This is a genomic window from Acinetobacter sp. 24-47-39, from assembly GCF_056783825.1.
The window spans coordinates 1-57,671 of record NZ_JBWYIP010000015.1 but is presented as its reverse complement, the minus strand read 5'-3'; the positions used below and the strand labels follow the sequence as shown (position 1 = coordinate 57,671).

Below are 57,671 nucleotides of genomic sequence, written 5' to 3'. Positions count from 1 at the left end.
ATGATCATTGGTGTCAAAGGTAATTCGGGTAAAATTCACCATTCTACCGGTAATCCGAATATCTGCCATATTCATTCCTTGCTTGCTTCGCGCTTTATAATCGAAGTAAAAATTGTTAATTGTGCAAATGCTAGTTCAATTCTCAAGAATTCTCTAGCGGATATATTAAATTAATAGAGAAATGATCATTCCTTGACTTGATTGTTTTTTGATAACTCTATTTGCCATTGTTTTACTGCCACCTGTTTTCTTAAAGACTCAAGACTTTCATAAACGACAGATTCAACGAGTTGTTCTAATGCATGATTATCAATATTGAGCTGGCTAATTTTTTCAGCAATGAGTTGATAATGCGCATTCGGTTTATCAATGGTTCCAGAAATAAAAGGTTCAACTAAACCGTCGGTAATATTTTCACCTAATCGTTGACCAATGTTGTGGATTTGCTGTTCTATACGACCACCCACCAATGGAATCAGCTTTAAGAGCTGTGTTAGCTCTGGTGTGTCTTCAATTGCTTTAATGACAATGTGACCAACGCCTTGCGAGATATTATCTTTTTGAAGTTTTAATTCGGTTGCTAAAGATTCTTGTAAGACTTGCGCTAATGTCGTGGCAAACATGTCTCGATGGTGATTCACCAGATCATGAATGATTTTTTTATGGGTTGAGCTAGTGTCTAACTCTTTTTTTACACTATCAATGACAGTAATCACCACACGATCAGAGAGCTCTTCCATGATCACGTTATAGTAAAAATTAAGACGTCTGAACCATTTATTAGGTATGACTTTATAGCCTAGCTCATGCAGTCTATAGGCAATCACTCCGACGCGAATTAAACGTAAAAAGCGAAGATAAGGGATAATAGCTAATATTTCATACCAATGAATGAAGGGAAAGAAAAACCAACGCTGATGATGTTTATTGACGATTGCAATCAGCCATCTTACAGCGAGTTCAACAATTAAAAATGTGATAAACCAACTTTCAGTAATGATGACCCATGGGTGAAGCTCGGATTTATAAAACTCCAGAATTTGAGGTAATTGAACCGTGTCAAATACCCATGAGCCAAAATTACTCATTAAAAATGCATTGGCACATAGACAAAACAAATTGACTAAAATAATGAGCATCATAAAGATGTCATAAATCAGGAACATCTTCCAAAATAACGTATCGTGACGCTGTGGACGGAAAGTTTTTCGAGAATTAGTCATGCGTTCTGTCATATGCAATACATTCTGAGGACAGCTTAATTTACAGATTCAGCTTGAAGCTGTTGTTTTAACTGTGTAATTAACTGATCTTTTTCTGTCCAAAGCTCATCAACCCATTTTTGGAAACGAGCGCGATAGTCGGCATCATCCTCATAATTGCCGCCATGAACCCAAGCAGGAATTTCAATTTTTCTTAAATTGACGGCAATTTGAGAAACTTCTCCTAACCAAAAATCTCCATAACCTGGCACACCATCTGGATAGACAATGGTCATATCGACTAGCGCATCAATTTCACTTCCTAGAATATTTAGGGCAAGTGCTAAACCACCTGCTTTGGGCCTAAGTAAATTTTTATACGGAGATTTTTGTTGGGCGTGTTTTTCAGGGGTATAGCGTGTACCTTCTAAATAATTTAATAAGGTAAAAGGTTGGCTGAGCAGTTGTTCACACGATTTACGCGCTTCTTCCATATCACGATATTTCAGCGCAGGATTTTTTTCGATTTGCGCTTTGGTATGACGTTTCATCATAGGAAAACCAAGGATCTTGAATGCTTGCCCAACAAAAGGAATAAAAATGAGTTCCCATTTCGTAAAAAAACGTGTGAGCGGCATACGTTTAAGACCAAAATATTGAGTAACAGTTGTATCCACCCAGCTTTGGTGATTACAGGTCATGATGTAACGACCTTGTAGATTGAGATCTAGATCTTCATCAATCGTGATGTGCCATTTAAGCTCAGGGAGAACTTTTTCAATGAGCCAGTTATTCGTACCAATCCAACCATTGGCGATATTGATATTGGTTTCATCGATTTTTGATGATTTTTTTACGAGTTTAGTCAAACCTAATGCAAGAATAGGTGGGCCACGAAAAAATGTACTTCCTGTGATTACAGAACCTACGGTTAAACCCTTAGAAATTTTTTTTAAAATAGGTTGTTTCTGCTTCTCTGCTGCCATTGCACAGTCCTAAAAAGTGATTGCATTTGATTGAAATTTTTAAAACACTATAAATCGAGTCGCTCAAATCACAAAGCCCGTTTTCTTAACTATGTATAAAATATGATGAAGCATTAACGAAAGATGCTACAAAAGATTACATATTGTTAATAAACTGTTTATTATTAACAAAATAGTAATGGTTAAATTGTTTCTAACAAATCATTATTCATCACATACAAAAACATATAAAAGGAGTCATCCCATGCGTGCATTAGCTATTTCAGCTGCAGTGGTTGGGGCAATGGTACTTTCTGGTTGTCAAACAACTGGTAACAATATTGGTGGCGTCGAGTATGACAAAACTGCATTGGGTGCTTTAATTGGTGCAGCAGCTGGTTACGGTGTTTCTAAAGGTAATGCGAACACTAGCCGTCAAAATAACCGTGCAGCAGCGATTGGTGCTGTATTAGGTGGTGCTGCAGGCGTATATCTCGACAATAAAGAGAAAAAATTACGCCAAGCAACTGCTGGTACAGGTATTGATGTAAACCGTAATCCAGATGGCTCTATTAACTTAGTAATGCCAGGTGCTATCACGTTTGATACAAATAAATCAAATATCAAGCCAAACTTCTATGACACTTTAAACCGTGTTGCACAAGTTTTAACTGAAGACAACAAGAGCGGTATCCTTGTAACTGGTTATACTGATAGTTCAGGTAATGATGCGATTAACATCCCATTGTCACAAGCACGTGCTCAATCTGTTGCTAGCTATTTAGCATCTAAGGGTGTTTCTACAGCACGTATTAATGCTCAAGGTTTAGGTTCTTCAAACCCAATTGCTGATAACACAACTGCAGCAGGTAAAGAACAAAACCGTCGTGTAGAGATTGCTGTTTACGCAGTTCAATAATACATGATCTTAAAAAAGCCACCTTCGGGTGGTTTTTTTATGTCTGAAATTTATTCAAATATACCTTCATTAAATTTAACGTTAGTCATATTCGAAGCAGATGACTATAATCGAGCGCTGAAGGAAAAGAGGAAAGAATATGTCATCAGCCAGTCATTTGAACGACAAGCAACTTGAAGCCATGAAATACACTCAAGGACCCTTGTTAGTACTTGCTGGGGCAGGCTCAGGTAAGACCTCTGTAATCACACAGAAAATTGCATATTTAGTCAAAAAATGCGGTATACCAGCACATCGTATTACGGCGATGACTTTTACCAACAAAGCTGCACGAGAGATGAAAGAGCGTGTCGGTAAATTGCTTGGTAAAGAGGATGGAAAGGGTTTATCTGTTTCTACCTTTCACACCTTTGGTTTGAATTTATTAAGACTAGAATTAAAACATACGCCACTTAAAGCAAACTTTTCCATTTTAGATGCTGATGACTGTAAGCGTATTTTAATGGATTTAATGCACCGAGATAATTTGTCTGGTGCAGAAAGTAAAGAGCTGATCGCAAAAGCGATGAAGATGATCTCAGATTGGAAAAACGATCTAATTTTGCCTGAGCAAGCACATACGACTTGTGAAACGGCTGAAGATGTTCAATTTGCGCATCTCTATCAACTTTATGAGCGTAATTTACGTGCCTATAATGCGGTCGATTTTGACGATTTAATCGTAATGCCGACACGCCTTCTTCAAGAAAATGCTGAAGTCCGTGATAAATGGCAAAACCGTGTACGTTATTTATTGGTTGATGAATATCAAGATACCAATACCGCCCAATATATCTTGGTCAAACTACTTGTTGGTGTCATGGGACAATTTACGGCTGTAGGGGATGATGACCAATCAATTTATGCTTGGCGGGGGGCAAAGCCAGAAAACATGGCCTTATTGAAGGAAGATTTCCCCAATTTAAAAGTCATTAAGCTTGAGCAAAACTATCGTTCAACCAGTCGTATTTTAAAAGCTGCAAACCATGTGATTGAGAATAACCCACATATTTTTGATAAAAAATTGTGGAGTGATAAAGGACATGGTGAGGTGATCCGTATTATTACTTGTCGTAATGATGATGATGAAGCGGAACGTGTTGTTAAAGATTTGCTGACTCATAAATTGATGAATGGCAAAAATTGGAAAGATTACGCCGTGTTATACCGTGGAAACTTCCAAGCACGTGTTTTAGAAACACAACTTCGTCAGATGCAGATTCCTTACAAACTTTCTGGTGGTCAGTCGTTCTTTGGTCGTGCTGAAATCAAGGATATTATGAGCTATCTACGTCTCATTATTAATCCTGAAGATGACAGTGCTTTCTTACGGATTATCAACACACCTAAACGCGCCATAGGACCTGTGACTTTAGAAAAACTAGGTTTATTTGCGCAAGAGAATAATCTTTCTCTACTAGGTGCCGCGAATGATCAGCGTCTAAGTATGGTATTACCGAAGAAGGCGACATCTCAATTGGCTGAGTTTGCCGATTTTATCGAAGGTTTTACGCGTGAATTGTTAGATGATGATGAACCTGTACCTAAAGTCCGCCAAATGATGGTTGAGGCAGGATATATCGACTACATCAAAGAAACGGCAGCGACGCCAGCACAAGAAAAAACTAAAATTGACAATATTGAAGTGCTTTATAGCAGTATTCAAAGTTTGATCAATCGTGCTGAAGATGTCGATGAAAAAAATATCGAAAGTGTCATTCGTAAGATGGTGTTGCTGGATATGTTGGAGCAACAGCAAGAAGATGAAGATATTGATAAAGTAAATTTACTGACTTTGCATGCTTCTAAAGGCTTGGAATTCCCATTTGTTTATATTATGGGGCTTGAGGAAGAGTTGCTTCCGCACAAGAATTCAATTGTGGCTGACACCATCGAAGAAGAACGTCGACTGATGTACGTTGGTATTACCCGTGCCAAACAAGGTCTGACTTTGACGCTTGCAGAACAGCGTAAAAATGGTGGTCAGATGAAACAAATGACACCAAGTCGCTTCTTGGACGAATTGCCACAAGATGAAGTCGATTGGCTAGGTCGAAAAAAGAAATTGGCTGAAAATATCGATCCAAAATTACAGGCACAGCATTATCTGCAAAATCTGAAAGCTTTACTCAAACGTTAATTACATTTTAAAACAGGATTGAATATGAAAGTTCAAGTTAAAGTACTTGACCAACGACTTGGTCAAGAATGGCCATTACCTACTTATGCAACAACAGGATCAGCAGGTTTAGATTTACGTGCATGTGTAGATGAAGCGATCACTATTGAGCCTGGTCAGACTGTTTTAGTTAAAACAGGTATGGCAATTTATATCGAAGACCCAAGTTATGCGGGTTTGATTTTGCCTCGTTCTGGCTTAGGTCATAAACACGGGATTGTATTAGGAAATCTCGTCGGTCTAATTGATTCAGATTATCAAGGTGAATTAATGGTTTCAGTTTGGAACCGCAGTCAAAATGCATTTACATTAGAGCCAGGTGAGCGATTGGCTCAATACGTATTGGTTCCTGTTTTACAAGCTGAATTTGATTTAGTTGACGAATTCAAGGCAAGTGAGCGAGGAGCTGGTGGATTCGGACACACTGGAAAACAATAGTATTTTGGATAAAAGCCTGTAAAATCAGGCTTTTATTTATATGTTGCAAAATATTAACAAAGATTATATAAATTGAAATTGGTACACGTTATATAAAGAATAACGATATTTTTTATTACTCAATATATTCAAAATTTATTTGGATCAACTCTCATCACGCTGTTCTGACTCAGCAGTCAACGGTGTTAATTAAGAATGAATACCCAACCACTTATTTTTCCAAGACAAATTTTCCGTGCTTATGATATTCGCGGAAAAGTCAGTCAATTGGATACAAGAACAATTTATGCGATTGCACATGGGCTCGTTGCTCAGTATCAATCACGTGGTCAGAAAAGTATCGTGCTAGGTTACGACGCTCGACTGACTGGACCTACTTTTGCTTGGATTATTGAATCAGTCTTCAAAAAACAAGGGATGAATGTCGAGAACATTGGATGTTGTTCAACCCCACAAATGTATTTTGCTGCTCGACATAAAAATGGCAATGGCATCATGGTGACCGCGAGTCATAACCCTAAACATGATAATGGGATTAAATGGATTATTGAATATGAACCACCTTGTCCAGACATGATTCAAAATGTTGGGGAGTATGCAGAAGGTTTCTATTTTCAACATGATCACTTTCCAACGCCACCTCAACTGACACATCAGATTAAATCAGAGTATTGCTTGGCTTATCAGCATGCTTTGCTCAAGGATATTCAATTAAAGCGTCCACTCAAGGTTGTATTAGATGGTATGCATGGTGCCGCTGGGCGTTGTGCTGATTTAGTACTACAAAAAATGGGATGCGAAGTCATTTCAATACGTTGTTGTGAAAATGGAGAGTTTCCAGATCATCCTCCAGACCCTTCACAAGCGAAGCATTTGACGCAGTTAAAAGAAAAAATTTTGTTGCATCAGGCGGATTTAGGGATTGCTCTCGATGGTGATGGTGATCGTGCCGTCATTCTGGATGAGAATGCTCACATTGTGTCTGCTGATCGCTTGTTGGCATTATTCGCATCATTGTGTTTAACTCAGCATCCACATCATGAAATTGTTTATGACGTAAAATGTTCAACGATGGTGTCAAAAACCATTGAACAATTACAAGGCATCGCAAAAATGATTCGTACTGGCAGCAGTTTCATGCGCCGTTATATTTCCCAATCCAAAGGTCGAGCTGTTTTTGGGGGAGAATATGCGGGTCATTATGTCTTCAATGATGGTCGTGGTTTTGGTTACGATGATGGTATCTATGCAGCATTACGGGTCATGGAGGCATTGAGTCAACTTAATATCACGCTATCTGAATATCTCGCTCAATTCCCAGATCGCTTTGGTACTGAAGATACCTATATTGAAACTCAAGATGCAAATCCGCAAGACGTCCTAGCCTTGATAGAGCAGAATTGTAAAAGTACTGGGGCTAAAATGAGTAAAATCGATGGTATTCGCCTTGATTTTGACTACGGATTTGGCATTATGCGAGCATCAAATACTGGTGAATACTTCACGGTACGGTTTGATGCAGATAGTCCATCAAAACTTTATGAAATTCGCCAGCATTTTGTAAAAATTTTAAATGAAAAATATCCTGTGCTTGCTCAAAGTATTTTGAATGCACACTAATGTAGGAATGAAGGAGAGGCGAATGCCACACCAACAAACTGGCATCGACAAAGCTCAAATTTTGACAGAAGCTTTGCCATACATCCAAAGATTTACAGGTAAAACACTTGTAGTGAAATATGGCGGCAATGCAATGACTGATCCTGCATTAGAAAGTTCGTTTGCCCGTGATATCGTGCTTCTGAAAACAGTTGGTCTTAATCCGGTTGTGGTTCATGGTGGTGGTCCTCAAGTCGATTCATTTTTGAAACAACTTGGGCGTGAATCAGACCGTATTGATGGAATGCGTGTAACTGATCCTGCAACTATGGAAGTTGTAGAAATGGTGTTGGGCGGAAGTGTAAATAAGTCTATTGTGAATTTGATCAATCAACATGGTGGTCGTGCAATTGGATTAACGGGTAAAGACGGTAACTTAATTCGTGCTCAAAAGTTGTTGATGGAAAAAACCCAAGAGGATGGATCTGTTCAACAAATTGATCTTGGGTTAGTGGGTGAAGTGGTCGGTGTAAAAACTGACGTTCTGGAAATGTTCACTCAAAGTGATTTTATTCCAGTGATTGCGCCACTCGGTGTTGATGAGGAAGGTAATACTTACAATATCAATGCAGATTTAGTTGCTGGTAAAGTTGCTGAAGCTTTGGGTGCAGAAAAGTTAATTCTTCTTACGAATATCAGTGGTGTATTGGATGAGAATAAAAACCTACTCACTGGACTAACAACACAAGAAGTCGATCGCTTGATCGATACAGGTGTGATCTACGGCGGTATGATTCCGAAAGTGGGATGTGCGCTTGATGCGGTGAAAGGGGGTGTAGTGAGCGCGCATATTGTGGATGGTCGTGTTCCACATGCGACTTTGTTGGAAATTTTTACGGATCACGGTGTTGGAACATTGATTACCAATCGTTCTAAGTCGGCGCACTAATTCATAATCACATAATAAAAAGTCACTTCGGTGGCTTTTTTTGTTTGATAAGAATAATCGTTTTATGTCCCATATATCCAGCATAAAACATATTCAATTGCTATATTCATATTTGCAAGATCTATAAGGCTGATGCACAATAAAACTGATAATTAAAGCAAAATGAAAGATTATGTGCCAACTACTTGGAATGAATTGTGCCACCCCTACGGATATTACGTTTTCTTTTCGTGGTTTTTCTCAGCGCGCTGGAATAACGTCAGATCACTCAGATGGTTTTGGCATCGCTTTCTTTGAGGATAAGGCATGTCGCTTATTTGTTGATAACCAATCTGCAGTCGAGTCTCCAATTGCAGAATTAGTTCGTAATTACCCGATTAAATCGCGTAATGTCATTGCCCATATTCGTAAAGCAACACAGGGAAAAATTACTTTAGAAAATTCTCATCCATTTATTCGTGAATTGTGGGGGAGACAATGGATTTTCGCGCATAATGGCGATCTGCATAATTTTCATCCAAGGTTGTCGGGACAGTTCACACCAGTAGGTAATACAGATAGTGAGCTTGCATTTTGCTATTTATTAGAACATCTCGTACAAAAGTTTGGTTATGTAGAGCCAAGTGTCCAAGATGTATTTCATGCATTAGAAGAAATTTCACCAACAATAGCAGAGCATGGGACATTCAATTTTTGTTTATCAAATGGACAGGCTTTGTATAGTTATGCGACCACAAAATTACACTGGATTGTTCGCGAATATCCATTTCAACCTGCACGATTAATTGATATTGATGTTGAAGTCGATTTTAGTCAGGTCACGACACCTGAAGATCGTGTGGCTGTAATTACGACAGAACCATTAACAGATAATGAAGCTTGGTTTGCATATACGCCCGGCGAAATGATTTTATTTCAGGATGGTAAGCCAACATTACGTACAATAACTCACGTTGAGCGATTGGTCAGAGAAGCCCGTGACCCAAGCTTGAAGCGTGTTACTCGCGCGGATCAATATTAAAAATTTAATTTGAAGTGGCTAAGATCTACACTTACTTTTTTAACGCCAGACTTTGATTTTAATGATTGAGCTAGGCAAAATAGCGTAAAACTTTTTAATGGAATACCTCATGCAGGACACCGCTATGTCACGATGGTTATCGCCGCTGATGGCATTTTGTTTATCATTTATCATTATTGTGGGTCTGGCACCAAGCTTAGGCTTGCAAATTGATCGACAACTAGATTTTTGGTTACTTTGGTTTGCAACGATGTTGTTTTTAGCGTTGCCAATTATTTATTTAGAAATTGGATTGGCGAAACGAGCTCAAACTTCAGCGCTGAACGCATTATCAAAATTGACCCGTGAAGCCGATGCAAACCAACGTTGGAGAGTAGTGGGCTGGCTTGCTGTTATTTTTATTCCATTCTTAGCAGGCGGTATATTACTTAATACTTCTAATGCTGTAGCACAACAAAATGATTTTGGTATTGGTTCAAATATTTTGATGGGTATCGCAGCATTCATTGCATTTGGTTTATCATTTCTTCAACGTTCTGTATTGGTTGTACTTACTGCGATTGCAACGATTGCAAGTTTAATCGCGGCTCAGGTTTTTGGTGTCCAAGTCAATGATTGGCAGCTGACTCCTGTTGAGTTTAAAGAGTGGGGCAATGCAACTATTCTCGCTTTAGTAGCTTCAGGTCTCGGGCTTGGATTATATTGGCAGACAAATCTCAATCAAGAGAAACAAGATGCTGCAACGCCAAAAACTTTACCGATTTGGCTAGCGCAACTGGTGGCTGTGGCTGGATTTGGATATTTTGCAATTAGTGCTGCAATTCCAGCATATATCGTTTTAATCGCGACAATATTTGCAGTAGCTTTACTCCTGCAACTTGGTAAGGAACAACTCGCACATCGTGGATTAGCACAAGCGGTGCAATATTTTTTATTGCTTGCACCACTTTTAATTTGGGTATTCCCTGCAGCCGATCTATTTTTAACTCCGATTTTAATGCTTTGGGGATTAAGCATTTGTTTAATCTATGCAATTTTCGTGGGTTGGATCATGAAAATTAGTCATTTACGTAAAGCGCTGAATTTTAGTAATGAAGCTTTTTATAATATCTGGCGTGTGGCTGTACGTATTGTGACACCTTTAGCAATTGTGGCTGCAATGATTTCTTACTTAGGTCAATTGTTACCATGATCCAAAATGCAAAAGTTTGGGTTGCTTATGCTGCTGTAGACCAGCAGTTTCACATTGAACTTGAATTTGTGGAAGGCATGTCTGTTGCGGATGCTATTACACAAAGTGGTATCGCGTCGTGTACGCAGTTGCCAGACGAGTATGCTGTTGGAATTTTTGGGACGAAAGTACAAGATCAATCGCATGTTCTGCAAGCAGGTGATCGGGTGGAAATCTATCGGGCATTAACGATTAATCCAAAAGATATTCGCCGTAAGCGGGCAGCAGCGAATCCAGTTGGGCGCTATTGTCGTGGCAATCGCTTTAAACAATTGAAATGATATGAAAAACCCCTCTTTGAGGGGTTTTCTTTTATGTCTAATTCTTTATAGTGGTGGCGCGTTCAAAATCGCATCTTTCGAACCTGGTAAACCAGGTTGAGTTTCTGGGATAGTTTCTAAACCTTCGATTTTATTCACGACGCCAGAACCATCGAAATATACTTTTAGATGCTGACCTTGAGTTGCAGGAATATTTGCTTTTTTAGCATATGTACCTGGGGTATAATTGTAGATGTAATCCCAACGTAAAGGATTCAAAGGATCTGAAATGGTTGGGCTACCAAGTAAAAAACGAACTTGTTGGTAAGTCATCCCGACTTGAATTTTTGAAGCTTGCGCTTGGGTTAATGGTGTTCCTTGAGGAATATCAACTTTGTATACACCAAAGACAGAACAACCACCCAGTAAAGAAGCGACGAATAACGTCAGCATGATTTTTTGCATTTTGCTACACTATCCCAAATTAATTATGATGCAATTGATCCAAGGATAGATCATACTGCATCTCAACTCTGTTGCATATTCCAACTTAAAATTTGTTGAGAGACCTTTTTATATGCCTATTTCAAATCAAGATTTACGCAAAGCTGGACTTAAAGTTACCCTTCCACGAATCAAGATTTTGGAATTATTAGAAAATTCAAGACAGCATCATTTGAGCGCGGAAGATATCTATAAGACCTTACTTGAGCAAGGCGAAGATGTCGGTCTAGCAACTGTATATCGTGTGTTAACTCAGTTTGAAGCTGCTGGTATTATCCAACGTCATCATTTCGAGAATAATCACTCTGTATTCGAAATCATGCAAGATGATCACCACGATCATATGGTCTGCCAGAACTGCAACAAAGTTGTTGAATTCCACAATGATTTGATTGAACAAGAACAACATAATGTTGCTGAACAACTTGGTTTTGTTTTAACAGGTCACTCTTTGAATTTATATGGTTATTGCGATGCGCCTGAATGCCAAGAAGCATACCGTAAAAAATAAATCTTGATTAAAGTAAAAAAGGAGCAATGATTGCTCCTTTTTTATTCACTATTGATTAATCATCTTGACCATCAAAAGTGAGGCGGGGGCCAGAATTCAACAGATAGTTTGGATCTTCTTCAGAGAGTTTGATTTGTAAGCGTAAATCGTTGGCAGAGTCAGCATGACGCAATGCTTCGTCATAAGTGATTTTCTCAGCTTTATATAAGTCAAATAGCGCTTGATCAAACGTCTGCATTCCAATTTCACGGGAACGCTTCATGACTTCCTTAATTTCATGAACTTCTCCTTTACGCACTAAGTCTGAAATCAGTGGAGAATTGATTAAGATTTCAATTGCAGGATGACGTGATTTTTTATCAGGAGTCGCAATTAACTGTTGTGCAATGATCGCCTTCAAATTCAGTGAGAGGTCCATAAACAGTTGGCTGTGACGATCCGTCTCAAAGAAATGAATAATACGATCTAAGGCTTGGTTGGCATTATTGGCATGTAAGGTCGCAAATACTAAATGACCTGTTTCAGCGAAACTAATCGCATAGTTCATGGTTTCACGTGAGCGAATTTCACCAATAAGAATGACATCAGGTGCTTGGCGGAGTGTGTTTTTCAGTGCAATTTCAAATGAGTCTGTATCAATGCCAACTTCACGTTGAGTAATGATACAGCCTTGATGTTGATGAATAAATTCGATTGGGTCTTCAATGGTAATGATATGACCTTTAGAATTTTGATTACGATGACCGATCATTGCTGCAAGCGAAGTCGATTTACCTGTACCAGTAGCACCTACAAATAAGATGATACCGCGCTTAGTCATTGCTAGATCTTTAAGGACGGGCGGTAGTTTCAGCTCATCAATACTTGGAATGACAGTTTCAATCCGACGTAAAACCATGCCAGGTTGATCACGTTGCTGAAAAGCACTGACACGAAAACGTGCAGTTTTATCACGATTGGCAATAGCAAAATTACATTCGTGTGTTGCAGCAAATTCAATTCGTTGTCTTTCACTCATAATCGAGTGAATCAATTGACCTATGATTTCACCAGTGAGCTTTGTTTTAACTACAGGCACAATTTCACCATTAATTTTCATTGATGGTTCAATATCTGCACTGATAAATAAATCTGAAGCCTTGCGCGCAATCATCATGTCGAGCAGGTCATTAAAATCCATTTTGATTCCCCTAAATCAAATGACGTTCACTTTTTTATAAAAATGATTCTGGTTGTTTAGCCGCTGTACGTGCAACTTGCGGGGTAATAATGCCTTTCGCGACAAGATTTTTGAGACTTTGATCGAGAGTGGTCATGCCATAATTTGCACCGGTTTGTATTGCAGAATACATTTGTGCAACTTTGTTCTCACGGATGAGATTTCGAATCGCTGGAATTCCAATCATAATTTCGTGAGCAGCTACCCGACCGCCACCTGTTTTCTTTAAAAGTGTTTGAGAGATGACGGCTTGAAGCGATTCAGAAAGCATGGCACGAACCATGTCTTTCTCATCGGCAGGAAACACGTCGATAATACGGTCAATTGTTTTTGCGGCAGATGTGGTATGCAGTGTTCCAAACACCAAGTGACCAGTTTCCGCAGCAGTAAGTGCAAGTCGAATGGTTTCGAGGTCACGCATTTCACCGACGAGAATAATATCTGGATCTTCACGCAGTGCAGAGCGTAGCGCTTCATTAAAACCGTGTGTGTCACGATGCACTTCACGCTGGTTAATCAAACACTTTTTGGATTGGTGCACAAATTCAATTGGATCTTCGACGGTTAAAATATGGTCGTAACGGTTGTCGTTAATGTAATCCATCATTGCCGCAAGAGTAGTCGATTTACCTGAACCCGTTGGTCCTGTGACCAAAACAATTCCTCGTGGATAGGCGCAAATGTCTTTGAAAATTTGCCCCATGCCCAAGTCTTCCATAGAAATCACTTGAGAAGGAATGGTACGGAATACCGCGCCAGCGCCACGATTTTGGTTGAATGCGTTGACACGGAAGCGTGCTACACCGGGTACTTCAAATGAGAAATCGGTTTCTAATTTTTCTTCATAATCGCGACGTTGTTTATCATTCATGATGTCGTAGATTAAGCGGTGTACTTCTTTGTGTTCTAAGGCTGGTAAGTTAATACGACGAACTTCACCATCAACACGAATCATCGGTGGCATTCCTGCAGAAAGGTGCAAGTCAGACGCCCCGTTTTTCACTGAAAATGCCAGTAATTCTGTAATATCCATAAATTCCCCGAACGCATTAAAATCGTAATTATTTTGATAGAATAATAAGGCTTTCCTACAGCTTAACCAACAGTTAGCGTGCAAGAAAGTAAAAAAAGATGAATTAACTGAGATAGCTATACATGATGAGTCTAGAGCAAGCGAGAAATAGTGTCATTCAACAAATTGAACAAGCCTGTGAAGTTGCTCAACGACAATCTAACGAGGTTAAACTCCTTGCTGTTTCCAAAACGCATCCAGCGGATATTTTGAGAGAAATGTATCAGACTGGTCAACGAGCATTTGGTGAGAATTACCTGCAAGAAGCATTAGATAAAATCAAAGCGCTGAATGATTTAGACATCGAATGGCATTTTATTGGTCATGTACAACGCAATAAAACCAAACAGTTGGCTGAACAATTTGCATGGGTGCATGGGGTTGATCGCTTTATTATCGCAGAGCGACTCTCTAATCAACGCACAATCGAACAGGAGCCTATCAATATTTGTCTTCAAGTGAATATTGATGCTCAAGAAAGCAAAGATGGTTGTGCAGTTTCAGAGGTCGAAGATCTGGTTGCTCAAATGAGCATATTACCTCGACTTCGATTACGAGGATTAATGGTCATTCCAGCACCTGGCAATGTAGATGCACTCTATGATGCCAAGACACTTTTTGATCAGATGAAAGAGCATCATGCACATCCTTCTGATTGGGATACCTTGAGTATGGGAATGTCGGGTGATTTACAAGATGCGATTAGCGCTGGATCGACTATGGTTCGCATAGGGACGGCCTTATTTGGGGCGCGAGATTACTCAAAATGATTGGATTCAGTCTGCACTGAACTTTCGGGTTCAGTCGCTGTCATTGTAAATACAACTTTTTATGTATAAAAATAAACCAATATATTTCACATAATCATAAAACAGGGAAGAATTGGATGAGTTCGTATTATCAGCTTTTAGAACGAAAAGTGTGTGATGATGGATCAGTACTGGCTAAGTATAAGTCGACTATACATGCTCAAGGTGCATGGAATGCGCACGAACAGCATATGGCGCCCGCAACAGGGATTATTTGTGCAGAGTTGGATCACTTTTCTGCTCGGTCTGACCTACGGATTGGACGTATAAGTTTAGATATTTTGGGCCTGATACCCGCTGGGGAGTTTCAAATTGAAACTCGAATTATTCGACCTGGAAAAACCATTGAATTGATCGAGTCGACCATGTCTGCATATGGTAAAAGCTGTATTCAGGCACGTACTTGGCGAATGATGATGAGTGATACTCAGGCAGTCGCAGGATTAGAAGATCAAAAAGTTGCTGATCCTGACGAGGGGATCTTATGGGAAGAAATTAGAAACTGGCCTGGAGGCTATATTCAATCACTTGAGGCACGCCGTTTAGATCGACGGGCAGGCAAGGGCATTGTATGGCTAACCAATCCTTATGACATGGTTGAAGGACAAATACATTCAGACTTTGTGAAGTTGATGGGAATGGTCGATACAGCGAATGGAATTGTCACACGACAAGGTTGGCCGTTTAACTATACTTTTCCAAATTTAGATTTACAGATACATCTCTATCGTATGCCAATAGGTAAGTGGCTAGGTCTGGAAACAGTGCAACAATATGGTGATGACGGTATCGGGTTAACTTCATCTATTCTTCATGATCTGAATGGACCTTTTGGACGAGCTGAGCAAATTTTAACTTTAAGAAAACAGGCTTAGATTAAAGCCGTCATTTGACGGCTTCAACTTTTTATCATGAATCATTAACCGACAATATTAATGGTACTCGCACCTGCACCTACAGGTTTGACTTGAATCTGTACCGGAATACGTTCATGCATTTCTTGTACATGAGAGATGAGCACGACCTTACGACCTTGGCTTTGTAAATGATCGAGGGCATTCATGACCATATGTAAGGATGCTGGGTCGAGCGTACCAAAGCCTTCATCAATAAACAGTGATTCAAGTTTCATTGAACCTGATGCCATATTGGCAATTGCAAGAGCAAGGGCAAGTGACACCAGGAAAGTTTCACCTCCTGATAAGGACAACACAGGTCGGACTTCGCTGTTCATATCGAGATCGATAATTGCTAAACTTAAACTATCTGGAATACGATGTAATTGATAACGCTGTGATAGGGGTTGCAGTTGTTGGTTGGCATATTCCACCAAAATATCTAAATGGTGTTCTTGAGCAATCTTTTTAAACTTGGTGCCTTCCTTATGCCCAATCAAATCGTAGATACGACCCCAACGATATTCTTCTGCTTTAATTTGCTCAATTTGGCTTTGATACTTAGCATAGTTGGCTTGATTGTTCGCATTCATGAGTAGCTTTGCACCAGCTACATTACAGGCATTTTGCTGTGTGGTTTTTTCTAATGCCAATTCAGCGAGTTTGCTTTGAGCCTCTTCGAAGCTGAGTTCAGGTTGTTGTTCGAGATGTTTAGCATAGTGTTCCTCAAGTGTTTGCCATGCTGTTTTTGCACTTTCTAAAGCCTGTTGATGATTGAGCAAGTTCTGCCGAATTTGTCGGTGTTGATTATGTTCAATTGCAAGACATTGTTCGATCACACTCGGTTGCATCTCTGGATGAGTCTTCATCCATGTGGAAATTTGCTCAGTCGCCTGTTGCAGTTGTTGAGTATTGAGTGTGATTTGGCTGTCTAAATGCTGTTGTTGCAGTTGTAGTTGTTGGCGCTGTTCTTCACTAGCTTTTAACTGCAGGCGCTGTGTGGCAATGGCTTGTTGTAACTGTTGTTGCTCTTGATCCAGCGTTGCTTGCCATTCGCTCACCTTCTGATACTGACGACCTGCATAGGCTTCAGTCAGGGTATTCAGTTGATGACGTAGCGATTTTCCAATATGCGCAATTTCAGCCAATTGATCTAATTTTTCCTGTGATTGTTTTTGCACGAGCTCAAGTTTAAGTTGTTGTTGATTTAACTCAGTTTTTACGTGCTCACAGTATTTGTGTTGCTCAGTGACCGCTGTCAAAAGCTGTTGGCGCTGTCGCAAGTGTTGCAATATTTGCTCGGCATAATGCAGCGGATTTGCCTGCCAATGTTGCCGTTGAGGGTCATTAAACTGAGCTACGATGGCTTCGATTAGTTGTTCGAGTTGCTGACGTTGTTGTAAGCCAAATTGCATTTGTTCAGCTTTTTGCTGTGCCAATCGCCATGTGTGTAGGATCTGTTGATCCTGTTCTAATTCAAGCTTTAATTGCCCAATGGTTTTCGAGGTCTGTTCTTGATGGGTACGAATCACGTGTAAGATTTCTGTGATCGGTTGTTGAGCATCAATCTTTAAAGCTTGGGTTTGTAATTCAGCATGTAGTTTCTGTACTTGTAAGTCGATGTTTTGCGCCAGAACATCAATCTGGCGTTGCTGTTGCTGCAAAGTTGCATCAGCTTTTGACACTTCAATTTCCAATTTTTTAAGCTGTTGGCGAAGTTGATCATCTTCTTGCTTTGCTTGCTGTAGCTGTTGGTCTTGCAATTGTCCCAAAGCATTGCTGAGTAAATCTGCATGTTCAACAAAAGGATGCGTATGGCTACCACAGACCATACAGGCTTCATTCGGTTTCAACTGGGCACGCAAATCCTGCACGCTTTGATGTTGCAATAGGCGCTGTTGCTCGAAAATTTGCTCAAGTTGTTGTAGAGCAATTTGAATCTGTTGGACCTGTTGCTGTTGTACGCTGACCTGTTGCTTTAAATCATCTGCAATTTTCTGATTACGCTCTTGCTGTTCAATAAGTTGCTGATACTGTTGTTCATTGTGCACTATCTGCATAGCCTGTTGTTCAAGGCGCTCCAAAATACGTGAAGATTGGTCATATTTCTGAATGATCTGCTGTTTTTGTTGTAGTTTTTGTTCCAGTAAGGCAAGTTCTTGATACTGATTTTTCCAAACTGAAATACGCTGTTGTAATTCAGACTGTTGTTGCTGTAATGCCTCGAGTGAGTGTTGCAATAACGTGGGTTGCGTACTTTGCAGTTGCTGATATTGCTGAACATAATCGTTTAAACGTTGTGTGGTTGTGGCAAATGAATCATCAAAAACAGCCCATTCTTGAGACTGTTGCAATTGCTGTTCAAATTGTTGTTTGGATTGTAGTGCTTGGTTTAAAGCAATTTGCTGTTGCTGACATTGCAGTTCAAGTGGTTGAACTTGGTTTACAAAAAACTGTTGTTGCTCTTGTTTGATGATTTGATGTTGTTGAATTTTACTTTGAATCTCATGATCAAGCTGTGTGGCTTTTTCTAATTGCGGTTTCAGTTGTTCCAGTTGGCTTTGCCATAGATTCAGATTCTGCTCAGCTTGATGCAACTGCTGAGTCGCTTGCTCATGTTGAGTGTGTACTTGCTGTAATTTCGGTTGGAAATTTTTAAGATCGTGCGTCAGTTGATTGAGTTTTAATTGACTGTCTTTCTGTATTTGATATTGGGCACGAATTTCTTGAAATACATCGAGTTGGGCAAGTAGTTGTTTTTGTGGTTGCAGTTTGAGATCAGCGTCTAATTGTACCTCATAGACTTCTTTTTTTGCTTGCGTGCCTGCATAGAGCTCATGGCGGTCTTTATGCCATTTTAGATCATTTTCGAGGAGCTTTTCTGCTTGTGCAAGATTTTCTAACACAAGTTTCAGCGCATGATGTTGTTGATTCAGTTCGGTCAATTCATCTTCTGAGAGAATTTCCAAATGTCCAATCAGTTTTTCTAAATCAGCACGTTGTTGCTTAATTTCACTAAATTTATCAGCGGCTTTTTTACTGACTTCGCTAAAAATTTGCGAATTGGTTAAATATTCGAGTAAATCTGCACGTTCATGATCTTTGGCTTTTAAAAATGCCCCGACTTCAGACTGTGCTAAAAGCACCGCACGGGTAAATTGTTCGAAACTTAGCCCAATCAGCTTCTCAATGAGCGGGGTCACTTCTGAGATTCTTTGCGTTAAAGTAATTCCATCATCCAAACATTGAACAAAGCGCTCGACTTTTAAATTGCCATCGACTTTTTTACGGGCACGGCTAATGTCCCAACGCGCAATATAACGTTTGCCATCGAGGGCAATAAATTCAAGTTCAGAAAAACCAGCGGTGGTACCACGACGCAGAATATTTTTCGAATCTTTAATTGAAATGTCTTTGCCGCCTACATCTTTCATGCTGCCAGCTGCGCCACGTAAACGTGGGATTTCATCGTACAAAGCTAAACACATGGCATCGAGCAGCGTCGATTTTCCTGCACCTGTTTTACCAGTAATGGCAATCAAACCTGCCTGCGCCAATGGTGCTTGTTCAAAATGGATATGTTGTTCACCGGCTAAAGAGGCCAAGTTGTTTAAACTGAGTCGAATAATTTTCATAACCTGCCCTTAGTGCGCTTGTTGATCCAAATCGTGTTGAGCTGCTTCAAGCAAAGTTAAGAAATCACGCCTCACCGATTCGTCCTGTTCATAGCCCATTTTTTCCCAAAGGCTTAAAAATAATTTTTCAGGGGTGGGCGGCTCTAAATCAACTTTGTGACAGGTATCATTTTGCTCAGTTTGTTTTTGATAAATTCGAGCTATACGCAGTAAACGATAACGATTTGGTGGCAGTGCCAGTTCAATCTGCTGACGTAAGTCTACAGGCGGTGGGGCATCTGTCGTATATTCAATTTCTAGAAAATGTCGTGCATTGAGATTGTCAATTTCGCCTTTTGGCAGGGCATGTACCGTAGTGATTAATTCAGACAAGGGTTCACGAATTCGAATCAAATCCACGGTACGTGGAATAATGTGTGCTTGATATTGAAAATGATTTTGTTCATCAGCTTCGGGGTCAATGGTGACTTCAACCACTTGATGTTTATAGTTGCGTTCACTAAAAGACAATGGAATAGGTGAGCCACTGTAGCGAATATGTTCCTGTCCCACTTTTTGCGGTTTATGCAAATGACCGAGTGCCACATAATCAATCACATCATCAAATAATGCAGTGGATAAAGCCTCTTCGTTACCAATCACAATCGGACGTTCGGAATCTGAGGTTTCACCGCCTTGCATATGGGCATGTGACATCAAAATTAAGGCTTGATTGGTTTGTTTACGCGCTTTAGCTTCCGCAATAAGTTGTTGGTGTAAATAGGCAATCGCATTTTGGCTGTTGGTGGTATTTTCATTTAAGCCTGTAATTTCGGCACTGCGTAAATAAGGCAGGGTTAAGCACCAAGCAACGATATTTTTATCAGCATCATAAATAGGTACCAACAAACGATCGAGATCAAATTCACCATCCTGTTTGCCAATAATACCGACCGCTTTGGCATTGAATTTCGCTAGAAAAGGTTCAACCTGTTCAATGCGGTAACCGGAATCATGATTACCTGCGATCATTAAGGTTTGCATATGCGGGGCAATGGCATGGGCATCGGTGAGAAACTGGTATAACTGTTTTTGAGCAGATGATGCAGGATTGACCACATCAAAAATATCACCGGCAATCAGCAGGGCATTCGGTTGTTTTTGTTGAATTTGCGCAAGTAGCCAGTTTAAAAATTGTGTGTGTTCATAGTCACGATCATGATTGTGAAAAAATTGCCCCAAATGCCAATCTGAAGTATGAAAAAAACGCACTGCCATTACCGAACCCCAAAACATCTCAATTGTCATCTTATCCAATATCGGACTTTAAAACATCGAAATTTTTAACATCTCTATAAGACAGCTTTTAATCGCTATTTTTTATTCGATTTACTCTTTTTTCGTCTTTTTCTCTTGTTTCTATTTTTGATTCTCGAGTTGATCGAGATTTGCTTATGAGAAGAGGATGCATGCAGTTTAGCTGCTGTTAACGATTGATCTAGTTTATGATGAAAAAAAGACTGGATGACTAAGGGTACCAATAGAATGCTTAGCCAAATACTCATATTGATGGGAATTATTTGATAGATATAATTTAAAGAATAGACTGAAACCGTAAAAATGAGTGCAAACCAAGCTTCTGTTTTAGAAATTTGATCTTCTGAAAAACGTTTGATATGGATCAGCTTATTTTGTTTGACATCTGAAAAATAAGAACGCGTGTATTTATTGGGAAAATAGCTGAGAAGCAGCATTAAGTTTTGAAAAAGATATAAAGACGATAAACCGAGTAAAAAATATCGAAATAATAAAATTAAACGCTCAACCCAACGATGCTCAGATGTAATATCACCTTGTGAATAAAGTTCTAAAATTTGATCAATAGACAAATTTAAAATTGAACAACAAGTAAAGAAGCTCAGTAGAAAACGGCTTAAATGATGATGCTTAATTTTAAAAAAGGCATGTCAAACCGAATAAAGTAAAAATATTAACAAGATTATTGTGATGAATGTCGATAATACTGTATCAACACCAAGCATCTGTTTTTCGAAAAACCAATAGCAAATTCCAAGTGCGAATAAAAAACTAAGTCCTTCACCAAAAGGTGTGGTTAAACTCTGATGATGCTCTAGAGAAAAAACTATTAAGTAAGCACCAAGATAGAAATAGACCCAAATTATTAATGGATTCGAGCTATTACTATCTATAGAAATAAATGAAAGTGCACTCAAAAATAGGCTTAAGATTGAATAAATTAAGATTTTTTCTTTGTTTCTAATGATTTGATAACTTTGATAAAAAACACCACAGAGTAAACTGATGATTGTAAGCGGTATGTCAAATTGATGATTAATAAAAGCTTTAGTAAAAACAAAGCAATAGCAAATTAATACGATACTGATAAGAAAGCGAGTGAATGGATAATTCAATACATCCCAAAAGTCTGATTTAAAATTTAGACGTTTTTTTAGACTAATTTTATGTTTAATTTTTTTTATACATTGGGACTAGGATTTATTCTGATTGTTATCTCATCTTTATTAATAAAAGTATATTTAGAAAACTTATAAATTTCCAAAATAAAGCCGACGATTCGAGTGATGTGAAATCGTCGGCCAAAATACTTCAGTCATTCAAATTTAGGCTGCTAAACTAAATTTTTCTGCAAGAAGCATGATTTATAGGTCTCATTGGGGTATAAGGTCACCGTGTATCATTGCGGATGCCGGTGCAATTACTACGCGGTTGCTACTGACCTTGTACCCTATATAACGCATAAGGTTGTGATTCGGTTGACAAGAAAATTAAAAATATTTGATTTATTTTCGGTTATGCTTTGAGACAGGATTTTATCGCGTCTGAGAGTTATGATTTCTTTAAGAAAATATTTTTTATGGTTCTTTTTACTTTGTTTAGGATTAACGCTGGTTGCAGGTATTTTGGCAGCGTTATTGCCTTCGGCAATTGCAGGAATAGTCACTGCACTTCCATATTTAATAGCGATGATTGTTGTTTTATATAAATTTATTCATCAACAACAACGCGCACCTTCGGATCAAGAACGTAAAAAATTCACATTAGGTTTTACATTGATCTTTTGGGGCTATAACTTTCTTGGTGTTTTTTTAAGTATTTTATTTTTTTCGAGAAAAGACCCTGAAATTTGGCAGAACTTTTTACTCTATGTCCAAAATTCCAGTTTCTTAAGTCTCAGTGCAATTATGATTTTGATGCTGGCGATACCATTATATTTAATTACCTTTTGGTTTTATGGTCCACAAGCGAAGCGCATGGCGAATAAATTGGTGGTAAATAAGTAATCATGAATTGAGCTCAAAGGCATCTTTCACCATGATAGAGAGATCAGATCATAAGAGTATTTCTATGTATCATCCTTGCGTTTTGGTTACTGGTGCAACAGGTTTTATTGGATCTTATTTGGTTGCATATCTGCTAGATCAAGATTATCAGGTGATTGGTTTAAGCCGACAGTCCAATCCCAAAATGAAGCATCCACGTTTGACATGGGTTCAATCTTTCGATGATATTCAACACGCTCACATTGACTATGTTATTAACTTAGCGGGTGAAAGTATTGGTGATGGTCGCTGGACGCAAAGGCGAAAACAAAAACTCATCGACAGCCGAGTGAATACGACCGATGCATTATTACATTATCTGCTGACCCATCAGCAACATCCCAAGCGAATTATTTCTGGTTCTGCTGTAGGATATTATGGTATTGATCCTGATCAAGAATGGTCAGAAAAAAACAATGAGCAGGGATCATCTCAACCGATCTTTATGTCCGAACTTTGCCAAGAGTGGGAGAGATCGGCTCTCCAACACAAAAATCAGTTTGATATTAAGGTCATTCGCTTAGGCGTGGTGTTTGGGCATGGCGGAGGAATTTTACAACAATTACTCTTACCGATTCGATTTAATCTGGTAGGTAAAATTGGTTCAGGTCAGCAGCCCTTAGCATGGATTCATATTCAGGACGTGATTCAGGCGATTGAATTTCTGATGTTGAATGACACTCCAAACGAAGTTTATAATTTCGTTGCTCCTGAACAAACGAATCAGGTGTATTTTGTTCGCACTGCAGCAAAAATTTTAAACAAGAAACCGCTTTTAAGTCTGCCTGATTCATTGTTTAAAATCATGTTGGGTGAGCAGTCTCAATTGGTTTTAAATGGACAATACGTTATACCAGAAGCACTTATTCAAGCAGGTTATACATTTCAGTATCCAGAACTCAAAATGGCGTTGGAGCAACTACTTCCATCACATTAAACTTGAAACTTCAAAGATGGGTTATAGGGTCTAGGATCAACGAGTGTGGTCTGATTCAGCATGAGTTGTCGTAGTAGCTGAGCTGCAGCTGGTCCCATGCATAAACCATTTCTAAAATGACCAAAATTCGCCCATAAATTTTTCATTTCAGGCATTAAACCAATATATGGAATTCCATCAGGTGAGCTAGGTCTTAAGCCTGCCCATTGTTGCACAATCGGGAAATTTTTAAGTTCAGGTATGAGTTGAATGCATGCTTCGTAAATAGATTGTTGTGTTTTCAAATTTGGGCGATGTTCAAAACCTAATTCCGCCATACTGGAACCACAGACGATATGGCCATCTCGACGTGGAATCATATACATGACCTTGTACATACACATCGTGGGTAGCCAGTTTTCAGGGGTTTTGAATAGGATCATCTGCCCCTGAACAGGTTGAACAGGGATATTGAAATCGAGTTGTGATGCCCAATGTGCCGACCAAGCACCTGTAGCGATAACATACTGATCAGCTTTAATATGATGTTGATCATGCAGAACAATGGATTGCACTTGCTGATTTTGAATCAGTAATTTTTCTACCCACTTATGCTCGATAATCTTTACTTTTGAATGTGATTTAAGATAAGTCAGAATAGACTTTAAAAGACGAGGATTACGAACATTAGACAATTGTGGAAAATGCAAAGCCTGCTTGAAAGTATTAGAAACTCGTGGATTCAGATTTCTTAATTGAGTCTCGTCGAGTAAATCGCAATGCTGCATCGGCTCGTTATATTGCGCCTTATAACTGAGTCCAATCTCAAAATCATCTTCATCAAAAATTAACATGCCTGAATCGTGAATTTCGAAATCAATGCCACTCAATGGTTGAATTTTTTGATTCCAAGATTGATATAACGATTTACCATGTTGTGCCAATTGATTGACTGCTTTGGGATAACGCCAAGGATACATCGGTGACAAAATACCACCACCTGCCCAAGATGCAGCTTTAGCTGCTTGTTTTTGATCAATGAGGGTAATTTCACAACCTTGTTCGAGTAATTCAAGCGCTGTTAGTAAGCCGCTAATTCCACATCCAATGATGGCAACGTGCATTTTTATCCACCTTCAAAATGACGGAGTGTATTAGACCATATTCAAGCTCTAATCGTGCAAATAATCTCAATGATGTAAAGAGATTGATGTGATGTAAGATGTTAAATGAGTAATTTAAAAGTTGGGTCTTGAATACAATGATAATAATTTTAGTAGAAAAAAGCGCTTTATGGAAAAGCGCTTTTGATTCAATTGCGTGTTACATATCTTTAAGCATTTTTGCAGCATCTTCAGCAAAATAGGTCCAAATTCCATCTGCACCAGCACGACGACAGCTCATCAGTGATTCTAAAATCACACTTTCAGAAAGCCAGCCGTTTTGGATTGCTGCTGCCAACATGGCATATTCACCACTCACTTGATAAACAAATGTTGGAATGCCAAATGTGTCTTTAACTTCACGTACAATATCTAGATATGGCATTCCTGGTTTTACGATCACCATGTCTGCGCCTTCTTGAATATCTAGTGCAATTTCGTGAACAGCTTCAGCTCGGTTGCCAACGTCCATTTGGTAGTTGTACTTGTTACCACCTTTTAAATTAGAAGCTGAACCCACAGCATCACGGAAAGGACCATAGAAGCTTGATGCATATTTGGCAGAATAAGCCATGATATTGGTATAAATATGACCATTTGCTTCAAATGCTTGACGAATCGCAGCAATACGACCATCCATCATATCACTCGGTGCGAAAACATCGGCTCCTGCTTCTGCATGGCTTAAACCTTGTTTAATCAGACACTCAACAGTTTCATCATTCAGTACATAACCTGTTTCATCGATGATGCCATCCTGACCATGTGTTGTATAAGGGTCTAAAGCGCCATCAGTGATGAGTACCATTTCTGGTAATTCTTTTTTTAGAAGACGGACTGTGGTTTGAACTAAACCATCATCTCTCCATGCTGCTTCAGCAGTTAAACTTTTGTCTTCTTGTGGGGTAACTGGGAATAAAGCTAATTTAGATACACCTAATTCTAAAAGTTTTTCAGCTTTGTTTAACAACAAATCAGCTGAAAGACGGTGAATATTTGGCATACTAGGTATTTCTTGGGTTTGATTTTGACCTGGTAGAACAAATACCGGATAAATGAGATGTTCAGCAGAAAGATGTGTTTCTCTCACCATCGCTCTGAGTTTGTCATTTTTTCGAATACGGCGCATGCGTGTTGCAGGAAAAGCAGGGCGATTAAACGTATAAGTCATCACAATCTCGATGTTTGGTATTTTACTTGGGTCTAATTGTAGCCCCCTTAAGGCGGTTTTTGGGAAAATGCTGATGGTTTTTTCTCATGATGTTAATTTGAGTTTTGTATGAACGATTCCCAAAAAAAATGGATGGGTAACCTCCATTTAGGTGCTAAACCAGATCTTGAAGTGGTATTAAATCAACTCACTCAAGTATTTAATACCTCTCCTTATTTCGCTTACAACGAAATGCAAATGCGTGTCGTAGAAGGTGAAATCCAAGGTTATATTGAGATGAAACCTAATCTCATTGGTAACATTTCTTTCCAGATTTTGCATGGCGGTGTAGCGGCAACATTACTCGATAGTATTGGCGGGATTGTTGCAATGGGGGAGCTTTACAAGCGTGCAGAACCTGATATGTTGCCTGAAACTTTAAAGAAAGTTTCACGTTTAGCAACAGTAGATATGCGAGTGGATTATTTATCACCAGGGCGCGGAAAGTATTTTATTGCCACTGCTGAAGTGCTACGCATGGGTCGCAAAGGTTGTACGATGCGTATGAATATGGTGAATGATGAAGGTAAAGCAATTGCAACAGGTATTGCTTCATACGCATATTGAAAAATCTATGTATCTCTTATAAAAAAAACCGCCCTTGTAGGCGGTTTTTTATACTAAACATCTGATCTTGAACGTTTTAACGCACTATTCCATTGATGTAAATGAAATTGACGTTGATCTTCAGACATTATTGGCTCAAAGGCTTTTTCCAATTTCCATGATGCCGCAATATCAGACGAATTTTTAAATACACCTGCAGTTAAACCTGCCATTGCCGCAGCCCCCCAAGCCGTTGACTCCAACAGTTGAGGTCTTAACACAGGAACATTCAGTAAGTCGGCTTGAAACTGCATCAACATATCATTTTGACTCGCACCACCATCTACACGTAATTCTTTTAAAGGATTTTGAATATCAGATTGCATGGCATTTAAAACGTCAGCGACTTGAAACGCGATTGATTCGAGAGCTGCTCGCGCAATATGTGCTTTATTTGTCCCTCTAGACATACCACATAATAATGCGCGGGCATCCGTATCCCAATGAGGTGCTCCTAAGCCTGTAAAGGCAGGAACAAGTACGACACCATCGGTACTGTTAACTTGACACGCCAATTGTTCAACTTCTTGGCTACTTTGAATAATTCCAAGTCCATCACGTAACCATTGCACAATCGCACCAGCCATAAAAACACTACCTTCAAGCGCATACGAGGTGTGTTCTTTGCATTGCCAAGCTAAAGTGGAGAGAAGCTGATTCTGACTCAGTTGAATTTGATCACCTGTATTGAATAACATAAAGCAGCCAGTACCATAGGTGTTTTTAGCTGAGCCTACGTCAAAACATGATTGACCAAATAACGCTGATTGTTGGTCACCTAGAATCCCTGTAATTGGAATTTCTGCACCTAAGAGACCTTTGGCTGTATTGGCAATATGGCAATCAGAAGCCACGATTTTGGGTAGTATTGCTTTTGGGATATTAAATAGTGCGAGTAATTCGTCATCCCATTGCTGGGTATGCAGATTCATTAACATGGTTCTTGAAGCATTCGAGACTTCAATCACGTGTTCAGCACCTTGAGTGAGATTCCAAACTAACCAGCTATCAATGGTGCCAAAAGCCACTTCGCCTTGTTCCGCACGAGCTCTTAAACCATCAATATTTTCAAGTAACCACACTAATTTTCCAGCACTGAAATAAGGATCAATGCGGAGTCCTGTGGTGAAATTTATCTTTGTTTGTAAGTCTTGTTGAATGAGGGAATTACACCAATCACTTGCTCTGCGATCTTGCCAAATAATCGCAGGGGCTAGAGGTTCACCAGTTTTTTTATCCCAAATCACTGTCGTTTCGCGTTGATTGGTTAGGCCTAAAGCTTTGATATCTTTAGGCAGTAATCGCGCATCAGCAATTGCTTGCTGCACTACTGCGATTTGTGAACTCCAAATTTCTTGTGCATTTTGCTCTACCCAGCCTGACTTTGGTGTTCGTATTTTAGTTTCTCTTTGAGCTGTTGCATGAACGTTTCCATGTTCATCAAAAATGATCGCACGACTTGACGTCGTCCCTTGATCCAGTGCAAGTAAATAACTCATAAAATATGCATTTTTGAACTTGAAAAAAGTGATTTTATCTCAATTATTGAACTAAGCGCATGTGTATGTGTAATTGTTGTGAAATTAGAGGTCGTATTTTCAAACTTTTATGCTATGATTGCGTTGTACTTTGGGGATGTTCCTGGCTTCGACGCTGGTGATGAAACTCATAGATGCATGCCGAGAGCGCATTTTCTCTCGTAAATAAAATTTGCATTTTAAATAGTCGCAAACGACGAATCTTACGCTCTAGCTGCCTAAGGGCAGCTTGTCCGCATCTCTGAATACTTGTGGTTAGAGATCCCGACTGAAGCGCACGCACACAAGTCCGTATAACATCAAGCCTTGGGGTGTTGTACTAAACTTAAAGGATCGCTCTCTTAACCCTGTTCGTCGGGTCTTTGAGGGTTAAAACAATAGACGATATCTAAGCATGTAGTAATCTCGAGTGTAGTGCTTGCGGACGCGGGTTCGACTCCCGCCATCTCCACCAAAATTCTTGTTATAAATCAGCCACTTTTTTAAGTGGCTTTTTTATTGCTAATTAAAACTGATAAAACGAAAAAGTACGATGCTTATTTAATATTCGTATGGGTAGGGGGAGGCATATGGAACTGAAGCAACTTAGATACTTTATTACGATTGTTGAGTCAGGAAGTTTAGGTAAAGCTGCGCAGAAGTTAGATGTGGGCACATCAGCACTTAGCCAGCAAATTGCAAAGTTAGAAGATGAGCTGTGTACACGGTTATTGCAACGTAACTCTACAGGTGTGACTCCAACGCCTGCAGGTTTAGCGTTTTTCAAACAGGCACAACTTTCACTTCGTCATGCGCAATATGCAATAGAAGCGGCGCATTCATCACGCTTGACAGGTCATGTGAGTGTGGGATTTTCACCCAGTATTGCATCAGTACTCGGCATTCCCTTCATGCAACTAATGTCGGAGCGTTATCCCGATATAAAAATTCATTTAGTCGAGAGCCTATCTGGTAATCTCACCAATTTAGTCAATGCAAGGCAACTAGATATTGCGATCATTTTTACTAAAGATGTCGATAGTAACTGGGCTGTTCAACCTTTATTGAAAGAGCAAATGTTCATGATGGCCAATTGTGCTTTGTTAAAAGAGCAGGGTTATGAACAATGTATTTTAGAAGGAAAAATTGATTTAGAAAAAGTGAATAGCTTACCACTTGTATTGCCAAGTCAGAGACATGGTTTGCGTAAATTTCTTGATCAAAAAGTTGAATTATTAGATGTTGACTATGAAGTAGATGGTCTACATCTTCTGATGAATTGTGTTAGCAATTTAAACATGGCAACCATTCAACCTGTCAGTGCACATTTTGATTATCTAAAGTCGGATATTTGTTTATTAAAAGTGGTTGAACCAGAACTTGATCGAATTAATTATTTAATTAGTTTGGCTGAAGAAGAGCTTTCACCCGCGAGCTTAGCAACTAAAGTGGCGATTAAAAGCACAGTTAAAAGCTTGATTCAGAAAGGACTATGGCCAAGTGCTGAGTTATTAGACTTTTAACCTATTTAATTTTATTAAACACCTATTTAAATTCTGCCTATCACGTTAATTCGCACTTTTAGTCTTAAATTACATCAAATTCGAGAGGGAAGACATCGAATGCATGATGTAATTGTGATTGGCGGTGGGAATGCCGCATTGTGTGCTGCACTGACAGCAAGAGAACAAGGCGCATCTGTCTTATTATTGGAAGCTGCACCCAAAGAGTGGCGTGGGGGGAACTCTCAGCACACTCGTAATTTACGTTGTATGCATGACGCACCACAAGATGTTTTGGTGGACGCTTATCCTGAGGAAGAGTACTGGCAGGATTTGTTAAAAGTTACCGCGGGCAAGACCAATGAACATTTGGCACGCTTGGTGATTCGAAGTACAGCAACTTGTCGAGATTGGATGCGTAAGCATGGGGTGAATTTCCAACCACCGCTGTCAGGGGCACTGCATGTCGCACGTACTAATGCATTTTTTATGGGCGGTGGAAAAGCTTTAGTTAATGCCTATTTTAGAAGCGCACAAGATTTAGGTGTTGAGGTTCGCTATAGCACCAAAATTGTTGACTTGGACATAGAAGACAATACTTTCAAAGCTGCTATTGCTGAAGATGGTACACGTTTTGAAGGAGCGGCTTGTGTTCTTGCTGCAGGTGGTTTTGAATCGAACATCGCATGGCTTAAAGAAGCTTGGGGACAAAACGAAAATGGTGAGTGGCCAGCGGATAATTTTATTATTCGTGGTACACGTTTCAACCAAGGCAACTTACTCAAATTTATGATGGATCAAGGAGCCGATATCATTGGCGATCCATCTCAATCGCATTGTGTCGCTGTCGATGCACGTGCTCCTTTATATGATGGTGGAATTTGTACCCGTATTGACTGTGTATCTTTAGGGATTGTCGTCAACAAAAATGCAGAGCGTTTCTACGATGAAGGTGAAGACTTCTGGCCAAAACGTTATGCGATTTGGGGGCGTTTAGTTGCGAAGCAGCCGAATCAAATTGCCTATTCAATAATTGATTCAAAATCCGTTGGACGTTTCATGCCCCCCGTATTTGAAGGCACGAAAGCAGATAGCATTGAAGAGTTAGCAGCAAAGCTAAATTTAGATGTGGCGACCCTCTCGAAAACGGTGGATGAGTTTAACCAAGCCTGTGTTGTTGGTGAGTTTAATCATACTGTGCTTGATAATTGTCATACTGAAAATTTAAGCCCTGCGAAAACCCATTGGGCTGTTCCGCTGAATCAACCCCCTTTCTATGCTTATGCACTTCGTCCGGGGATCACTTTTACTTATCTCGGCTTAAAAGTAGAGGATGATGCGGCCGTTCGTTTCAATAATCGGCCAAGCCCAAATTTATTCGTTGCAGGTGAAATGATGGCTGGCAATGTGTTAGGTCAGGGTTATACCGCAGGTGTGGGGATGTCAATTGGAACGACATTTGGTCGTATTGCAGGAAAAAATGCGGCGAATGCTGCACTGATGTTGGGAGTTTAATTATGAATGCCAATGCAAAAAATTTAATTCCTATCGTGCAGTTGAGTCAGAACGAATATCAAGTCAAACAAGCCTTACAGATTTGTAATGCTTGTCGTTACTGTGAAACATTTTGTGCGGTTTTCCCTGCCATGACCAAACGTCTTGAGTTTACGCAGGCGGATATCCACTATATGGCTAATCTTTGTCATAACTGTGGTGCATGTTTACATGCTTGCCAATATGCGCCACCGCATGAATTTGGCGTCAATATTCCGCAAGCCATGGCACAAGTTCGATTAGAGACTTATCAAGAATTTGCAGTCCCTGCTGCATTTGGATCAATCTATCAAAAAACAGGCATTCCACTGGTTTCTGCAATGTCAGTACTATTTTTCTTACTGATGTTGGCAGGTGTTTGGATGAATGGCACCGATCTATTTGGTCGCTACCAAGGTGATTTCTACGCCATTTTTCCTCACAATTTCTTAGCAGTGCTGTTTGGTTCAGTGTTTATTTTAGCGTTTGTGCTATTGGGTTTAGGCATTGCTAAATTCTGGAAGCAAACCTCTAAAATTATTCCTGAAGGCGTGGCGCAGCCAGATATTCTACAAGCATCTAAAAATGTTCTGACGCTCAAATATTTAGATGGTGGGCATGGCAAAGGGTGTAATGAAGAAGATGATCGATATACACAAATCCGTCGTGTTTATCATCACTTCACGATGTATGGCTTTTTACTCTGTTTTGCAGCAACAAGCGTTGCAACGTTCTATCACTATTTTCTTGGTCTTCAAGCACCATATGCCTACAGCAGTTTACCCGTAATTTTAGGTACGTTGGGTGGGATTGGCTTAATCATTGGCCCAGTAGGATTGTTATATCTCAATATTAAACGTCATCCTTTACATGGTGATGTGAAGCAAAAGCCAATGGACCGTGGATTTATTTTCTTGCTTCTGCTGATCAGTGTCACAGGCTTATTGTTGTTGGCATTCCGTGATACTTCAGCCATGGCGTTATTGCTGATTATTCATCTAGCGACTGTCATGACTTTCTTCTTAACAATTCCCTTTGGTAAGTTCGCTCACGGTTTCTACCGCAGTGCAGCTTTATTAAAGTTCGCTGTCGAAGAGCGAATTGCAAAACAACGAGCTAAAACGAAGTAAAGACCCAGACCAATCTAGGCCAGAGGCTTAGATTGGAAATAGGTAAAACATGGACATACATCAATTAATAATTCAGCAATAAGGATAGTTTGCTATGAAAAAAATGAAATGGTTAGCATTGGCATGTACGGGCGCTGTGTTAATGGGCTGTGGTACAGGAAATGCCTCCAAAGAACCTGGTCAACCTAAGCGTGCAGAATGTATTGCACCTGCTAAGCCAGGTGGCGGATTCGATATGACCTGTAAATTAATACAATCTGGTTTTAAAGAAACTGGCGTGATGACTGACCCAATGCGTGTAACTTATATGCCAGGCGGTGTAGGTGCAGTGGCTTATAACAAAATCGTCAACAACGATCCTGCAAATAACAACGCTGTTGTAGCATTTTCAACGGGATCGCTATTGAACTTAGCTCAAGGCAAATTCGGTAATTTCACAGAGAAAGATGTGAAGTGGCTTTCAGGCGTTGCGGTTGATTATGGTCTTGTCGCTGTTCACAAGGATTCACCTCTTAAAAACCTTGATGATCTCATGAAAGCGTTGCGGGACAATCCAAAGAAAATCAGTTTTGGTGGTGCTGGGAGTGTCGGTGGTCAGGACTGGATGCAAACCGCAATTTTGGCGAAAAAGGCAGGTATCAATCCTGCTGATATGAGTTTTGTTGCTCTAGAGGGTGGGGGTGAAGTTCTCACTTCACTTTTAGGTCAGCACATTCAAGTCGGTGTAGGGAACGTCAGTGAAATTGGCTCACATTTACAGTCAGGTTCAATCCGTGTACTGGCTGTATTTTCTAAAAATCGTTTGGAAGGCAAATTTGCAAGTTTGCCGACAGCACTTGAACAAGGCTATGACCTGGAATGGCCTGTGATACGTGGTTTCTATATGGGACCTAAAGTGAGTGATGAAGCATATAGTTGGTGGAAAAATGCCTTTGACAAGATGATGGTAGATCAGAAATTTGATGCAGTACGTGAAAACCAAGATTTACTCCCATTTGAAATGACAGGCGAGGAAATCCAAGCATACGTCTATAAACAAACGGATGAAATGCGTCAATTATCCGAAGAATACAAATTATCAAAATAACAAACAAACTGAGTTGGGGCGCATGTTCTAACTCAGTTTTTGTTTAGAGGGAAGATGATGAAATCTGAACGCATTCTTACAGCCATCATTTCAGTTATTGGATTGGGATTATTGATCTACGCGTGCAATTTTGAAGCACCGATTTCTTATGATCCTGTTGGGCCGAAAGCCTTTCCAATTCTTTTGATGGGGTTGATCACTTTTAGTGCTGTTTATCTAACTGTTCGTCCAGCCATTATGTTTGAGCCTGTAGAGCTGGGCTGGACCAAACATTTGCTCGGTAAATTAGTACTGTGTGCTGTCGCACTCACCATTTACGCGATGATTTTCGAATTCTTTGGTTTTGTCATTGCAACACTGCTCATGACGATTGCACTGGGTAAATTATTTGGCGGGAAAACCATTGCGACTGTGATCACAGGGATTGTGCTGAGTTTAAGTACCTATTATCTCTTTGATCGCGTACTTGATGTTCCATTACCACTTGGATTCTTTGGTTAAGGATAACACCCCATGGATGTATTAAATTTTCTCATGATGGGTTTTGAGGTTGCACTTCAGCCTCAGAATCTATTAATTGCCTTTATTGGTGCGTTTATTGGAACGGTGGTCGGTCTTTTACCGGGTTTAGGTCCAATTAATGGCGTCGCGATCCTGTTACCGTTTGCTTATGCCTTAGGTTTACCTGTAGATAGCGCACTGATTTTATTAGCAGCAGTATATTTAGGCTGTGAGTACGGCGGTCGTATCTCCGCAATTTTGCTGAATGTACCTGGAGATGCTGGTGCGATTATGACCACTTTAGATGGTTACCCGCTAGCACAGCAAGGTAAAGCGGGTATTGCACTTTCTTTGTCCTCTATTAGTTCTTTTATTGGTAGTACGATTGCATTTATCGGGATCGTATTATTTGCTCCAATTTTAGCACGTTGGGCGGTGTCTTTCGGTCCTGCAGAATACTTTGCACTCATGGTATTTGCGATTGTGTGTTTGACAGGTCTAGTCAGTACACAACCGTTTAAAACCCTCATTATGGCTTTAATGGGTTTAGCACTTTCAACTGTTGGGATGGATGCGATTACAGGTGTTTATCGTTTTACCTTTGATAGTGTTGGTCTGAGTGATGGTATTGCGTTTACTACAGTTGTTATTGGTCTGTTTAGTATCAGTGAAATCTTACTTTTACTTGAGCGTACTACGCTAGGAAAAGTTGTTTTAGAACAGGGTAAGCGTTCTTTATTTAACTTTAAAGAATTCATGAGTACATTAGCGACCATGATTCGTGGTTCATTGTTGGGCTTCTTCTCAGGAATTTTACCAGGTGCGGGTGCGAGTGTTGCCAGTGCAATGGCGTATACTACTGAACGTAAAATGGCGAGTGATGGCAGTAAATTTGGTAAAGGGGATCTACGTGGTCTGGCTGCACCTGAAAGTGCCAATAATGCAGCAGCGTGTGGCTCTTTTGTGCCAATGTTGACGCTGGGTGTGCCAGGTTCGGGTACGACTGCTGTGATGATGGGTGCATTAACCATGTATAACATCACACCTGGCCCTCAACTGTTTGCTGAACAGCCAACGTTGGTTTGGGCGCTGATTGCATCACTGATGGTGGGTAATATCATTCTACTGGTATTGAACTTACCATTGGTAGGCTTCTTTGCACGATTACTCAGTATTCCGAGTTATATTTTAATTCCTATTATTGCAACTGTAAGTTTCGTTGGTGTTTACGCAATTCATAGCACGATATTTGACTTATTGCTGTGTATGGGTTTGGGGATCATTGGCTATATCTTACGTAAGTTTGATTTCCCACTTGCACCACTCATTTTAGGTTTTGTATTGGGTGAATTGATGGAATCGAATTTGCGTCGTGCATTATCGATTTCTCAAGGTGAACTCAGCATCCTGTGGAGTAGTGGTATTAGCATCGGTCTGTGGATCATGTCGGCATTGCTTTTAATCCTTCCTTTTGTACGTAAGTACTTATTCATCAAAAAGCAAAAAACAATCTAATCCAAACATGAAGGTCAACGCTATGTTGACCTTCATTGGTGAAGAATATGGAAAACATAAAATCGAATGCCAAAGGATTGGCAATTGCATTGTTAGGTGCATGGCTTGGAATACTCGTTGGTCTCCCATTGCCCTGGCTATTAGGTCCACTTCTCATCACGCTCATCATTGGTAGTTTTGGTATTTCGAATCCATGTCATGTTCGTTGGCGTCAAACTGGGCAAGTGATTATTGGAATGGCTTTGGGACTTTATTTTACCCCTGCACTTATGAATGCCTTATCAATTTATTGGGTATTTATTTTCATTGGAATTTTATGGTCCATGGTGCTGAATCTGCTTTTAGCCACGTTGCAGTATCGTTTTAACCACTTGGATTGGTCAACGGCATGGTTTGCATCAGCGATTGGTAGTGCCAGTGAAATGGTCAATATTGCAGAAAAGTATCAAGCGCAGGTCGATAAAGTTGCAGCGACACATAGCTTAAGAATTGTGATTTTGGTGGTGTTAGTCCCCATTTTTATGAGCCTTTATTTGGGGGTTGATTGGAAAACGTCTTCTGTGACTGTGCAATATTTTGATGTGGTTTCTACACTTTTAATTTTTGTTATAGCTTTATTGGTTGCCAAGTTATTTGATTATTTCAATGTCCTGAATGCTTGGATTTTAGGTCCGATTTTAATTATTGGTTTGCTGTCTTATCTCGGTGTACTTGAGCATAGCTTACCGCATTGGCTGATTGCTTTGGGGCAGCTGTGTATTGGTTGGTCTTTGGGCAGTAAATTCCCATTTAGCTTTTTAAAAGACAGTCAGCGATTTCTCGTTTTGACCATTTTATTTAATGTGCTGGCACTGATCCTTTCAATTTTATTTGTACTTGAACTGATTCAACTTATTTCTGTAGATGAAAAAGTTTTACTGCTCGGGCTTTCTCCAGGTGGCATTGCTGAAATGTCTTTGATGGCAAAAGTTTTGGGCTTGTCTGTTCCGATTATTGTGGCATTTCAATTATCACGCTTGATATTTGTCATCCTCACAACACGTTTTTTCTATCGTTTAAGTCAAAAATTATTTTTTTAAATATGGTGAGATTTAATTGCCGGAGTGCGTATGAATATTAGTGTCTACGAAAGAATTTCTTATGCAGACAATTTGTATAGAGTCAAAAGAGATTGATGATTTTTAAAACTCATTCAAAACCAAGATGGGGAAATATGTCTTGAAACTATCAAAAATAATCCTCCAGCTTTAAAATAAGCACAATATCAAAAGGAAGCCATGTGTTTAATGACAGTTTCAAACTGTGGCGACCTACTCAAATATGTACATCAGCGCACTACCCTCATTTGTTTGGAAGCCTTAAAGATGAAGGCTTAGCGATTCGGTATATTGATCAGACGAGTGCTGAAATTCTGAGATCGGCAATGAAAAAGAAATCATACGTGATTCAGTACTTAACAAAACATTCTCCCATCATTTAGTAGGAGGTGATACGATTCAATCCTAAGGTGGGGAGAAATCTTCAACATCATGAGGCCCATTTTGGGGAACAATTAGTTGAATCAAATCTATAAGTCATTGACTATTTAAAGGATCCATCTCAATACGTCATAGATCTTGCTTAATCCTTTAGATCTAAAAAGACATGATTTTTTTAAAATAAAAAATCAGTTTGTGATCGATATATGCTTAACTACATACCGCACCAGTAATCGGCTGATTCCTATTTTCTAAGTGCTTGACTGAACTTGCAATACTGATTGAAAGTTGATCAATGGCTTTTTGCGAAACAGTGACTAAAGTATTTAAGTCTTTAGATTTTTGTGGAATTTCTTCATAAAAACTCATCCGACAACTGAGTTGATGATGTTTAGGTAATGTTTGAGCGTTTTTGGGTGTAGATAAGGGGCGATTGGGATCATCATATCTTAAAGTCCAAGTCGTATTCATGAGTATAAAGCGTTGCTGATTTGATTTTTCGATGAAATCAAAGTTAGAAAAATCTAAGGCAATTCGATAAGCTGCTTGTCCACCAGTCATACCACTATTATAACGATCCACTGCACCTAATGTTTGCTGTAAACGCGCAGAAACAGCATCTCTCAATTCAGCCGACAAAGTAGAAGTCCAACGATCATCGAACAATACTTTAGCCTGCCCATTTTCTTGTTGAATCACCAAGGGAATTCGGTTTAAACGATCAGATAATCCAACAGGAAGCACCTCAATCATCCTCACTTTTTGATTTGACGAAGATGATGTTAGCGTTTGAGTGCTCAATGAATAGAACTTAGGCGTAGGGGATGAAGAGCACCCACTGACGATGAGTGCAAACAAACCAACACTCAAGCTTGAAAGGACTTTTAGGTAGCAGCGTTGCTGAGTTTTCAATAATTTATTCTCTGTCATCTTTCTTCGGCTCCGCTGTTTTTCCACGAATCAGTGACTCAGGATTTTGTTCTATTTGATCTGCCATCAACTGTAATGAAGCTGCGGCACGGGTAATTTGTTGTAAAGCACGACGTAGATCTTGTTGTAATGGTGCATCACTTGCCAAGATGGTTTCAGAAGACTGAACTGTTTTACGAACATCATCCAAGGTGGCTTGTAAATTAGGCGCAACTTTGCCATCAAGTTGATCGACCAAACTTTTTGAAGATCGTATAGTTTTGTCTAAGTTTGCCAAGGTTTGACGAACGTCCTGACCAATTTCAACCAATGGAAATTTAGATACATTATCGGCGATTTGGGACACTTGTGCTTGAAGGCCTTTTAATTCTGTTGGAGTTGTTGGAACTTCAACTACACCATCATTTCGACGGATTGCGGTGGCATATTTAGCTTTAGGGAAAAGATCAAAGCTAATGTAGTTTTGACCTGTAAGTAAATTGCCAGTCCGCATTTGTGCTCGCCAACCACGCTCAACAAATTGTTTGAATACTGTACCTTGCGGGTCCAACTCATGACCACCAGCAATACGTGAAGGATAAACTTCTGCATCAACACGCATTCGAATTTGCGAGTGATTATTGTAGAACTCAGTGTTGATTTTTTTCACAGTACCGACTTCGACACCCATGAAATCAATTGGAGCTCCTACTGATAAACCTCGCAATGACTCATTGAAATACATTACGATCCGTCTTGGATTAAGATCAGGCTCTTTAAGCGCAAGCTTTTCAGAGTCAAATAATTCAAATTTCATTTTATTCGGAGCAGGAGCTGCATCAGAATCTTCAGGATAACCAAATGCGATCCCTCCCGAAATGATGCTTGCCAAAGATTGTGTGTTTAAACTAAAGCCCGAAGCATTCAAATTGACATCTACACCACTGGCTTGCCAGAAACGCGCATCCGTGGTGACAAATTTATCATAAGGTGACTTAATGAAAGTTTGGAGTTCAACGCTTTTTCCATCATCAGCCAGTTGGTAAGAGGTCACTTGTCCAACGTTGATTCTTCGATAATAAATAGGTGAGCCGAAATCGAGCGAACCTAAATCTTGTGCCTTTAAGAAAAAGATTTTTCCGGGAACATCGGAAGTCACGACGGGTGGAGTTTCTAGCCCTTTAAATGAAGTGGTTTTGACATCTGATTTACCGCCATCCACTTCAATATATGCACCAGAAAGTAAAGTATCGATACCTGAAACCCCACTTGCACCGATACGTGGTCTCACTACCCAAAAACGTGAATCTTCCGTAGCAAAATTACTGGCATCTTTCCGAAGTTCAATTTTAGCAATGATATGAGACCGATCTTCCGAAAGGTCGATTTCGCGTACTAGACCCACATTGACTTGACGATAACGAACTGTAGTTTTGCCAGCTTCAATGCCTTCTGCAGTCCTAAAAGAAACCTCAATAATAGGACCAGTATTCAAATACGCCTTGAGAGCTAATGATAATGCAATGAGTAATGCCACAATTGGAATAATCCAAATGAGAGAAGGTTTCCATTTGCTACGTTTCTTATCAGGTACACCGACCTTACTCAGAACTTGTTCATCATGAGGATGACCATTACTCGATTGGTTTTCTGACATAGTTATTGATCTTATTAAATCGTAATGTGTTTGTTGTTCGTACGCTTCATCATATGAAGATCAAGCAAGAAGTGAAAGGGTTTTATGTAAATCTCAATGTTCTGTAGCGTCATTTTTTTTCTCATGTTGACTCAGGATTGAAACGTAATAGTTGTCCCAAATGATTCTAGGATCAAAACTCAGTGAGGCTAACATGGTCAAAACCACAACTGCACCAAAAGCGACTGCACCTGTGCCTGCTAAAATAGTTGCCAATGACTGAATTTGGATCAGTGCTGCGAGCATGGCGACAACGAAAACATCAATCATTGACCAACGGCCAATAAACTCCACGACTCTATACATGATCGAGCAATGCTTCGGTGAGAGGTGAATTTTTTTTGAGGCTTGTAAATGAACAGCACTAAGCAGGAGAGCAAGGATGACCAATTTCAGTAGTGGAATAAATATACTGGCGATAAAAATAACGGACGAAACGAAATAGTCACCACTTTTCCAAAAATAAATGACTCCACTCATAATCGTGTCTTGTTGACGACCAAGAATAGATTCTGTAATCGTCATCGGTAAAACATTGGCTGGTATATAAAGGATACTTGCTGCAATTAAATAAGCTAAAGTTCGTTCTAAACTTCGGGTTTTACGGGTATGTAATGGGCTATCACAACGAGTACAGCGGGATTTTCGTGCTTGTTCCATGGCAGACAACGACGTCATGCGGTTGAGTGTTCCACAGCAATGACAAAGTGTGAGCTCAAGATCAATTGCACGCGGTGCAAGCGTTTCTAATGAGACAAGTTTCTGCACAAGGTGTGGCGAATGCTTCATCTGATCGGGTTGATTCGTATGAGTGGAAGTAATGGTCATGAGATTTGATTTCCATCAATTACATTCCATAGATCCTTGATTTTGATTGATACTAAATAGACCAACAAAACACTTAAAATGGCAAATGCCCATAAGGCAATTCCAGGAATCACAACCACCATTCCCACTAATTTCACTAAGGTGACTAAAACGCCGATCAGAAAGACTTCAACCATTCCCCAAGCTCTCAATTGAAATAGTGACCGTAATGCGAGTTTAAGTGATGCATACTGTTGGGTTGCAATAACATTTTTATTGAACATGGCCATCAAAAGAATATATCCCATCAGAAGTAAGTAGGCCAAAGGGACAACAAAAGTGGTCATCAGAATAAGAAAGCCTACAAAAGCACGATCTGCCTCGAACATTGCCCAAGCCGCACCCAATAATGTGGTTTCTGAATAAATGCCTTGGAGTTCAACTTTGACAATTGAAAAACTATTGGCAATCGCAAAGATAATTAACGCAGTACAGACTAAGGCCAACAGTGTGTTAAATGTTGGAATTTTACGATAGAGCTCGGAACCGCAAGCCGAACAATAGGCACGTTCATTCTTATATAAATCGGATTTACGAAAGAGCGTATCGCACTCTTCACAAGCAACATAATTTTGATTGATTTGCACCATTCTTAAATCAGGGTCGCGTTTAGAATCCGATACAGTTTCTACATTCGTTTCAGACATCGTTGTCTCAACTTTTTCATCAATATTCTTGGTTTTTTATTTCTCCCTATAGTTTATATCGAGATTCAATAGGTTTGCCTATGATTATTTTGTTGAATCGAGATACATACCTTTTTGGTTTGGTTTATCAGTGTGCAGTCATGTAACTCAACGAGGGTATAAAAGGGGTTGAAGTGCTCATTGATCAGCATTTGTGTAGTCAAAATGAGGGTGAGTTAAGTTTATATGATGAAATTAAATTAATATTAAATTCAATGATTCAGCGTGAAATTCAAGATACAGCGTGTGCTTCACATAAACTTCATATATCAAGAACTACACTTTATTTAAATCATAAAGATCGATTGCTTAGTTTGGGATGACTGTATGTTGAAAAGCCTCATGCAATGGCTGGATAGTTGGTCCGTAAGCGTACCACATGAAGCATTGACCTCTGAGAGTAAACAGATTCAATGGCTCAGAATAATTCCTTTTATCCTACTGCATCTTGCTTGTCTGGCAGTGTTTTGGGTCGGGTTTTCTTGGTTTGCTTTTGCATTTATGTTGTTTTTTTATTTTATTCGCATGTTCGCAATCACGGCTTTTTTTCATCGTTATTTGTCACACAAAACTTTTCAGACTTCGAGATGGCTGCAATTTATCTTTATTTTAATTGGCACAATGAGTGCGCAGCGTGGACCATTATGGTGGGCAGCACATCATCGATATCATCATCGTTATACAGATACTCCTCGAGACCCACATTCATCAACGCATGGATTTTGGTATAGCCATGTTGGTTGGTTTTTAAATGAATATAATTTTTCAACGCGTAAAAGTGTCATTAAAGATTGGCTGAAGTTTCCGGAGCTGATTTGGTTAGATCGTTTTAGTTTGATGATCGTCTTAATAACGGCTATCGGAATTTATGGTCTTGGGGAATGGGTTGCCTTGATGTGGCCGCATTGGGGAACCAGTGGTTTACAGTTATTGGTATGGGGAGGCGCAATTTCTACTGTTCTGCTTATTCATGCCACATTGTGCATTAACTCACTGGCTCACCATTATGGAAGCCGAGATTTTGAGACGAATGATCATAGTCGCAACAACTTATTTTTATCTCTGATTACACTTGGTGAAGGCTGGCACAATAATCATCATTTTTATGCTGGAAGTACGCGCCAAGGTTTCTATTGGTGGCAGATCGATGTGACCTATTACATCTTAAAATTTATGTCATGGTTTGGCTTGGTTTGGGGAATGAAACCCATACCAGCTCGAGTTTATGAAGCAAGTAAAATTACGCGTTCGAAAAAGGCAAAACTCCAACATTCTCAAGTTCAGTCAAAGGAATCAAGATGAAAATTGCAATTATTGGATCGGGTATTTCAGGACTTTATGCAGCTTGGAAGTTGAGTAAGTTGCATGAGGTGACCGTATTTGAAAAGAATAATTATTTTGGGGGACATACTGATACTCATCAATTAAAGATCGATGGTGAGCAAGTTGCAGTGGATAGCGGATTCATTGTTTTTAATGAACACAACTATCCTTTATTTTGTGAGATGTTGAAGGAGCTTGGTGTACAAGCTCAAAGCAGCGATATGGGGTTTTCAGTTAATAATCAGGTCACAGGTCTGCAATATAACCCTTCCAAGAAATTCTCATTATTGTTCAAACCACAGAATTTTTTAAAGACCCGCTTTAGAGCGATGCTGTCCGATTTATTCAGATTTTATGCAGCAAATAAAGATCTAGATGTGGAAGAGACCGACCCGCATTACACTATTGAGCAATATCTCAACGAGCATGGATACTCGGATGCGTTTAGGCAAGAGCATCTCTATCCGATGTGTGGTGCATTATGGTCATGCCCAGTAGAGCAAGCAGGTCAAATTCCATATAAATTTGTAGTCAGTTTTTTTCAACATCATCGTATGTTGCAACTCAAAGATCGACCACAATGGTTAACCGTAAAAGGCGGGTCTTCTAGATATATCCGTGCAATTCAAACTCAAGCAAAGCATATTCAGTTTAAAAAAGTAGAAGTGAAGTCAGTCAAGCGCTCAGCAAATGACGTGAGTATTGAAACGGTACAGGGAATTGAACGGTTCGATTGGGTGGTATTTGCAAGTCATGCAGATGACACACTGAAGTTGCTCGCTGAACCAACGGCTAAAGAATCAGAAATATTAGAAAATTTTCAGTATCAAGACAATCATATGGTGGTGCATTCAGATACTAGCATTTTGCCGAAATCAAAACGTCAGTGGGCGAGTTGGCATGTGCATGTCACACCGAATAGGGCGGGTCAAGTCACTCCATTTCAGCAAAGTAGTGTCCATTATGGATTTAGTTACTGGATGAATCAGCTACAAAATTTGAAATGTGAAACTCAGATTTTTGCGACATTAAATCCTAATTTTGATTTAGATCCAAACAAAGTCTGGGTTCAGCGTCACTATCGTCATCCTGTATTTAATGCGGAAGCTATTGCAGCTCAGTCAAGATGGTCTGAAATAAACGGTTTAAATCGGACCTATTTTTGTGGTGCTTATTGGGGATGGGGCTTTCATGAAGATGGTGCAAGAAGTGCGTCATGGGTGGTTGAAGCCTTATTAAATTCATCGAATCAAGCCGCTTAGGAGTACTTATGCAGCTGTATCCACTTGCAATTGCAGTTGCTGACATTCGTCATCGCCGTTACTTGCCTAAGCCTTATGCTTTTCAGAGTCAGCTGACGTATTTGTGGTTTGATCCAGAACAGCTCAAACACTTCGCGCAAACTTCGATACTTTGGTCAACGAAAAAATGGAACTTGCTGAGCCTCAATCCTGATGACTTCTTGGCAAACTATCAAGGCACGATTCGAGAGAAGGTTCTGCATGTATTGGAAGAGCATACCTTAGAAGAACAGATACAGATCGCTGAAATTCGGGTGTTGGCTTTGCCGCGCACGCTTGGCTTCAGATTTAATTCGGTGGTTTTTTATTTTCTATTTAATGCCCAGCAAAAATTACAGTTTATTCTTAGTGAAATCACCAATACACCCTGGTTGGAAAGACAGGTATATGTTCACGATTGTCGCACCGGGGGGGAGCAGCATTCCGAATATACGAGCTTTCATTTCCAGTTTGACAAAGCTTTTCACGTGTCACCCTTCATGCCAATGGATCTGAAGTATCAATGGACGTTTAGTTTGGCTGAAAAACAAAATTATGTGCTTATGCAATTGTTTAAAGAGGAAAAATTACAATTCGATGCATCAATGCGTTTTGAGTTAACTCCCATCACACTTCCTTCACAACTTCATCGCTATGCTGTTTTTAAACTATTTGAGCCGATCAAGATGGTTGCAGGTATTTATTATCATGCCTTTAAGCTTTGGATAAATAGAGTTCCATTTTATCGGCATCCCAATAAAACGAAGGATAAGCTGTGATATGAAATCATTGTTAATGGGAGAGCAATCTTCACTACCGCTGGTATTACGTCATTTACTGAAATTAAAACACGGCCAAATTCATTTTAAAGGGATTTGGGAGGGTTCAGTCGGTGAGGTGAGTGATCTAGACGCAGTGATTGAGGTCCATGATACAAAGTTGATGGATCTACTTTTTCGTCAGGGGGTTCTTGGTGCAGCTGAAGGTTTCATTCAAGGATATTGGACGACACCAGATTTAGTGAAGATTGTGCGAATTCTTGCGAGAAATCGCGATATTTTAGATCGTATGAACCAAAGTGCCTTAGCAAAGGCGAGTCAACTCTTGCTCAAAACTTGGTATGCATCGCGTAAAAATTCATTGGAAGGTAGTCGCAAAAATATTGCTGAGCATTATGATTTAAGTAATGACTTTTTTAAGTTATTTCTTGATCCGAGCATGATGTACTCCAGCGCGGTATTCAAAGATCAATCTATGACTTTGGAACAAGCATCCGATTATAAAAAAGAAATCATATGCCAAAAATTGAAACTTCAACCGATGGATCATTTGGTTGAAATTGGCAGTGGATGGGGTGGTTTTGCGATCTATGCTGCGCAAAACTATGGTTGTAAAGTGACTACTATTACCATTTCTCAAGCTCAATATGACGAAGCTAAAGCTAGAATTGACGCTGCGGGTCTGTCTCATCGTGTTGAAGTTAAATTAAAAGATTATCGTTTACTTGAAGGTAAATTCGATAAATTGGTTTCAATTGAAATGATTGAAGCCGTTGGTGCTCAATATCTATCGACATATTTTGAAAAGTGTAGACAGCTGTTAAAACCTAATGGTTTGGCGCTTATTCAAGCCATCACCATTGAAGATGCGCGATATGAAAAGGCATTGAGTACGGTCGATTACATCAAAAGATACATTTTCCCAGGTAGTTTTATTCCTTGTATCAGCGTGATGACCAACGTTGCATCAGAACAAAAATTACGTCTAAAGCATCTTGAAGATATTGGTTTAAGTTATGCACAAACGATTCACTGCTGGCGTGAACGTTTTCTAGAACAGCGTGAGCAAGTTTTAGCACTGGGCTTTGATGAAAACTTTATTCGCATGTGGGATTTTTATTTATGTTATTGCGAAGGAGGTTTTCTCGAAGGCGTCATTAGTGATGTGCACTTATTGTTTGAAGCAAGTCCATACTAAATCAGTGAGAGGACATCTCGATGTTGCTCAATTTATTTGTGATGAATGTTTTCCTGATGCTTTGTGCATGGATTTGGGTGACATTTAATCATCGTGCAGGTTTGGTCGATGTCATTTGGAGCTTTGGAATAGCTCTAAATGTCCTCATCGTAGCAAATGTAATGAATGAAGCCCCTACATCTGTTCGCATTTTTCTAGCGATCGCGAGTGGTCTTTGGTTTCTTCGTTTAGCATGGCATTTATGCAGAAGATATATCCGAGAAGATGCTGAGGACACGCGTTATGCCAATATGCGCCGTGCGATGGGAGACTTTCAACATTTAGGTTTTCTTCTGTTCTTTTTATTTCAGGCTGGGTTGATCTCCTTATTCTCATATCCAATGATCAAATTGCTCAGTATACCTGCGATGCAGTGGAGTAACTCGACAGAACTGCTGCTGCTGATTTCAGGATTAATCATGCTGGTTGCATTTATTGGTGAGGCACTCGCAGATCATCAGTTGTATCAATTTAAATTGAACCCGAATAATCGTGGCAAAACGATCGATCAAGGGTTATGGAAATATTCACGCCATCCGAATTACTTTTTTGAATGGATACATTGGTTTGCTTATCCAATCTTAGGTATAGCGGCGGGAACGCCTTGGTTGTGGATCTATCCAGTGTTGATGTGGCTCTTTTTGTACTACATCACGGGTATTCCATTTAGTGAACAGCAAGCACTCAAAAATCGTGGTGCAAACTACAAGATGTACCAACAAAAAACATCAATGTTTCTTCCTTGGCCACCGAAAAAGTAGGTAATTACATGGATTCACTCGTTCAACAATCGTTAAAACTCATTGAAAGTGGCAAAGTTCCAGATCAAGTGATTCGTCTTGGTATCCAAGCACTTTGCAAAAAACGTCTTGAGCAAGAAGGTCGTTTTGACCCTGGATTCGCTTCACAGCGTTATATGGATGTATTAAGAGACTTGAAAAAAAGTGAAATCGCGATTGATACAGACAAGGCAAATGAACAACATTATGAATTGCCTACAGCATTCTTTCAGGCCGTGTTGGGCAAGCGTTTAAAATACAGTGCCAGTTTATTCCATGATGCTAAAACCAGTTTAGATCAAGCTGAGGAAAATGCCCTGCAGGTCTACTGTGAACGTGCGCAATTACAAGATGGTCAGGACATCTTAGAGATAGGCTGTGGTTGGGGATCACTCAGTTTGTATATGGCAGAGCATTATCCAAATGCCAACATTACGGTAGTCTCAAACTCCAATACTCAACGTCTTCACATTCAACAACAAGCCAAAGAAAAGCAATTTAACAATTTGACAGTCATCACCTGTGATGTAAATCAACTCGAGTTGGAGCAAAACTCTTTTGATCGTGTTGTATCCGTTGAAATGTTTGAGCATGTTCGAAACTATCAGCGATTATTTGCCAATATTAGCCAATGGCTCAAAGCAGATGGTTTATTGTGGTGTCATATTTTCTGCCATCGATTTATTCACTATCCATTTGAAGTTAAAAATGATTATGACTGGATGTCTAAATATTTTTTTACAGGCGGTTTAATGCCTGCTGTTTCGACTTTCCTGCACTTTCAGGATCATTTACAGCTAGAAAACCAATGGCAATGGTCTGGACAACAGTATGAACATACAGCCAATGCATGGTTAAATAATATGGACCAAAAAAAGGACTTACTTAAACCACTATTTAAGCAAACTTATGGTCAAGATGCGGAAATCTGGTGGCAACGTTGGAGAATCTTTTTCATGGCTTGTGCAGAACTGTTTGGTTATGACAAAGGTCGTGAGTGGGTGATTGGCCATTATTTGTTTAAGAAGCGAGCTGTTTGAAGTTCAAACTAATTTTAGCGATAAGGTGAAGAGGGTACATGTCCATGATGAGGCTATTTAGGGATAAACGCGATCATCCTTTGGGTGAGGTGTTTAACCGCTATTATTGGCTACAAATTGGTCTTATTGCCTTGTCTATTGTGATTGGGATTGGTTGCAGTGCTTGGGTCATTAAAGGAACATTGCTGACCACAGCGCTCGAACAGGAGATGGAGCATTACTGGCAGCGTATGGAGCGTAATCCAGAAGCTGCTTTACCCGACACTAAAAATTTATATGGATATCGTTGGTCCGATGACGAGTTAGCCCCCTCTGAATTTCGTAATTTAAAACTCCAATCGGGTGTACATCGACACTATATCGATGGTAAAGACCGGATGACAGTTTATGGGGCACGCAATGGTGAACACGTTTTTTTAGTGTTTGGTGAAAGTAATGTTAATAAGCTTATTTGGCTGTTTGGTTTAGCGCCACTCATGGTCAGCTTATTTTTGCTATACAGTGTGCTGTGGTGGTGGAATCGCCGTGCACGCCGCTATTTTTCGCCCATCACACGCTTAGCCAATGCACTCGAACATATTGATTGGGAACATCAGAATAATCGAGCATCACCATTTAAAGAAATTAAAACAGATTCTAATTTGGAGGCTGAATATCTCAAGCAAGCACTTGAAAAATATCATCAAGTTCTAAGCGAATTCATTCAGCGTGAAAGAGAGTTTACTGGCGATGTTAGTCATGAACTTCGAACACCGCTCACAATATTGAAGGGCAATGTACAACTTTGTCAGGCCCGTTATGGTGATAACAAATCCTTTACTCGATTGCAAAACACAATTGAAGATATGCAGTTATTGGTCGATACACTTTTGGCGATTGCTCGAAATACCACAAGTAATTTACAAAGTGAAAAAACCCGTTTATCTGAACTGCTTCAAGATGTTGTAAGCGACTTGAATAGTGTCAGTTTGGCTAAAGGAATGAGTATCGATTTAAACATCGAAGTTGATGAGGTCAAACGTCATTTATATCCATCGATGACGAAAATGGTATTCAGCAATATTTTAAGAAATGCATTGAATTACTCTCAAGGTACAAGCATTAATGTCATTCTCGAAAAAAATAAAGTGTTGGTCGCAGATAATGGTATCGGGATTGATTTACCGAATAACTCTAAGGTGCAAGAACTAACGAATCAGCAGCTGCAACTCGATATCAAAGGTCATGGTATCGGGCTACAACTGGTTCAAAAATTATGTAAACAACTTGGCTGGAGAGTAGAGTTATTTGATCGTGAATACTATTTGATGACTCATCCAAAAGTTGACTTGTCACTCAGTTCAGGACTGATTGTGGTCGTTTACTTGAATGATCAGCCTCCAAAATAGTGTATTTGGGGGAATTTGATCTGAAGTGTGAATTCAGTAGTAACTAGTTTTATTCAACTGCGATCTTTAGACCTACCCCTGAAACGGTGTGTATTAATTTTTGTTCAAAGGGCTTATCGACCATTTTTCTTAAATTATAGATATGGCTTCTGAGCGCATCGCTTTCTGGTTCTTCATCCCCCCATAACTCAAGCATGATCTCCTGTTTAGTGAGCACTTTAGGTGAGTTTCGCATGAGTAATTTTAAAAGTTTGAATTGAATAGGTGGCAGTTCGATCATTTGACCTGCACGTGTGATTTGCTGTAAAGCAGGGTCTAATGTGAGATCGTGAATTTTAATTTGGCTGTTAGATACTTCTCCTAATGAGCGTTTGATCAGTGCACGAACACGATAAACCAATTCATTAAAATCAAATGGTTTCACTAAATAATCATCTGTACCAGCTCGGAAACCTTTTAATTTATCATCCAAAGTATCACGAGCAGTCAGCATCAGTACTGGGAGGTCGAGTCCTTGTTCGTTGCGAAGCCATTCACACAGGTCATACCCTGTACCGTCAGGTAAATTAATATCTAACAGTAGAATATGATAAGGATGTTGCTTGAGCAGTTGACGTGCCACATCCAAATTACGCGCATGATCAACCACAAAATTATGCTCTTCTAAAAATTCACATAATGTTGAAGCAAGTTCGTAATGATCTTCGACCATTAAAATAAAATGTTTAGTCATGTCGACACGATTAGTCCAATAATTGCTTTTTTAAAGTATCACTAAATGGAGACGAACCCAGCCAAATATTAAAATAATCATTGGCATTCATGTATTGAACTTTACCCAAAATTTTTTGATTTAGACTCAAAGTCAAAGTCAAAGTCTGGGTCGTATGGGTATAGCTTAGACTGTAAATATCACCAGATCGAACGGGTTGATACAATTGTGTGATCTGGTCAAGCTGTTTCAACGTATTGGCTTGTTTGACATTTCGTTTGAGAAAGTGCGTTGCAGCCCTTTTAAAAGCCCATTCTGGAATATTTTGAGTATAAGCAAAGTCCATACGAATATCTTGATTCTTCCAAGTGCTTTGACAATTTTGAGCGAAATAAGTTGCTTTACCGACATTTTTTTGTCCGACTTTGAGGTCTCCTTGACCACACTCACGTACACTTTGTGCATGCGCGAGTGGTAAGAAGAATAGACTCAAAGCAGAGAGGGCCATTATTGCGATTTTTTGAAAGGTAATAACCATGCGTATAACCCTCCAGCATATGGTAGTGAGCGAAATAAGCCATCAGCTGGGTCCCAAAAGTCTTGCTGGAACACAATTTTGTCTTGCTCATTGAGTTTTATTTCACTAATTCCATGTGATTCCATGCTTCGAGTCGTGCCGAAGATTTTAAAATCATATGCCATACGCCAATGCACATAGGCTGAGTCGTCAAAATGTGATGTGTTGAGCAATTTGACTGAAACATTACTGACACGGTTATTCATGCCTTTGAAATGTTCGACTAGATTTTCACGCTTACTAAATTGTGAAAGTGTGTCATTGATATATAAACTGTCAGCATACAGATTGCTTGCTCGGTTAGTGAATTCAGGTGTACCTAAAGTATTGAATGCACTGGTAAAACGAACCCCTATATCTTGAGCTTTGGCAGGCGTCATGGTGATGCCTTGAACTATCGATCTTGCTTGAGCATAATCATCAGAGTAACTTGGAATGCTTGCACAGCCTGATAAAAAGAGTAGAGGAAGGCTCAATGTCGCAGCCACAATTTTTTTGACGTGTTTCATGATCTCAATCCACTAATTTATTCTTATTTTTTAATCTACTGGCAATCTTGTGAAATGGATGTGAAATTAAAATATGAGCTGTGATCGATGAAAGGTATTTGTGTTAAAGGGAGTTCCGTTGAACTCCCTTTAACTTTGTTTTATTTAAATTTCCAAGTGTAATCAATGTTGACACGCATTTCGTCATCCGACTTAAATGCCATACCTACTGGTGGGATATCGTTACGGTAGCGACTATAACGTGTACGAATATTTAAACCTTCGAGTTTACCCGTTGGAACACGATAGCTGAGTTCAAAATCAAGAGCATCTTGTTCAAACGTCTGATTCTCGGTGTTACGAATTTCAATATCATCGCCTTTACTATAGCGAGTCATAAACTTTAGACCTTTCAATGAAGTGTCTTTAAAGTCATAGTCATAGCGTGCGTGATAGACTTTTTCATTAATGTTGGTGAAATCAGCACTCATACTATCTAAGAACACTGCTGGCTCTGAACCCGCTAAGGTCGGAAGAGCTGTATCACCAAAAGACTGCATATAGCCCAAACTGAAAGTATGATTGTTACGGTTAAGCCCAAAAATACCGCTCAAATGTTGATTTTCAATATGTCCTGCACGAGCTTGACCTGAGTCTTCACTCACAAACAGGCGTACATCCCCTAATAAATGCCCAATACCTATATCATGTTTGCTTTTTGCACCAATGAAATTTTGGTGATAAACATCATGAAGGTTGGCATGAAAGAGTTGCGCACTAATTTGATCGTTAAATTTATATTCAGCACCAAGCATGTGTAAGCCAGATGATTCGGCAGCAGTCTTAAATCGATTATTAGGATTGCCAACTCTAATTTTTTCATAATCTGTTGAATCACGTTGATTCACACGATCCACATACAGGGCATGAATTTTCAAATTATCCACTTCATTGATTTGAAGATGTGTACCTCGATAATTTTGCTGGAATATACGAGCTGGTGAAGAGAACAAAACAGGGAACATTGGTGCGAGTGTACCCCCATGTAAAGTCGATTTGCCCACTTTCGCTTTTGCCGTCCAGCGAATTTCTCCATACTGATCAGCTTTACCTGATGGACTGGTTGGCAGTAATCCCGAAGCTGCATAATCGTCGGCATCACTGCCTAAAAGATTAAAACCTGCCAGTGCCATAATGTCTAAACCTAGTCCTAAGGTACCTGGTGTATAGCCTGAATTAGCTTTAAAGATAAAACCTTGAGCCCAGTCTTTCTGATCTTTACCTGATGCATCTTGTGTATATGCGCGATCAAAATAAAAATTACGAGCTGTTAGATTGACTGATGAATCGTCTATAAAAGAATTAGCTTGCGTTGTTGATAGAAATCCAGACGCAATTACCCCTAAAAAGATTGCAGAAAATCTCATTATTGTCCCTATATGAAAAGTGGAGCTAGACGTCTTGTCTAGCTCTAAAGTATTTAAAAAATGATTATGCAGATGTTGGTTGTTGGAAATGCAATTGTGCAGTTTCTTTATTTTTGAGTTTTGAAATGCTTAATACCATGATAATGGCTGCAACGAATGCCAACGCATAATAACCGTAAAGTACAAGTGATGAGATACCACTGTCGAGGAAAGCACCTGCAACTAGTGGAGACAAAATACCGCCTACACGACCAAAACCAATCGCATAACCTACACCAGTCGCACGAACATCAGCATCATAGATTGCAGGAGACATCGCATATAGACCTGCGACACATCCGTTTGACATCATGCCAAGGAATAAAGCGAGAATGAATGCGATCATGAGTGAACCAGTACTGTTCACAAATAACCAGATCAAGATTGCAGTTAAGGCAAGGAAAGCCGCTTGAACATAGTAAATACGGATACGTGAACTAATCAGACCTAACAGCGCAGCACCAAACATACCGCCAGCACTAATCAGGACACCTGCTGTTACACCTTGTTCAGTGGTCATCCCATTTGCAGATAAGATTTTTGGTGTCCAACTCATGACGAAGTAGAAACCAAACATAACGAAGAAGAAGCTAAACCAGATACAAATCGTTTGAAGTGCCAATTTAGGGCTGAACAAACGTGCCAAACCACTCTTTGCTTTTTCGCTGGTCATAGTGACCGTAGGAAGTTGCTGTAATGGGGTAATATTGATTTTCTTTGCTAAAACATTAATACGTTCTAGAGCATTTTTTGGCTGTTTAACCAAAAGGTAATCAAGTGATTCTGGTAAGGTGAAATAAGACACGACCAACATGAATAAAGTCGCTAAACCACCTGTTAAGAAGACTGCACGCCATCCGAAATTGCTGATAAGCGCAATTGCAATAATCCCACCAACGGTTGCACCAATCGCGTAACCTGTACATTGTAAGCTGACTGCGAGACTTCTCCAACGCAGAGAAGCGTACTCACTTGCAATAACATTACTACTTGCGAGAATACCGCCGATGCCTAAACCAGTCACAAAACGCATCATGCCAAGTTGCATTGCAGTCTGAGCAAATGATGCTGCAACCATACTTACTCCAGAGATAAGTAGGCAAAGTAAGATGAGTGGGCGGCGACCGATTTTGTCAGCCCAAGGTGCAAGAAATAGTGAGCCAGCACCCATACCAAATAAGCCAGCACTCAATAGTGCACCAAGTTCAGCGCCAGTCAGTCCCCACTCGGCAGAAACAGATGCAGCAGTAAAGGCCATGACAAGAACGTCAAAGCCATCAATAACATTTAATAAAATACAGATACCGATAACAAACCACTGAAACCCATTCATGGTCTTGTTATTCATTTCCTCACGCGGGTTCTGAACCATTTACTTTCTCCATGGAATAAGACCTCATTGAAAAGCACTACGTGTGGCATGTGATTACATGTCATAAACGTAGGCAGACTTCAGAAGTCATCCTAGTAATGTTTAAGGTGTTCATCGCAGTCAGAACCCGTCCATATTCTGGTATTGATGAAATAATCAACACGTCTGCAATGTGCATGAATTTAGCATTATTGGATCCAAATTCAAGCAAAAAAATATTAACTTAGATATATTTTAGATTAAATGGATCCATATTTGCGAAGAAGTACTTGAAAAATATACTAAAGTACTAGGGATTAAAAAAATGAACGCCTCAGTTAAAGAAAGGAAAAAAATCTTAAAAGTTCATTCGAATCTTCCGAATTTTATAAAATAGCGCGCAAATCATGAGCTACTTGTTTAAGCTGGGGCAAAATATTTTGGATTAAATATGTTTCTGTAATTCTGTGGCTGGATCCGATACAGTTGAGTGCGGCTACAGTATCACCTTGCATGTTGAGAATAGGGACAGCTAAAGCAATAATTCCTAATTCATGTTCTTCTGTAGAAATGCAATAGTCTTGTTTTTGAACAGTTGCAATAGTGTTTATAAACTTTTGATGATCTATGATGGTAAAAGGCGTTAATCTCTTGAGTGGATATTGTGCAAGCCATTGATTAAGTTCATCATGGCTCAATCTTGAGAGTAGTATTTTACCTGTTGAGGTGGCGTAGGCTGGAAGGCGATTACCTAGATGAATACCCAACGGACTCATTTTAGATGATTCGTTCTGTTGAGGAACACTTTTCGCAACAGGTACGACTTCATGTTCATCGAGTACCGTGACTGAATAGCTCAGTGCAGTTTTGATACTGAGTAAATTCAGCATAGGTTGAGCGACTTTTGGCAAATATGCAGAGCTTAGATAAGCACTTGAAAAGCGTAAAACTTTGTAGGTGAGCCAATAAAAATGTTCATCTGTGTCTAAATAACCTAAAAATTTTAAAGTTCTTAAATATCGTCGTGCTGCGCTACGACTCAATCCTGTACGTTCAGCAATTTGGGTGACATTTAATTTTTGTCGTTCAACACCAAAGCATTCTAATAGATTCAAACCTTTAGCAAGGCCTGCAATGTAATCATCATATTGAATTACTTCTTTATTTTTAGCATTTGAAATCAATTCATTGCGCATGATATTGCTCTGATTTACACCCTTTAATTCTGATATCTTGTCCGATGATCGGTCATTTGTCATTAAATTCGGTCGTATTTAGGGCTAAAGTCTAGTACCTCAGTTGGAATTTCATTAGGTTTTACAAAAGGAAAAAAATTGAGGGTGTTTGTAATATGGAAATTTTAAAAACCAAAGTCGCGATTATCGGTTCAGGTCCAGCAGGTTTATTACTCGGTCAACTGCTATATAAAGCGGGTATTGATCATATTTTAATTGAACAGCGTAGTGCTGAATATGTTGCCAGTCGTATCCGTGCTGGGATTTTAGAGCAAGTTTCAGTAGATTTATTGACTGAAGCTGGTGTAGATCAGCAACTCCGTGAAAAAGGGTTACCTCATCAGGGTATTGAAATTCTAACCAACGGTGAAAAGCATCGTGTTGATTTAACGCAGTTGACGGGTGGTAAACAAGTTACGGTATATGGTCAAACTGAAGTCACCAAAGATTTAATGCAGGCTCGCACAGCGGCTCAACTCACTTCATTCTATGAATCAACTAACGTTCAAGTACATGATTTCTACGGTCAACCAAGTGTTACTTTTGAGCATAATGGTCAGCAAGTAAAAGTTGAATGTGATTTTATCGCTGGTTGTGATGGGTACCATGGCGTGTGCCGTGCCAGTGTGCCAGAAGACAAAATTAAAACTTTTGAGAAAGTCTATCCATTTGGCTGGTTAGGGGTATTGGCAGATGTACCTCCTGTTGCGGATGAACTAATTTATGTCCAATCTGATCGTGGATTTGCATTATGCAGTATGCGTTCTAACACGAGAAGTCGCTATTATCTACAAGTACCGTTAACGGATAAAGTTGAAAATTGGTCAGATGAGCAATTTTGGGAAGAGTTAAAAAATCGTCTAGATCCTGAAAGCCGTGAAAAGCTTGTGACTGGTCCATCAATTGAGAAGAGTATTGCGCCATTACGTAGTTTTGTCACTGAACCAATGCGTTTTGGTAAAATGTTCTTGGCGGGTGATGCTGCTCATATTGTACCGCCAACAGGAGCTAAAGGTTTAAACCTCGCTGCATCTGATATTGCGTATCTTTCTCAAGCTCTCATTGAATATTATCAAACGGGTTCTGAGCAGGGGATTGAGCAGTATTCTGAAAATTGCTTAAAACGTGTATGGAAAGCAGAGCGTTTCTCTTGGTGGATGACTCATTTATTACATCGTTTTGAGACAGAAACCGAATTCGAGCATAAAATCAAACAAGCTGAATTAAGTTATATTCTTGGTTCAGAAGCAGGTCAAACTACGCTTGCTGAAAACTATGTTGGACTACCACTTCAAAAAGCGAGTTAATCCTCGAAGTTAAGTCTAATCCATTGGCTAATTTTTAGCGCACACCAAATTGCTCCACAATTTGGTGTGTTTTTTTATTAAACAAATTGTCTAAATTCAATCGAGGTTTGCTGTAATAAGGGCAGAATATACTGAATTAAATATTCCTTACTGGTTTTACCTGTCGGTGACACAATGTTCAATGCTGCGACAACATCAGCACGATGATTGTGAATAGGTACAGCCAAAGCATGTACGCCTAACTCATGTTCTTCAGCTGAGTAACAATATTCATCAGCTCTAACTTCTGCTAATAATTTTATAAATTTCTCATTATCGGTATACGTATATTTGGTGAGTGCTTTGAGTGGATATTTTTCCAACCATTCTTGTTGTGCTTCCTTGGATAAATAACTTAATAAAATTTTCCCTGCTGATGTCGCATGAGCGGGTAGTCGGTTACCTAAATGTAATCCATAAGGATTAACGCGATCAGTCTGTTGATGCGCTGCACTACGTGCAATCGTAATAGCTTCGTAGCCATCTAATACCATCACGGAATAAATGAGAGAGGTTTGCTGAGTAAGTAAATTCAACAATGGCTGAGCAATTTTAGGCAGCTGTGCACCACTTAAATATGCACCTGAAAATTTTAAAACTTTAGGTGTTAAATAATAGTAATGACCATCAAACTCTAAATAACCTAAATATTCTAAAGTCATTAAATGTCGCCTTGCAGCGGCTCGAGTCAACCCTGTTTTTTCTGCAGCCATGGTCACATTTAAACGGTGACGGTCATTTGCAAAACAATCCAAGATAGCAAGTCCTTTGCTGATACCTGCAATAAAGTCTTCATGACGAATCCACTTTTTATTATCTGGATTTTGAAGTTGTCTGTTCCTTGAGTCTGATTCTGTAGACACAGCATTTTCCTTGCTATTTTAAAAATTGAATTATTGATGCTGATTTAGAATCTTGAGCAATATACTCAAGATATTGTTCGATCATCGAACAAAAAATCTGTAAATCGTACAAAAACCTTTTTTCAAGGTAGCTCAAGCTTTTTAATTTATCAAGAATGGAATGACGGAATCCAAGCGATTTAGTTGCATATTTCAATCTCCGTCCAGATTGAAATTGCGCTAATCGTGGATTCCCCAAATATTAATATATGTTGTACAGAGGGAGTTGTTGGATGATCGATAAATCGTCACAGTCTTTAGTTGAAGCTTTATCCCAAATTAAAGACGGTTCAACCATTATGATTGGTGGGTTTGGTACTGCAGGTCAGCCTGCTGAACTCATCGATGGCTTAATTGAACTCGGTATTAAAGACTTAGTGATCGTCAACAACAACGCAGGTAATGGTGATTACGGCTTGGCTAAACTGTTACAAGCAGGCGCTGTACGTAAAATCATCTGTTCTTTTCCTCGTCAGTCTGACTCTTATGTCTTCGATGAACTCTACCGTGCAGGCAAAATCGAGTTAGAACTTGTACCGCAAGGCAACTTGGCTTGCCGTATTCAAGCGGCGGGTATGGGCTTAGGTCCAATCTACACACCAACAGGTTTTGGTACTTTGCTTGCTGAAGGCAAACCAACCATGAATTATGAAGGTAAAGACT

Annotated in this window: 52 protein-coding genes and 1 other RNA gene (1 of these 53 running past the window's edge); 31 read left to right on the top strand and 22 right to left on the bottom strand. The window is 39.5% G+C overall.

Going from position 1 to position 57,671, the window contains the following annotated elements; translation table 11 throughout:
• The 3 genes from minC to AC1M9C_RS13080 all read right to left on the bottom strand — a co-directional run.
• A protein-coding gene (gene minC, locus AC1M9C_RS13090) for a septum site-determining protein MinC (RefSeq protein ID WP_481587882.1) crosses the window boundary here: on the bottom strand, positions 1-69 show its beginning. 645 nt of this gene lie to the left of the window's left edge; 69 of the gene's 714 nt are visible here — the first part of the coding sequence; its start codon is at positions 67-69; its stop codon lies beyond the left edge, outside the window.
• A 116-nt stretch (positions 70-185) separates the two neighbouring features.
• Positions 186-1,223: a preprotein translocase subunit SecA gene (locus AC1M9C_RS13085; protein ID WP_416202018.1), complete on the bottom strand. Its 1,038-nt coding sequence runs from the start codon at positions 1,221-1,223 to the stop codon at positions 186-188.
• A 35-nt stretch (positions 1,224-1,258) separates the two neighbouring features.
• A complete protein-coding gene (locus tag AC1M9C_RS13080; RefSeq protein WP_481589486.1) occupies positions 1,259-2,188 on the bottom strand; it encodes an acyltransferase in 930 nt (309 codons plus the stop codon).
• Positions 2,189-2,432: 244 nt separating this feature from the next.
• Here AC1M9C_RS13080 and AC1M9C_RS13075 point away from each other — a divergent pair, with 244 nt between their 5' ends.
• From AC1M9C_RS13075 to AC1M9C_RS13040, 8 genes are all read left to right on the top strand, one after another.
• Positions 2,433-3,086 (top strand): YiaD family glycine zipper/OmpA-like lipoprotein, encoded by a 654-nt coding sequence (locus AC1M9C_RS13075; protein WP_092768184.1) that lies wholly within the window; start codon positions 2,433-2,435, stop codon positions 3,084-3,086.
• Positions 3,087-3,225: 139 nt separating this feature from the next.
• Complete coding sequence (locus AC1M9C_RS13070; RefSeq protein WP_035267404.1) at positions 3,226-5,265, top strand: UvrD-helicase domain-containing protein; 2,040 nt, start codon at positions 3,226-3,228, stop codon at positions 5,263-5,265.
• Positions 5,266-5,289: 24 nt separating this feature from the next.
• Entirely contained in the window at positions 5,290-5,742 is a 453-nt protein-coding gene (gene dut, locus AC1M9C_RS13065; RefSeq protein ID WP_035267418.1) for a dUTP diphosphatase, read from the top strand.
• Positions 5,743-5,937: 195 nt separating this feature from the next.
• Positions 5,938-7,362, top strand: coding sequence for a phosphomannomutase/phosphoglucomutase (locus AC1M9C_RS13060; protein ID WP_481587879.1), 1,425 nt, complete (start codon positions 5,938-5,940; stop codon positions 7,360-7,362).
• A 22-nt stretch (positions 7,363-7,384) separates the two neighbouring features.
• Complete coding sequence (argB, locus tag AC1M9C_RS13055) at positions 7,385-8,290, top strand: acetylglutamate kinase (RefSeq protein WP_481587878.1); 906 nt, start codon at positions 7,385-7,387, stop codon at positions 8,288-8,290.
• A 172-nt stretch (positions 8,291-8,462) separates the two neighbouring features.
• Complete coding sequence (locus AC1M9C_RS13050; protein WP_481587877.1) at positions 8,463-9,311, top strand: class II glutamine amidotransferase; 849 nt, start codon at positions 8,463-8,465, stop codon at positions 9,309-9,311.
• A gap of 109 nt (positions 9,312-9,420) precedes the next feature.
• Complete coding sequence (locus tag AC1M9C_RS13045) at positions 9,421-10,503, top strand: hypothetical protein (RefSeq protein WP_481596562.1); 1,083 nt, start codon at positions 9,421-9,423, stop codon at positions 10,501-10,503.
• Positions 10,500-10,823, top strand: coding sequence for an RnfH family protein (locus AC1M9C_RS13040; RefSeq protein WP_092768198.1), 324 nt, complete (start codon positions 10,500-10,502; stop codon positions 10,821-10,823). Before AC1M9C_RS13045 ends, AC1M9C_RS13040 begins: the two co-directional genes overlap by 4 nt.
• Before the next feature lie 45 nt (positions 10,824-10,868).
• Here the strand turns inward: AC1M9C_RS13040 and AC1M9C_RS13035 are convergent, their stop codons facing one another.
• Positions 10,869-11,267 (bottom strand): outer membrane protein assembly factor BamE, encoded by a 399-nt coding sequence (locus AC1M9C_RS13035; protein ID WP_092768200.1) that lies wholly within the window; start codon positions 11,265-11,267, stop codon positions 10,869-10,871.
• 112 nt (positions 11,268-11,379) lie between these two features.
• Between AC1M9C_RS13035 and fur the strand changes: the two genes are divergently transcribed.
• Positions 11,380-11,817, top strand: a complete 438-nt coding sequence (gene fur, locus AC1M9C_RS13030) for a ferric iron uptake transcriptional regulator (protein ID WP_035267453.1) — start codon at positions 11,380-11,382, stop codon at positions 11,815-11,817.
• Positions 11,818-11,872: 55 nt separating this feature from the next.
• Here fur and AC1M9C_RS13025 read toward each other — a convergent pair whose 3' ends face one another.
• The gene (locus AC1M9C_RS13025; RefSeq protein ID WP_481587875.1) at positions 11,873-12,997 is read right to left on the bottom strand and encodes a PilT/PilU family type 4a pilus ATPase; all 1,125 of its coding nucleotides are present in this window, start codon (positions 12,995-12,997) and stop codon (positions 11,873-11,875) included.
• 34 nt (positions 12,998-13,031) lie between these two features.
• Positions 13,032-14,069 carry a type IV pilus twitching motility protein PilT gene (locus AC1M9C_RS13020; protein WP_092768204.1) on the bottom strand — a complete coding sequence of 346 codons (1,038 nt, stop codon included), beginning with the start codon at positions 14,067-14,069 and terminating at the stop codon, positions 13,032-13,034.
• A 122-nt stretch (positions 14,070-14,191) separates the two neighbouring features.
• On the opposite strand from AC1M9C_RS13020, the gene AC1M9C_RS13015 reads away from it, so the two are divergent.
• Positions 14,192-14,878, top strand: a complete 687-nt coding sequence (locus AC1M9C_RS13015; RefSeq protein ID WP_035267462.1) for a YggS family pyridoxal phosphate-dependent enzyme — start codon at positions 14,192-14,194, stop codon at positions 14,876-14,878.
• 116 nt (positions 14,879-14,994) lie between these two features.
• On the top strand, positions 14,995-15,792 hold the full coding sequence (locus AC1M9C_RS13010) for a thioesterase family protein (protein WP_481587874.1): 798 nt from the start codon (positions 14,995-14,997) through the stop codon (positions 15,790-15,792).
• Between the two features lie 44 nt (positions 15,793-15,836).
• Here the strand turns inward: AC1M9C_RS13010 and AC1M9C_RS13005 are convergent, their stop codons facing one another.
• Positions 15,837-19,448 (bottom strand): AAA family ATPase, encoded by a 3,612-nt coding sequence (locus AC1M9C_RS13005; protein WP_481953859.1) that lies wholly within the window; start codon positions 19,446-19,448, stop codon positions 15,837-15,839.
• Positions 19,449-19,457: 9 nt separating this feature from the next.
• Positions 19,458-20,705, bottom strand: a complete 1,248-nt coding sequence (locus AC1M9C_RS13000) for an exonuclease SbcCD subunit D (RefSeq protein WP_481953858.1) — start codon at positions 20,703-20,705, stop codon at positions 19,458-19,460.
• 1,592 nt (positions 20,706-22,297) lie between these two features.
• Between AC1M9C_RS13000 and AC1M9C_RS12995 the strand changes: the two genes are divergently transcribed.
• Together AC1M9C_RS12995 and AC1M9C_RS12990 are read left to right on the top strand one after the other, a co-directional pair.
• Complete coding sequence (locus AC1M9C_RS12995; protein ID WP_481953857.1) at positions 22,298-22,750, top strand: ABZJ_00895 family protein; 453 nt, start codon at positions 22,298-22,300, stop codon at positions 22,748-22,750.
• A 64-nt stretch (positions 22,751-22,814) separates the two neighbouring features.
• Positions 22,815-23,726, top strand: coding sequence for a TIGR01777 family oxidoreductase (locus tag AC1M9C_RS12990; RefSeq protein ID WP_481953856.1), 912 nt, complete (start codon positions 22,815-22,817; stop codon positions 23,724-23,726).
• Here the strand turns inward: AC1M9C_RS12990 and thiO are convergent.
• Positions 23,723-24,829: a glycine oxidase ThiO gene (gene thiO / locus AC1M9C_RS12985; RefSeq protein ID WP_481953855.1), complete on the bottom strand. Its 1,107-nt coding sequence runs from the start codon at positions 24,827-24,829 to the stop codon at positions 23,723-23,725. The two genes, AC1M9C_RS12990 and thiO, sit on opposite strands and share 4 nt — an antisense overlap.
• Positions 24,830-25,028: 199 nt before the next feature.
• Positions 25,029-26,039: a porphobilinogen synthase gene (gene hemB, locus AC1M9C_RS12980; RefSeq protein WP_481953854.1), complete on the bottom strand. Its 1,011-nt coding sequence runs from the start codon at positions 26,037-26,039 to the stop codon at positions 25,029-25,031.
• 108 nt (positions 26,040-26,147) lie between these two features.
• Between hemB and AC1M9C_RS12975 the strand changes: the two genes are divergently transcribed.
• Entirely contained in the window at positions 26,148-26,645 is a 498-nt protein-coding gene (locus tag AC1M9C_RS12975) for a thioesterase family protein (protein ID WP_035266285.1), read from the top strand.
• 53 nt (positions 26,646-26,698) lie between these two features.
• On the opposite strand, the gene glpK is transcribed toward AC1M9C_RS12975, so the two are convergent.
• Positions 26,699-28,183: a glycerol kinase GlpK gene (glpK, locus tag AC1M9C_RS12970; RefSeq protein ID WP_481953853.1), complete on the bottom strand. Its 1,485-nt coding sequence runs from the start codon at positions 28,181-28,183 to the stop codon at positions 26,699-26,701.
• A gap of 132 nt (positions 28,184-28,315) precedes the next feature.
• Between glpK and ssrA the strand changes: the two genes are divergently transcribed.
• From ssrA to AC1M9C_RS12930, 8 genes are all read left to right on the top strand, one after another.
• Positions 28,316-28,676, top strand: a transfer-messenger RNA (tmRNA) gene (gene ssrA / locus AC1M9C_RS12965).
• Positions 28,677-28,791: 115 nt separating this feature from the next.
• Positions 28,792-29,724 (top strand): LysR family transcriptional regulator, encoded by a 933-nt coding sequence (locus tag AC1M9C_RS12960; protein WP_481587849.1) that lies wholly within the window; start codon positions 28,792-28,794, stop codon positions 29,722-29,724.
• Between the two features lie 99 nt (positions 29,725-29,823).
• Complete coding sequence (gene tcuA / locus AC1M9C_RS12955) at positions 29,824-31,218, top strand: FAD-dependent tricarballylate dehydrogenase TcuA (protein ID WP_481587848.1); 1,395 nt, start codon at positions 29,824-29,826, stop codon at positions 31,216-31,218.
• Positions 31,219-31,220: 2 nt separating this feature from the next.
• Complete coding sequence (gene tcuB, locus AC1M9C_RS12950) at positions 31,221-32,366, top strand: tricarballylate utilization 4Fe-4S protein TcuB (RefSeq protein ID WP_481587847.1); 1,146 nt, start codon at positions 31,221-31,223, stop codon at positions 32,364-32,366.
• 94 nt (positions 32,367-32,460) lie between these two features.
• The gene (locus AC1M9C_RS12945; protein WP_481587846.1) at positions 32,461-33,453 is read left to right on the top strand and encodes a Bug family tripartite tricarboxylate transporter substrate binding protein; all 993 of its coding nucleotides are present in this window, start codon (positions 32,461-32,463) and stop codon (positions 33,451-33,453) included.
• A gap of 54 nt (positions 33,454-33,507) precedes the next feature.
• Positions 33,508-33,954 (top strand): tripartite tricarboxylate transporter TctB family protein, encoded by a 447-nt coding sequence (locus AC1M9C_RS12940; RefSeq protein WP_481587845.1) that lies wholly within the window; start codon positions 33,508-33,510, stop codon positions 33,952-33,954.
• Between the two features lie 12 nt (positions 33,955-33,966).
• Complete coding sequence (locus AC1M9C_RS12935; RefSeq protein ID WP_481587844.1) at positions 33,967-35,469, top strand: tripartite tricarboxylate transporter permease; 1,503 nt, start codon at positions 33,967-33,969, stop codon at positions 35,467-35,469.
• Between the two features lie 47 nt (positions 35,470-35,516).
• A complete protein-coding gene (locus AC1M9C_RS12930) occupies positions 35,517-36,548 on the top strand; it encodes an AbrB family transcriptional regulator (RefSeq protein ID WP_481587843.1) in 1,032 nt (343 codons plus the stop codon).
• A gap of 609 nt (positions 36,549-37,157) precedes the next feature.
• Here the strand turns inward: AC1M9C_RS12930 and AC1M9C_RS12925 are convergent.
• The 4 genes from AC1M9C_RS12925 to AC1M9C_RS12910 form a co-directional block, all read right to left on the bottom strand.
• Complete coding sequence (locus tag AC1M9C_RS12925; protein ID WP_481587842.1) at positions 37,158-37,877, bottom strand: PqiC family protein; 720 nt, start codon at positions 37,875-37,877, stop codon at positions 37,158-37,160.
• On the bottom strand, positions 37,864-39,513 hold the full coding sequence (locus AC1M9C_RS12920; protein ID WP_481587841.1) for a PqiB family protein: 1,650 nt from the start codon (positions 39,511-39,513) through the stop codon (positions 37,864-37,866). Before AC1M9C_RS12920 ends, AC1M9C_RS12925 begins: the two co-directional genes overlap by 14 nt.
• Positions 39,514-39,606: 93 nt before the next feature.
• The gene (locus AC1M9C_RS12915; RefSeq protein WP_092768280.1) at positions 39,607-40,341 is read right to left on the bottom strand and encodes a paraquat-inducible protein A; all 735 of its coding nucleotides are present in this window, start codon (positions 40,339-40,341) and stop codon (positions 39,607-39,609) included.
• Between the two features lie 35 nt (positions 40,342-40,376).
• Entirely contained in the window at positions 40,377-41,009 is a 633-nt protein-coding gene (locus tag AC1M9C_RS12910) for a paraquat-inducible protein A (protein WP_228143131.1), read from the bottom strand.
• A 423-nt stretch (positions 41,010-41,432) separates the two neighbouring features.
• Between AC1M9C_RS12910 and AC1M9C_RS12905 the strand changes: the two genes are divergently transcribed.
• The 7 genes from AC1M9C_RS12905 to AC1M9C_RS12875 are packed head-to-tail and all read left to right on the top strand — an operon-like array spanning position 41,433 to position 48,931.
• Entirely contained in the window at positions 41,433-42,407 is a 975-nt protein-coding gene (locus AC1M9C_RS12905) for an acyl-CoA desaturase (RefSeq protein ID WP_481587840.1), read from the top strand.
• Positions 42,404-43,690 carry an NAD(P)/FAD-dependent oxidoreductase gene (locus tag AC1M9C_RS12900; protein WP_481953852.1) on the top strand — a complete coding sequence of 429 codons (1,287 nt, stop codon included), beginning with the start codon at positions 42,404-42,406 and terminating at the stop codon, positions 43,688-43,690. The genes AC1M9C_RS12905 and AC1M9C_RS12900 overlap by 4 nt, the downstream gene beginning before the upstream one ends.
• A gap of 8 nt (positions 43,691-43,698) precedes the next feature.
• On the top strand, positions 43,699-44,487 hold the full coding sequence (locus tag AC1M9C_RS12895; protein WP_481587838.1) for a DUF1365 domain-containing protein: 789 nt from the start codon (positions 43,699-43,701) through the stop codon (positions 44,485-44,487).
• 1 nt (position 44,488) lies between these two features.
• Positions 44,489-45,685: a class I SAM-dependent methyltransferase gene (locus AC1M9C_RS12890; RefSeq protein ID WP_481953851.1), complete on the top strand. Its 1,197-nt coding sequence runs from the start codon at positions 44,489-44,491 to the stop codon at positions 45,683-45,685.
• Between the two features lie 20 nt (positions 45,686-45,705).
• Positions 45,706-46,485: a DUF1295 domain-containing protein gene (locus AC1M9C_RS12885; RefSeq protein WP_481953850.1), complete on the top strand. Its 780-nt coding sequence runs from the start codon at positions 45,706-45,708 to the stop codon at positions 46,483-46,485.
• Positions 46,486-46,493: 8 nt separating this feature from the next.
• Positions 46,494-47,543, top strand: coding sequence for an SAM-dependent methyltransferase (locus AC1M9C_RS12880; protein WP_481953849.1), 1,050 nt, complete (start codon positions 46,494-46,496; stop codon positions 47,541-47,543).
• Positions 47,544-47,587: 44 nt separating this feature from the next.
• Positions 47,588-48,931 carry a sensor histidine kinase gene (locus tag AC1M9C_RS12875; RefSeq protein WP_481953861.1) on the top strand — a complete coding sequence of 448 codons (1,344 nt, stop codon included), beginning with the start codon at positions 47,588-47,590 and terminating at the stop codon, positions 48,929-48,931.
• A gap of 49 nt (positions 48,932-48,980) precedes the next feature.
• Here the strand turns inward: AC1M9C_RS12875 and AC1M9C_RS12870 are convergent, their stop codons facing one another.
• The 6 genes from AC1M9C_RS12870 to AC1M9C_RS12845 all read right to left on the bottom strand — a co-directional run bounded on the left by AC1M9C_RS12870 (position 48,981) and on the right by AC1M9C_RS12845 (position 54,721).
• Entirely contained in the window at positions 48,981-49,664 is a 684-nt protein-coding gene (locus AC1M9C_RS12870) for a response regulator transcription factor (RefSeq protein WP_092768268.1), read from the bottom strand.
• Between the two features lie 10 nt (positions 49,665-49,674).
• Positions 49,675-50,181 (bottom strand): chalcone isomerase family protein, encoded by a 507-nt coding sequence (locus AC1M9C_RS12865; protein ID WP_481953848.1) that lies wholly within the window; start codon positions 50,179-50,181, stop codon positions 49,675-49,677.
• Complete coding sequence (locus AC1M9C_RS12860; protein ID WP_481587833.1) at positions 50,151-50,729, bottom strand: nuclear transport factor 2 family protein; 579 nt, start codon at positions 50,727-50,729, stop codon at positions 50,151-50,153. The genes AC1M9C_RS12865 and AC1M9C_RS12860 overlap by 31 nt, the downstream gene beginning before the upstream one ends.
• A gap of 140 nt (positions 50,730-50,869) precedes the next feature.
• On the bottom strand, positions 50,870-52,135 hold the full coding sequence (locus tag AC1M9C_RS12855; RefSeq protein ID WP_481953847.1) for an OprD family outer membrane porin: 1,266 nt from the start codon (positions 52,133-52,135) through the stop codon (positions 50,870-50,872).
• 64 nt (positions 52,136-52,199) lie between these two features.
• Entirely contained in the window at positions 52,200-53,546 is a 1,347-nt protein-coding gene (locus AC1M9C_RS12850; RefSeq protein WP_481587831.1) for an MFS transporter, read from the bottom strand.
• Between the two features lie 365 nt (positions 53,547-53,911).
• Positions 53,912-54,721, bottom strand: coding sequence for an IclR family transcriptional regulator domain-containing protein (locus AC1M9C_RS12845; protein WP_180000496.1), 810 nt, complete (start codon positions 54,719-54,721; stop codon positions 53,912-53,914).
• 155 nt (positions 54,722-54,876) lie between these two features.
• On the opposite strand from AC1M9C_RS12845, the gene pobA reads away from it, so the two are divergent.
• Positions 54,877-56,067: a 4-hydroxybenzoate 3-monooxygenase gene (gene pobA / locus AC1M9C_RS12840; protein WP_481587830.1), complete on the top strand. Its 1,191-nt coding sequence runs from the start codon at positions 54,877-54,879 to the stop codon at positions 56,065-56,067.
• 77 nt (positions 56,068-56,144) lie between these two features.
• Here the strand turns inward: pobA and pcaU are convergent, their stop codons facing one another.
• Positions 56,145-56,969 (bottom strand): IclR family transcriptional regulator PcaU, encoded by an 825-nt coding sequence (pcaU, locus tag AC1M9C_RS12835; RefSeq protein ID WP_481587829.1) that lies wholly within the window; start codon positions 56,967-56,969, stop codon positions 56,145-56,147.
• A 272-nt stretch (positions 56,970-57,241) separates the two neighbouring features.
• On the opposite strand from pcaU, the gene AC1M9C_RS12830 reads away from it, so the two are divergent.
• A partial coding sequence (locus AC1M9C_RS12830) for a 3-oxoacid CoA-transferase subunit A (RefSeq protein ID WP_481953846.1) occupies positions 57,242-57,671 on the top strand: 430 nt, incomplete at its 3' end.

Excerpts from the sequence above, each read along its gene's own strand:
- AC1M9C_RS12850 (WP_481587831.1), bottom strand. The coding sequence starts at position 53,546 with ATGGTTCAGAACCCGCGTGAGGAAATGAATAACAAGACCATGAATGGG.
- AC1M9C_RS13025 (WP_481587875.1), bottom strand. The coding sequence starts at position 12,997 with ATGGATTTTAATGACCTGCTCGACATGATGATTGCGCGCAAGGCTTCA.
- AC1M9C_RS12905 (WP_481587840.1), top strand. The coding sequence starts at position 41,433 with ATGTTGAAAAGCCTCATGCAATGGCTGGATAGTTGGTCCGTAAGCGTA.
- AC1M9C_RS12890 (WP_481953851.1), top strand. The coding sequence starts at position 44,489 with ATGAAATCATTGTTAATGGGAGAGCAATCTTCACTACCGCTGGTATTA.
- AC1M9C_RS13015 (WP_035267462.1), top strand. The coding sequence starts at position 14,192 with ATGATGAGTCTAGAGCAAGCGAGAAATAGTGTCATTCAACAAATTGAA.
- AC1M9C_RS13075 (WP_092768184.1), top strand. The coding sequence starts at position 2,433 with ATGCGTGCATTAGCTATTTCAGCTGCAGTGGTTGGGGCAATGGTACTT.
- AC1M9C_RS12880 (WP_481953849.1), top strand. The coding sequence starts at position 46,494 with ATGGATTCACTCGTTCAACAATCGTTAAAACTCATTGAAAGTGGCAAA.
- hemB (WP_481953854.1), bottom strand. The coding sequence starts at position 26,039 with ATGACTTATACGTTTAATCGCCCTGCTTTTCCTGCAACACGCATGCGC.
- AC1M9C_RS12875 (WP_481953861.1), top strand. The coding sequence starts at position 47,588 with ATGATGAGGCTATTTAGGGATAAACGCGATCATCCTTTGGGTGAGGTG.
- AC1M9C_RS12945 (WP_481587846.1), top strand. The coding sequence starts at position 32,461 with ATGAAAAAAATGAAATGGTTAGCATTGGCATGTACGGGCGCTGTGTTA.
- AC1M9C_RS12885 (WP_481953850.1), top strand. The coding sequence starts at position 45,706 with ATGTTGCTCAATTTATTTGTGATGAATGTTTTCCTGATGCTTTGTGCA.
- AC1M9C_RS12900 (WP_481953852.1), top strand. The coding sequence starts at position 42,404 with ATGAAAATTGCAATTATTGGATCGGGTATTTCAGGACTTTATGCAGCT.
- AC1M9C_RS13040 (WP_092768198.1), top strand. The coding sequence starts at position 10,500 with ATGATCCAAAATGCAAAAGTTTGGGTTGCTTATGCTGCTGTAGACCAG.
- AC1M9C_RS13005 (WP_481953859.1), bottom strand. The coding sequence starts at position 19,448 with ATGAAAATTATTCGACTCAGTTTAAACAACTTGGCCTCTTTAGCCGGT.
- AC1M9C_RS13080 (WP_481589486.1), bottom strand. The coding sequence starts at position 2,188 with ATGGCAGCAGAGAAGCAGAAACAACCTATTTTAAAAAAAATTTCTAAG.
- AC1M9C_RS13035 (WP_092768200.1), bottom strand. The coding sequence starts at position 11,267 with ATGCAAAAAATCATGCTGACGTTATTCGTCGCTTCTTTACTGGGTGGT.
- AC1M9C_RS12920 (WP_481587841.1), bottom strand. The coding sequence starts at position 39,513 with ATGTCAGAAAACCAATCGAGTAATGGTCATCCTCATGATGAACAAGTT.
- thiO (WP_481953855.1), bottom strand. The coding sequence starts at position 24,829 with ATGCACGTTGCCATCATTGGATGTGGAATTAGCGGCTTACTAACAGCG.
- AC1M9C_RS12865 (WP_481953848.1), bottom strand. The coding sequence starts at position 50,181 with ATGGTTATTACCTTTCAAAAAATCGCAATAATGGCCCTCTCTGCTTTG.
- AC1M9C_RS12940 (WP_481587845.1), top strand. The coding sequence starts at position 33,508 with ATGATGAAATCTGAACGCATTCTTACAGCCATCATTTCAGTTATTGGA.
- dut (WP_035267418.1), top strand. The coding sequence starts at position 5,290 with ATGAAAGTTCAAGTTAAAGTACTTGACCAACGACTTGGTCAAGAATGG.
- tcuA (WP_481587848.1), top strand. The coding sequence starts at position 29,824 with ATGCATGATGTAATTGTGATTGGCGGTGGGAATGCCGCATTGTGTGCT.
- AC1M9C_RS12975 (WP_035266285.1), top strand. The coding sequence starts at position 26,148 with ATGAACGATTCCCAAAAAAAATGGATGGGTAACCTCCATTTAGGTGCT.
- pobA (WP_481587830.1), top strand. The coding sequence starts at position 54,877 with ATGGAAATTTTAAAAACCAAAGTCGCGATTATCGGTTCAGGTCCAGCA.
- AC1M9C_RS12895 (WP_481587838.1), top strand. The coding sequence starts at position 43,699 with ATGCAGCTGTATCCACTTGCAATTGCAGTTGCTGACATTCGTCATCGC.
- AC1M9C_RS13045 (WP_481596562.1), top strand. The coding sequence starts at position 9,421 with ATGCAGGACACCGCTATGTCACGATGGTTATCGCCGCTGATGGCATTT.
- AC1M9C_RS13085 (WP_416202018.1), bottom strand. The coding sequence starts at position 1,223 with ATGACTAATTCTCGAAAAACTTTCCGTCCACAGCGTCACGATACGTTA.
- AC1M9C_RS12960 (WP_481587849.1), top strand. The coding sequence starts at position 28,792 with ATGGAACTGAAGCAACTTAGATACTTTATTACGATTGTTGAGTCAGGA.
- argB (WP_481587878.1), top strand. The coding sequence starts at position 7,385 with ATGCCACACCAACAAACTGGCATCGACAAAGCTCAAATTTTGACAGAA.
- AC1M9C_RS12915 (WP_092768280.1), bottom strand. The coding sequence starts at position 40,341 with ATGAAGCATTCGCCACACCTTGTGCAGAAACTTGTCTCATTAGAAACG.
- AC1M9C_RS12935 (WP_481587844.1), top strand. The coding sequence starts at position 33,967 with ATGGATGTATTAAATTTTCTCATGATGGGTTTTGAGGTTGCACTTCAG.
- glpK (WP_481953853.1), bottom strand. The coding sequence starts at position 28,183 with ATGAGTTATTTACTTGCACTGGATCAAGGGACGACGTCAAGTCGTGCG.
- AC1M9C_RS12930 (WP_481587843.1), top strand. The coding sequence starts at position 35,517 with ATGGAAAACATAAAATCGAATGCCAAAGGATTGGCAATTGCATTGTTA.
- AC1M9C_RS12870 (WP_092768268.1), bottom strand. The coding sequence starts at position 49,664 with ATGACTAAACATTTTATTTTAATGGTCGAAGATCATTACGAACTTGCT.
- AC1M9C_RS12860 (WP_481587833.1), bottom strand. The coding sequence starts at position 50,729 with ATGAAACACGTCAAAAAAATTGTGGCTGCGACATTGAGCCTTCCTCTA.
- AC1M9C_RS12910 (WP_228143131.1), bottom strand. The coding sequence starts at position 41,009 with ATGGTGCAAATCAATCAAAATTATGTTGCTTGTGAAGAGTGCGATACG.
- AC1M9C_RS13020 (WP_092768204.1), bottom strand. The coding sequence starts at position 14,069 with ATGGATATTACAGAATTACTGGCATTTTCAGTGAAAAACGGGGCGTCT.
- AC1M9C_RS12990 (WP_481953856.1), top strand. The coding sequence starts at position 22,815 with ATGTATCATCCTTGCGTTTTGGTTACTGGTGCAACAGGTTTTATTGGA.
- AC1M9C_RS13010 (WP_481587874.1), top strand. The coding sequence starts at position 14,995 with ATGAGTTCGTATTATCAGCTTTTAGAACGAAAAGTGTGTGATGATGGA.
- AC1M9C_RS12995 (WP_481953857.1), top strand. The coding sequence starts at position 22,298 with ATGATTTCTTTAAGAAAATATTTTTTATGGTTCTTTTTACTTTGTTTA.
- AC1M9C_RS13060 (WP_481587879.1), top strand. The coding sequence starts at position 5,938 with ATGAATACCCAACCACTTATTTTTCCAAGACAAATTTTCCGTGCTTAT.
- AC1M9C_RS13050 (WP_481587877.1), top strand. The coding sequence starts at position 8,463 with ATGTGCCAACTACTTGGAATGAATTGTGCCACCCCTACGGATATTACG.
- AC1M9C_RS12925 (WP_481587842.1), bottom strand. The coding sequence starts at position 37,877 with ATGACAGAGAATAAATTATTGAAAACTCAGCAACGCTGCTACCTAAAA.
- AC1M9C_RS12845 (WP_180000496.1), bottom strand. The coding sequence starts at position 54,721 with ATGCGCAATGAATTGATTTCAAATGCTAAAAATAAAGAAGTAATTCAA.
- AC1M9C_RS13070 (WP_035267404.1), top strand. The coding sequence starts at position 3,226 with ATGTCATCAGCCAGTCATTTGAACGACAAGCAACTTGAAGCCATGAAA.
- tcuB (WP_481587847.1), top strand. The coding sequence starts at position 31,221 with ATGAATGCCAATGCAAAAAATTTAATTCCTATCGTGCAGTTGAGTCAG.
- AC1M9C_RS12855 (WP_481953847.1), bottom strand. The coding sequence starts at position 52,135 with ATGAGATTTTCTGCAATCTTTTTAGGGGTAATTGCGTCTGGATTTCTA.
- fur (WP_035267453.1), top strand. The coding sequence starts at position 11,380 with ATGCCTATTTCAAATCAAGATTTACGCAAAGCTGGACTTAAAGTTACC.
- AC1M9C_RS13000 (WP_481953858.1), bottom strand. The coding sequence starts at position 20,705 with ATGGCAGTGCGTTTTTTTCATACTTCAGATTGGCATTTGGGGCAATTT.